The organism is Pseudomonas sp. PAGU 2196 (genome assembly GCF_022179005.1).
GTDB classification, from domain to species: domain Bacteria; phylum Pseudomonadota; class Gammaproteobacteria; order Pseudomonadales; family Pseudomonadaceae; genus Aquipseudomonas; species Aquipseudomonas kermanshahensis.
Window position 1 is genome coordinate 235,674 of the sequence record NZ_BNTL01000009.1, and the last position, 56,786, is coordinate 292,459.

The window sequence follows — 56,786 nt, forward strand, 5'->3', positions numbered from 1 at the left end:
CACAAGGCTGCTCCTACAGGCTGATGCGCTACCCTGTGGTACGGGCTGTAAAGATCAGTCCGGAATGCGCAACACCTGCCCCGGGTAGATCTTGTCCGGGTGCTTAAGCATCGGCTTGTTGGCCTCGAAGATCTTGTTGTACTGGTTGGCGTTGCCATACACGACTACGGCAATGGCTGACAGGGTGTCACCCTTTTTCACGGTAACGAACCGCGCCGCCTGAACGACTGGCCCTGTTACGGTGATCTGATCGTCAACGCTGGCCACACCACTGATGTTGCCCGCCGCCAGAATGATCTTCTCCTTTTCCTCCTGGCTGGCCACCTCACCCTTGAGGATGATCTTGTCGCCCTCTACAGTGGCGGTGATGTTCGGATTACCCAGGCCGACGTCTTTCACGTGTTTCTTCAACTGCTCCTCAGCCTTGGTATTGCCGGGGGTCAGTAGGTCGATCAACTTCTCGCCGGCTTCCTTCACGAAACTGAACAGGCTCATTGCGTTCTCCTTGTTGATAAAACCTCGGAGCCAGGAGTCTAGGCCAGGATTGCCCGCCCTGCCCCGCTGCGACCAATCGACGCGGTCTATCACGGCATAGACCCTAGCGATTAGACGTGACCGGCCCACAGGCCTAGGCTTGTGCTATCAAAAAGCCGCCGGTAGTCAGCCCCGATGAACAGCAAACCTCCGGTCTGCGCGGCCTCATCGCCTTTGGCCTTGCCCGCCGCCAGCAACACTTACGAGTACGTCCAGCTCAGCGACGCCGAGCGCGCCAGCACGCCATTGGCCGAAGAAGTGGCCCTGGCCATCGCCTTCAACGGCCTCAATCAGGCCGTGATGCTGGTGAGCCCGACCGATCTGGAAGACTTTTCAGTCGGTTTCAGCGTCGGCAGCGGGATTGTCGAAGGCACCCAGGAAATCTATGACCTCAAGCTTTCTGGCAGCGGTTCGGCGATGTACGCCGACCTGGAAATCTCCAGCCGCGCCTTCTGGAACCTGAAAAACCAGCGCCGCCAACTGGCCGGCACCAGCGGCTGCGGCCTGTGCGGGGTCGAAGCCCTGGAGCAGGCACTGCCAGAGCTTGCCGAACTGCCCGGCGCGCCACTGCCGCCCGCGCACTGGCTGGCTGGCCTGCGCCAGCGCATCGACGCCTTCCAGCCGCTTGGCCAGCATTGCGGCGCGGTGCATGCGGCACTGTTCATGGACCGTAACGGCGAGCTGTTGCTCGGCCGCGAGGACATCGGCCGGCACAACGCCCTCGACAAACTGATCGGCGCCCTGCTGCGCCAAGGCATCGACAGTGAAGGCGGCCTGGCCATCGTCACCAGCCGCTGCAGCCTGGAGCTGATCCAGAAGGTCCTGCGTGCCGGCATCCAGACCCTGGTCAGCCTGTCGGCGCCCACCGGCCTTGCCCTGCAATGGGCACGCAAGCACAACCTCAACCTCATCCACTTGCCCAAGCACAGCGCACCGCGGGTCTACAGCCCAGCGGCGGAGTCGTAACAGCCGTGACCTCGTACCAGCACCTCCCGGACAACGCCCCAGCCTCCTCCCCTCGCTACAAGCCCTACCACGGCCCCGCCGGTGGCTGGGGGGCGTTGCGCAGCGTGGCCAAGGCTTGGGTCGGCAGCGACAATGCGCTGAAGAACATTCGCGCCCTGCTCAAGACCAACCAGAATGGCGGCTTTGACTGCCCTGGCTGCGCCTGGGGCGATTCGCCGGAAAGCGGCATGGTCAAGTTCTGCGAGAACGGCGCCAAGGCAGTCAACTGGGAAGCCACCAAGCGCCGCGTCGATGCCGCCTTCTTCGCCCGCTACAGCGTCAGCGCGCTGCGCGAGCAAAGCGATTACTGGCTGGAGTACCAAGGGCGCCTGACCGAACCGATGGTCTACGACGCGCAACGCGACCATTACCAGCCCATCAGTTGGGAGGCGGCCTTTGCCCTGATCGCCCGCGAACTGAACAACCTGGCAACCCCTGACCAGGCCGAGTTCTACACCTCGGGCCGTGCCAGCAACGAAGCCGCGTACCTCTACCAATTGTTCGTGCGCGCCTACGGCACCAACAATTTCCCGGACTGCTCGAACATGTGCCACGAAGCCAGCGGCGTGGCCTTGGGGCAGAGCGTCGGCGTGGGCAAGGGCACGGTCACCTACGACGACTTCGAGCATGCCGATGCGATCTTCGTCTGGGGCCAGAACCCGGGCACCAACCACCCGCGCATGCTCGACCCACTGCGCGATGCGGTAAAACGCGGTGCCCAGGTGGTGTGCGTCAACCCGCTGAAAGAGCGCGGCCTGGAGCGCTTCCAGCACCCGCAGAACCCGCTGGAGATGTTGACCAACAGCGACCGGCCGACCAACACCGCGTTCTTCCGCCCGGCCCTGGGTGGCGACATGGCGCTGCTGCGTGGCATGGCCAAGTTCGTCCTGCAGTGGGAACGTGAAGCCCAGGCCAAGGGCGAGCCTGCGGTCTTCGACCACGCCTTCATTGCCGAGCATGGCCACGGCGTCGATGACTACCTGGCCGTGGTCGACGCCACTTCGTGGGAACACATTCAGGCGCAATCCGGCCTGACCCTGGCCGACATCGAGCTGGCCGCGCGCATGTACTGCCGTGGCAAGCGGGTGATCATGTGCTGGGCGATGGGCATCACCCAGCACCGCCATTCGGTGCCGACCATCCAGGAAATCGTCAACCTGCAGATGCTGCGCGGCAACATCGGTGCGCCAGGCGCCGGCCTGTGCCCGGTGCGTGGCCACAGCAACGTCCAGGGCGACCGCACCATGGGCATCAACGAGCGGCCGCCGGTGGCCTTGCTCGACGCCATCGAAAAGCGCTTCAACTTCCCCGTGCCGCGGCACAACGGCCACAACACCGTCGAAGCCATCCACGCCATGCTCGACGGCCGCGCCAAGGTGTTCATCGGGCTGGGCGGCAACTTTGCCCAAGCCACGCCAGACACCGAGCGCACCGCGCAGGCGCTGCGCAACTGCGAACTGACCGTGCACATCAGTACCAAACTCAACCGCAGCCACCTGGTCCACGGCAAGCAGGCGCTGATCTTGCCGTGCCTGGGCCGTACCGACATCGACCTGCAGGCCGATGGCCCACAAGCGGTGACTGTGGAAGACTCGTTCAGCATGGTCCATGCCTCCAACGGCCAGTTGAAACCGCTGTCGACGCAGATGCGCTCGGAGCCTGCGGTGGTCGCCGGTATCGCCGCCGCCACCCTGGGCAAACAACCGGTCGACTGGCACTGGCTGGTGGCCGATTACGACCGCATCCGCGACCTGATCGGCGACACCATCCCCGGCTTCAGCGGCTTCAACGAACGCCTGCGTGAACCGGGTGGTTTTTACCTGGGCAACAGCGCCGCCAGCCGCGAATGGAAGACCGCTACCGGCCGCGCCAACTTCAAGGCCAACCTGTTGCCGGATACCTTGCTTGATGAAAGGGTGCGGGCCAGCGGCCAGTTGCCCGACCTGATCATGCAGTCGATGCGCTCACACGATCAGTACAACACCACTATCTATGGCCTGGATGACCGCTACCGCGGCGTGCGTGGCCAGCGTGAAGTGCTGTTCGCCAACGAGGCCGACATCGTCCGCCTGGGGTTCCAGCCGGGGCAGAAGGTCGACATTGTTTCGTTGTGGGGGGATGAGCATGTGCGCCGAGTGCACGGTTTCACATTGCTGGCCTTCGATATCCCGGCGGGGCAAGCGGCGGCTTACTATCCCGAAGTGAACCCGCTGGTGCCGCTTGAGAGCATTGGCGATGGCAGCCATACGCCGACGTCGAAGTTCATTGCCATCAAGCTGGAGCGGGCGCGGGATAATGGGCGCATTCTTTAGAGATGTGTTGGGTTCTTCGCGGGCAAGCCCGCTCCCACAGGTACTCCACCAGGCTTGAGAATTGGGGTGATGGGGTAGGAGCGGGCTTGCCCGCGAAAGGGCCGGAAGCAGCACCGCCAAAAACGAAAAAAGCCCTGTTCCGCAACGGTTCAGGGCTTTGTCATAAGTACCTCTGACAGCCAAAAAACGATAAAGTTTCACAGTAAATACAGCAACTTAGAGAATTGTGTACAACTCGTGCTACTCGTCGGATTTCAATTGCCAGCCGCCCTCCAGAGCCTCAAATTCGCCCTCGTCATCCCTATGAGGCTCTCTTGATGAAGAAGTACTCCTCGATTCTGTTGTTGTCTTTCAGCTTGCTCAGCGGCGTTGCCATGGCCGGTGGCAATACCGAGGCCGGCATTGGCGGCGCATTGGGTGGGGTACTCGGCTCCGTCGTGGGCAACTCCATCGGTGGTAGCACAGGCGGCGCCATTGGTGCCGGCTTGGGCGGCGCCGCCGGCGGTGCACTGGGTGCCGACAAACGTCAGCGTGGCGAAGCCGCCATCGGTGGCGCACTGGGCGCTGCAGGCGGTAACGTGGTCGGTCGCTCCGTGGGCGGCACCACCGGTAGCTACATAGGTGCGGCAGCCGGCGGTGGTGCCGGTGGCGCGCTGGGTAACTACATGGGTAACAAGGCCGACGAAGACGAGCGCCATGACGATCGTCGCTACCGTCGCAGCTATGACGACCGCCGTCACTACGACCGTGGCCATCATTACGGCCACCGCAAGCACAAGCGCCACTGGCGCGACTAATGCCTGAGGGCCCAGCCCTGGCAACAAAAGCCCCGCCCGCACCGGCGGGGCTTTTTTATGCCTGTTGTCCGAGCTGAAGGCCAGCGAGCACTGCCTGCAGCGCCTCTGGCAACGGCACAGGGCGGCCGCTTGCCCGCTCGATGAACACCTGCACCACCGTCCCCGCCGCACAGGCGTCTGCTTCACCCGGGCGATACAGGGCCAACCGGTACTCCACGGTACTGCCCGCCAGGCGTGTCACGCCCAGCCCCACCTCAAGCACATCCGGAAAGCCCGGCAGGGCGAAGAAGTCTGCAGCCGAACTGACCACAAACGCCGCCAGCGCACCTTCGCGCAGGTCGAATTCGGCCTGCTCCACCAGAAAAGCCTGGATAGCGGTTTCGAAAAAGCCATGCACGGTGGCACCGGCGATATGGCCGTTGTGGTCGTTGTCTTGCGGGCGGGTGAGGATGGGGTGGAAGTGGGTGAATGCGCTGCGCTGTGGGGCTTCAGTCATTTGTCTGTCTCGCGAGGTCGCAATGAATGCTATCAGTGAAACAGAAATTACGGACGTGATGTGAATTTGCTGGCCGAGAGATGGGGTGAAGGCTGCCAGGTGCTTATCTTGAGTTCTGAGGTGGTGCGCAAATCGAGCGCCGCCCGCGCGGCGCTTCGCAGCACAAGGCTGCTCCTACATTTGTTTCGGGCCAATGCATCCTGAGGCAGAGGCGCGCGGCCCTTTTGGCGCCCACCTCGATATCGTGTGGAACAAACAAGGCGGTCGCGCGCGTTGGTACTGGCGTTACTGGCCCGAAACAGATGTAGGAGCAGCCTTGTGCTGCGAAGCGCCGCGCGGGCGGCGCTCGTTCTCATGGGCGCTAAAGATGCTGTGGCGAACACCTCCGAGCCAAGACGCATGATCAAAACAAACTAAAAAAAAGCCGCCCCTAAGGGCGGCTTCCTCGTTGCAACTGGCGGCAGCTTACAGCTGTGGACCAGCAGCCTTGATCGCGTCGGAAACTTCGAATTTCTTGAAGTTTTCGATGAACAGCTTGGCCAGGCCTTTGGCCGCTTCGTCGTAAGCGGCTTTGTCAGCCCAGTTGGTGCGCGGGTTGAGCAGCTCGGTGTCGACGCCCGGAACGGCTTTTGGCACGTCCAGGTTGATGATGTCCAAGTGCTCGGTTTCGGCGCCTACCAGTGCACCGCTCTGGATCGCAGCGATCACAGCACGGGTGGTCGGAATGCTGAAACGCTTGCCAACGCCGTAGCCACCGCCGGTCCAGCCGGTGTTGACCAGGTAGACCTTGGAGTTGAAGCCGTTGATGCGCTTGATCAGCAGCTCAGCGTACTCGCCAGCCGGACGCGGGAAGAACGGCGCGCCGAAGCAGGTGGAGAAGGTCGACTTGATGCCGCCGCCCGAACCCATTTCGGTGGAACCGACCAGCGCGGTGTAACCGGACAGGAAGTGGTAAGCAGCCTGTTCGTTGTTCAGGATCGAAACCGGAGGCAGAACGCCAGTCAGGTCGCAGGTCAGGAAGATGACCGCGTTAGGCTCGCCACCCAGGTTCGCTTCGGAACGCTTGGCAACGTGCTCCAGCGGGTAGGCCGCACGGCTGTTCTGGGTCAGGCTGACGTCGGTGTAGTCGGCGTGCTTGTTGGCGTCGAGTACGACGTTTTCCAGCACTGCGCCATGCTTGATGGCTTTCCAGATGACCGGCTCGTTCTTCTCGGACAGGTCGATGCACTTGGCGTAGCAGCCGCCTTCCATGTTGAAGACAACGCCTTCGCCCCAACCGTGCTCGTCATCACCGATCAGGTAACGGCTTTCGTCGGCCGACAGGGTGGTCTTGCCGGTGCCGGACAGGCCGAAGAACAGGGTCACATCGCCTTCTTCGCCGATGTTGGCAGCGCAGTGCATTGGCAGCACGTCAGCGGCCGGCAGCAGGAAGTTCTGCACCGAGAACATGGCTTTCTTCATTTCGCCGGCGTAACGCATGCCAGCGATCAGCACTTTCTTGGCGGCGAAGTTGATGATGACGCAGCCGTCGGAGTTGGTGCCGTCACGCTCAGGCTCGCACACGAAGTTGGCAACGTTGAGCACTTGCCACTGGTCACGGCCAGCCGGGTTGAACTGTTCAGGGTTGATGAACAGGCAACGGCCGAACAGGTTCTGCCAGGCAGTCTGGGTGGTCATCTTCACCGGCAGGTAGTGCTCGGCGGCCGCCCCTACGTGAACGTAGGAAACGAAGTGATCCTGGGCGTTGTTGAACGCCTCGACGCGGTCCCACAGGGCATCGAACTTGTCGGCCGGGAACTTGCGGTTGATCGGGCCCCAGGAAATGGCATCCTGGGTGGAAGGTTCTTCGACGATGAAACGGTCAGCCGGCGAACGGCCAGTACGGTGCCCAGTCTCAACGACCAGTGCGCCGGTATCGGCTAGTACGCCTTCACCGCGTTGCAGCGCTTCTTTTACCAGCTCATCGACGCTCAGGTCGGTGTACACGGTGTTGTTGGCTTGCGTCATGAGATACCCCATCCGGCCCGAGGCCGAGTGCTCCAAACGTTTTGTAGTTGTCTGTAAAAAACTACTACAGCGAAAAAAGTGGCCGGATTATGCCAGAAAAGCCCAAAAAAAGTAGGCCCCTCCTGTCGTAACCGCGCTTTTGCGCAATTAGACAGGAGATTTCCCTGCAATTAATCGTTTCAGTGGCGAGTTTCTGAGGCCGTGTCCGTGCCGCCACCCGCAAACAGTTGCGCCACATCGCTTGCATCGAAGAAATAGCGCTCGTTGCAGAACTGGCAATCGATCTCCACCTTGCCACCACACTCCTCGACCAACTGCTTGGCGTCGTGCTCGCCGAGGCTGACCAGCGCATTGCCGGAGCGCTCGCGCGAGCAGCTGCAGTGGAAGCGCAGGGGTTCGATGTCGAACAGGCGCACGGCGTCTTCGTGGTACAGACGGTGCAGCAAGGTTTCGTTGTCTTCCTGCCACTCTTCAGGCTTGAGTGTCTTGGCCAGGGCTACAACGTGCTGCCAGCTGTCCTCGCGCTCTTCGTCGTCCGGCTGGCGATCACGTGGCAACTGCTGCAACAGCAGGCCGCGGGCCTTGCCATCTTTGGCATCGAGCCAGAAACGGGTGTTGAGCTGTTGCGACTGAACGAAGTAATTGGTGAAGCACTCCGACAGGTTGGCACCGTCCAGGTCCACGGTCCCCTGGTAGCGCTGGCCGTTGACTGGGTCGATGGTCAGCGTCAGATGGCCGTCGGGCATCAGCTGCGCCAAGGTCGCGTCGGCAGGAATCTGATCGGCTTCGTAACGGGCCACGCCGCGGATTTCGCGCTCGCCCGAGCATTCCACCATCAGCAGCGGGATCGGCCCCTGAGAACGCGCCTGCAGGATCAGCAGGCCGTCGAACTTCAGGGCACCCACCAGCAATGCGGTGGCGGCCATCAATTCGCCGAGCAGCGCGGCCACGGGTTGGGGGTACGGGTGACGCGCCAGCACTTCGGCATAGCTGCGGTCGAGCCCTACCCACTCACCGCGGATATCGCGGTCGTCGAAGAGGAAACGTTGGGTGAAATCGGTATCCGGCAATTCGCTCATAGGTTCTGGCTATCTGAAAATGATGACAAAATGGTTACACGGCGTTTCGAAATACTGCGAAGCCCGTGGCAGAGCGCTCACAAGGCGCTCCGATTCCTGTTGGCAATAGAGGTATCTTATGGACAATCGACCACTGTTCCAAGCAAGGTGGTCCTTCGGGCCCTTGGCAGCCTGCACGCTGCTGCCCATCGCTCTACTGTGTTTCTGGTTATGGCCTTTTGGCCAGATCCTGTGCCTGACTTTCGACGAGTGGCTGTTCCACAGCCTCAATGCGCCACTGGCCGACAACACCACCTGGCGCTACATCTGGACCCTTGGCAGCCTGCGCCCGTTCGACATCGTGGTCGGGCTGATCCTTCTGGCGGTGCTGATCCGTGGCAACTGGGTGTTCAAAGCTTGCCAGGTGCGTGAGGCGTTTTTCGGTTTTCTGGTGACCCTGATCCTATTAGTGGTGATTCGCGCGCTGTTTTCCAAGTGGGTGGATGCTGCGGGGTGGCAACACAAGAGCCCATCGATGATCTTCGATGACGTCGTGCACCTCAGTGACTATTACCCGAACCTGGAAGCGGCCTGGGAACTCAAGGACCGCTCCAGCAAGAGTTTCCCGGGCGATCACGCCTCGGTGCTGCTGGTCTGGGCGTTGTTCATGAGCGTGTTCAGCCGTCGCCTGATGCACTACCTGGTGGTCTGGGGGCTGGCGCTGGTGTTCATGCTGCCACGCTTGGTGGCGGGCGCCCATTGGGGCCAGGACGACTACATCGGCGGGTTGCTGATGGCGGTGCTGGCGTTGGGGTGGAGTTGCTATACGCCTCTGGCGGCCAAAGGCAGTGCGGCGTTGATGCGCTGCACGGCGCCGTTGTTTGCCCTAGCAGCCAGGTTACCGTTGGTCGGTAGATTGGCGGTGGTTCGCTAACAGCGGGGGCCGCTTTGCGGCCCATTCGCGGGGCAAGCCCGCTCCCACATTTGCCCCGCGAATGGGCTGCAAAGCAGCCCTTGTTCAGTCAAAGCTACCGTGCAGTTGGTGAATCTGTCGCCGCTGCTTCTTGGTCGGCCGGCCATCGGTGGTCACACCCATCGCCCCGGCCTTGCGCATTTCAGCAGCCTGTTCGCGGCGGCGCACACTCTCTTCGGTTTCTGCATACAGCGCCTGCGCTTCGGGCGCCCCGCGCCTGACCACCGACAGCGCCTTGACCACCACTGTTCGCTCGTCAAACCCGGTGCGCAGGACAAACTCATCCCCTACCCTCGGTTCCTTGCCCGGCTTGCAGCGTTCGCCCCGGCAATGCACCTTGCCACTTTCGATGGCCGCCTTGGCCAGCGCACGAGTCTTGTAGAACCGCGCCGCCCATAGCCATTTGTCCAGGCGAACCTTGTCGTCTTCTTCCGCCTTGTGTGCCATCCCGTTACCTCGAATTCTGTCTTTAATCGAACTGTACTACCGTATCTTGCGGATGCAAAAAGTCCACGCCGTGCTTACAGTTCACCACCTTATCCCCTGGGTGCGCTTCGTGAAGACATTTGACCATTTGACTGTGATCGGCCTGCGCGAGTGGGTAGCCCTGCCCGACCTTGGCGTCGCCGGGCTGCGCGCCAAGATCGATACCGGCGCCAGTACGTCCAGCCTGCACGCCACCGAGGTGGAACAGTTCGAACGTGACGGCCAACCGTGGGTCCGATTTACTGCGCACCTGGGTTCGGTGGTGCAGTTGCGCCACCGCCGTTGCGAAGCGCCACTGGTGACCATGAAGACCATCAAGAGCTCCAATGGCCACGCCCAGACCCGCTATGTGATTCGCACATCGCTGGCACTGGGCGATAGCGTGTGGGAAGTCGAGTTCACCCTGGCCTGTCGCAAAGAGATGCGCTACCGCCTGCTGCTGGGTTCCAAAGCACTTATTCACGGCCACTTGGTGGTCAACCCTGGCCTGAAGTACGTACAAGACAAACCGGCCTTTCCGGCCACCCTTTCCCCTGTCACAGGTGCTGCATGAAGATCGCTGTGCTGTCGCGCAATCCGCGTCTGTATTCCACCCGCCGCCTGGTCGAAGCCGGTACCCAGCGTGGCCACGAAATGGTGGTGATCGATACCCTGCGGGCCTACATGAACATCGCCAGCCACAAGCCGCAGATCCACTACCGCGGCAAGCCACTGGAAGGTTTCGATGCGGTGATCCCGCGCATTGGTGCCTCGGTGACGTTCTATGGCTGCGCGGTGCTGCGCCAGTTCGAGATGATGGGCGTCTACCCGCTCAACGAGTCGGTGGCCATCGCCCGCTCACGTGACAAGCTGCGCTCGTTGCAGTTGCTGTCGCGCCGTGGCATCGGCCTGCCGATCACCGGTTTCGCCCACTCACCTGACGACATCCCGGACCTGATCCAGATGGTCAACGGCGCGCCCCTGGTGATCAAGGTGCTGGAAGGTACCCAGGGCATTGGCGTGGTGCTGTGCGAAACAACTCAAGCTGCAGAGTCGGTGATCGAAGCGTTCATGGGCCTGAAGCAGAACATCATGGTGCAGGAATACATCAAGGAGGCCGGCGGGGCCGACATTCGCTGCTTTGTGGTGGGTGACAAGGTGATTGCCTCGATGAAGCGTCAAGCCAAGCCCGGCGAGTTTCGCTCCAACTTGCATCGGGGTGGGGTGGCCAGCCTGATCAAGATCACGCCGGAAGAGCGGATTACCGCCATTCGTGCGGCCAAGGTGATGGGGCTGAGCGTGGCGGGGGTGGATATCCTGCGTTCCAACCATGGGCCGTTGGTGATGGAGGTGAATTCGTCGCCGGGGTTGGAAGGGATTGAAGTGACCACCGGCAAGAACGTGGCCGGGATGATCATCGAGCACCTGGAGAAGAATGGCGGGCCGAATCAGACTCGGACCAAGGGTAAGGGCTGAAATGTTGGGGCTGCTTTGCAGCCCCGACAATCACACCGCATTACGCGGCAGCAAAAGCCCCAACGGCAACCTGACCCGCGCCTCGATCCCGCCACCCGACCGGTTGCGCAACTCGACATTCCCGCCATGCTGGGCCGCGATGCGCTTGACGATCGCCAGGCCCAACCCGGTGCCCTTGCCACCACGGGCACGGTCACCGCGAATGAACGGGTTGAAGATCGTCTCCAACTCCGACTCGTCGATCCCCGTCCCCCGGTCCAGCACGCTGAGCACCACGTAAGGCGCGCTCTCGTCGCCGGACACATAGGCCGCCACTTCCACGCCCTTGCCGGCATGGTGCAGGGCGTTGCCGATCAAGTTGCCCAGCATGCGCTTGAGCGAAACCCGACGCAGCGGGAACGGCGGAATCGGCTCCAGGCACAGCCGTACACGTTCTTCGGGCTGGTTGTACGGGGCCACCACTTCGCGCACCAGGTCGGCCAGTTCGACCTCTTCCACCGGCTCATCACGGCCATCGCGAATGAATGCCAGGAACTGGTCCAGAATCGCGTCCATGTCCTCGATATCGCGGACCATGTCATCGCTAAGCTCGTTATCACTGTCCAGCAGCGAAAGCGACAGGCGCAGGCGCGTCAGCGGTGTACGCAAGTCGTGGGAAACCCCTGCCAGCATCAACTCGCGTTCACGCCCGGCCTGCTCGACATCCTCAGCCATCTGGTTGAACGCGCGGTACACCTCGGTCATCTCACTGGGCGTATCGCTGATTGGCAAGCGCACGCTGCGCCCCTGGCCCAGTTGCCGGGCGGCGAATACCAGGCGCTTGAGGGGCTGGTTCAGTTGGCGCACGAAAATCCAGGCAGAGGCGGTGGACAACAGGCCGATGGCCAGGAACCAGCCAAGCACGTTCCAGATCTTCTGCCCACGCAGCGGGTGCGGGTACAGCGGGACTTTGAGCCAGCCAGGGCCGAGGCTCGGCGCATTGACCCACAACGCCGGTGGCGCATGGATGCGCAGGCGTACTTCGGTGTCTTCGCCCAACTCGGCCTGCATCTGGCGCTGGTAGATCTCGCTGTAAGGCCAGTGCTGCTCGCCTTCCGGCACACCCGAGCCGGTCACCCGGATCAGGCCTGCGGCCTCGGCGATCTTGTCACGGTTCTCTTCATCGGCAGCCCAATAGGCGCGCAAGGTCAATGCCACACCGTGGCTGTACTGACGGTCGACCAGCACATCCTCGTTCATCAACAGGTAAACGAGGGTCAGCGCCTTGGAAAACAGGACGACGATCAGCACCAGCCACAGCGTGCGGGCGAAGAAGCTCTGCGGAAACCACAACGGCGTTCTCATGGACGACGCAGCATCATTTGCCGGCGTTTCCGTCCGGCACGAAGACGTACCCTACGCCCCAGACCGTCTGGATGTACCGTGGCTTGGACGGGTCGGGCTCGATCATGCGACGCAGGCGCGAGATCTGCACGTCGATGGAACGCTCCAGGGCATCCCACTCGCGGCCACGGGCCAGGTTCATCAGTTTGTCGCGGGTCAGCGGTTCACGCGCATGCATGACCAGCGCCTTGAGCACGGCGAACTCACCGGTGGTGAGCATGTGCACTTCGTCGCCGCGTTTAAGCTCGCGGGTGGCCAGCGACAGCTCGTAATCACCGAAGGTGACCGATTCGTCCTCGCTGCCCGGCGCACCCGGGACGCTCGGTGCCTGGCGGCGCAGCACGGCCTTGACCCGGGCCATCAGTTCGTCCGGGTTGAAGGGTTTGCCCAGGTAGTCGTCAGCGCCCAGCTCCAGCCCTTTGATGCGGCTGAGCTCGTCGCCTTTGGCGGTGAGCATGATGATCGGGATCTGGTTGTTCGACTGGCGCAGGCGCTTGCAGGCGGACAGGCCGTCTTCGCCCGGCAGCATCAGGTCGAGCACCACCAGGTTGAACACCTCCCGCGCGAGCAGGCGGTCCATCTGTTCGGTGTTGGGCACCGCGCGGGCACGGTAGCCCTTGCTGGTGAAGAAACGCTCCAGCAGGCTGCTCAGCCCCGGATCGTCGTCGACGATGAGAATCTTGTCACCTTCAGCGGTGTTTGCAGTGCCGGTCATGAATTACTCCTCTGGTATCGCCGCGCATTATGGCGTAGCCATTGCAACGCGTGCCGTGAGCATTGTTAGCAGATTTTTCCCCCGGCGCCAGTTCCGGGCTGTTCAGGCTGGCTTGGCGCCATCACCGCAAGCCGGTCACGATGGGTATAATGCGCGGCTTTCATCCAGTGCCGTCGGGCTGCAAACCCGCGCGCGGCCCCCGTATTCACAATTGTCAGGTGGTTTACATGGACAGCATCAACAGCCGTATCGCCGAGGAACTGGGCGTACGCCCACAACAGGTCGAAGCGGCCGTGGGCCTGTTGGACGAAGGCTCGACCGTGCCCTTCATCGCCCGTTACCGCAAGGAAGTGACCGGCAGCCTGGACGACACCCAACTGCGCCACCTGGAAGAGCGCCTGCGCTACCTGCGCGAACTCGATGAGCGCCGCGCCAGCATCCTGTCCAGCATCGAGGAACAGGGCAAGCTGACCCCGGAACTGGCCCGCGAGATCAAGCTGGCCGACACCAAGACCCGCCTCGAAGACCTTTACCTGCCGTACAAGCAAAAGCGCCGCACCAAGGGCCAGATCGCCCTGGAAGCCGGCCTCGGCGAGCTGGCCGACGGTTTGTTCAACGACCCGCAGCTGACCCCGGAAACCGAAGCGGCCCGCTTCGTCGACGCCGAAAAGGGCGTGGCCGATGTCAAGGCGGCGCTGGAAGGCGCGAAATACATCCTCATGGAGCGCTTCGCCGAAGACGCCGCCCTGCTCGACAAGTTGCGCAACTTCCTCAAGCAAGAGTCGGTGCTCAGCGCCCGCGTGGTGGCTGGCAAGGAAGAAGAAGGCGCCAAGTTCCGCGACTACTTCGCCCATGACGAACTGCTGCGCAATGCCCCGTCGCACCGTGCCCTGGCGATTTTCCGCGGGCGCAACGAAGGCATCCTGAGCGCCTCGCTCAAAGTCGGTGAAGAACTGCCTGGCACCCTGCACCCGTGCGAAGTGATGATCGGCAACCACGTCGGCGTTGAAAACCGCAGCCGGCCGGCCGACAAGTGGCTGGGCGAGGTGGTGCGCTGGACCTGGAAGGTCAAGCTGTACACCCACCTGGAAACCGACCTGTTCGGCGAACTGCGCGACAACGCCGAAAGCGAGGCGATCAACGTGTTCGCCCACAACCTGCACGACCTGCTGCTGGCCGCCCCGGCCGGCCCGCGCGCCACCTTGGGCTTCGACCCAGGCCTGCGCACCGGTTGCAAGATCGCCGTGGTCGACGCCACCGGCAAACTGCTGGACTACACGACGGTCTACCCGCACGCGCCGAAGAACGATTGGGACCGCACCATTTCCATCATGGCCGCACTGTGCGCCAAGCACTCGGTGGAACTGATCGCCATCGGCAACGGCACCGCCAGCCGCGAAAGCGACAAGCTGGTGGCCGAGCTGGTCAAAAAATACCCAGCCCTGAAAATCACCAAGATCATGGTCTCCGAGGCCGGTGCGTCGGTGTACTCGGCATCGGAACTGGCCGCGCGCGAGTTCCCGGACCTGGACGTATCGATCCGCGGCGCCGTGTCGATTGCCCGCCGCCTGCAGGACCCACTGGCGGAGCTGGTGAAGATCGACCCGAAATCCATCGGTGTCGGCCAGTACCAGCACGACGTGTCCCAGCTGAAGCTGGCGCGTGGCCTGGACGCCGTGGTCGAGGACTGCGTGAACGCCGTGGGCGTGGACGTGAACACGGCCTCGGTGGCGCTGCTGACCCGTATCTCCGGCCTTAACGCTACGCTGGCACAGAACATCGTCGCCCACCGCGATGCCAACGGCCCGTTCGCGACCCGTGCAGCGCTGAAAAAGGTCAGCCGCCTCGGTGAAAAAACTTTCGAACAAGCCGCCGGCTTCCTGCGTGTGATGAACGGCGACAACCCGCTGGACGCCTCCGCCGTGCACCCTGAGGCCTACCCGCTGGTGCAACGCATCGCCGCTGGCACCGACCGCGACATCCGCTCGCTGATCGGCGACAGCAGCTTCCTCAAGCGCCTGGACCCGAAGAAGTTCACCGACGAGTCCTTCGGCCTGCCGACCGTTACCGACATCCTGCAAGAGCTGGACAAGCCCGGCCGCGACCCACGCCCTGAGTTCAAGACCGCCACCTTCCAGGACGGCGTCGAAGACCTCAAGGACCTGGAGCCTGGCATGATCCTGGAAGGCGTGGTCACCAACGTCACCAACTTCGGCGCATTCGTCGACATCGGCGTGCACCAGGACGGCCTGGTGCACATCTCGGCATTGTCCGAGAAGTTCATCAAAGACCCGCGTGAAGCGGTCAAGGCCGGCGACGTGGTCAAGGTCAAGGTCATGGAAGTGGACATCCCACGCAAGCGTGTCGGGCTGTCCATGCGCATGGGCGATACCCCGGGCGAGAAGGTCGAAGGCAACCGTGGCGGCGGCCGTGGCAACGGCGGCAATCGCCAGCAGCAGGCCCCGCGCCAGCGTGAAACTGCCACTGCCGCCCCGGTCAACAATGCCATGGCGTCGTTGTTCGCCAACGCCAAGCAGCTGAAGAAGAAGTGATGGACGTCCCGCGCGAATACGTCGAAAGCGCCTTCAGCCAACTGCTTGGCTGCCGCCTGCAACGCCTGGACACAGGCGTTGCCGAAGTGGCCCTGGCGCTCGAGCCGCAACTGCGCAACCGTGGCCAGAAACTGCACGGTGGGGCGATCTTCAGCCTGGTGGACATCGCCATGGGCCTGGCCTGCTCGGCCAGCCATGGTTTCGACCAGCAGAGCGTGACCATCGAATGCAAGATCAACTACATGCGCGCGGTCAGTGATGGCGAGGTGCTGTGCACGGCCCGTGTGCTGCACGCCGGGCGGCGCACGCTGGTGGTCGACGCCGACGTAGTTCAAGGCGACAAACTGGTGGCCAAAGCGCAAGGAACCTTCGCGGTTCTCTAGCTCACCAAGCTGTATCTGCGGTATTTTCAGCAGTGCGCTGGCACTGCTGGAACCGCGTAAACCAGGCGACAACGCCAGTTCCTTTCTTCCTACCCTTGTAGACCGTTATCTCTACCCCCATATTGGGGCGACTGACGCGTGAAGGAATACATCTTGAGCGAACTCCTCAACCGCCGCCTGAGCCTGCTCGGCGCAAATCTCCCCCTGCTCAAGCAGTGCCTGCACGGTATTGAGCGAGAATGCCTGCGCGTGACCGATGAAGGTCGCCTGGCCCAGACCCCGCACCCTGAGGCCTTGGGTTCGGCGCTGACCAACGAGCAGATCACCACCGATTATTCCGAGTCGCTGCTGGAGTTCATCACCCCGGCCCTGGCGGACCCGGCCCAGGTGCTCGAGAACCTCGACGAGATCCACCGCTTCGTCTACACCAAGCTGGGTAGCGAATACCTGTGGAGCCCGTCGATGCCCTGCGCGTTGCCGGCCGAGGAAGACATCCCGATTGCCGAATACGGCAGCTCGAACATCGGCAAGCTCAAGCACGTGTACCGCAAAGGCCTGGCCCTGCGCTATGGCCGCACCATGCAGTGCATCGCCGGTATCCATTACAACTTCTCGCTGCCTGAAGCGTTGTGGCCATTGCTGCGCGCAAGCGAAGGCAGTGCAGAAGACGCGCGCGATTATCAGTCGTCGGCCTACATCGCGCTGATCCGCAACTTCCGCCGCTACAGCTGGCTTTTGATGTACCTGTTCGGCGCTTCGCCGACCCTGGACAAAGGCTTCCTGCGTGGCCGCCCGCACCAGCTCGAAGAACTCGATGCCGAAACGTTGTTCCTGCCCTACGCCACCAGCCTGCGCATGAGCGACCTGGGTTACCAGAGCAACGCCCAGGCCGGCCTCACGCCGTGCTACAACAACCTGGCCAGCTACACCGACAGCCTACGCAAGGCGGTGGGCACGCCCTACCCGCCTTACGTCGAGGTCGGCACGCACGTGGATGGCGAGTGGGTGCAGCTGAACACCAACATCCTGCAAATCGAGAACGAGTACTACTCGAACATCCGTCCCAAGCGTGTCACCTACACCGGCGAGCGGCCGATCCAGGCGCTGACGTCACGTGGCGTGCAATACGTCGAAGTGCGCTGCCTGGACATCAACCCGTTCCTGCCGGTCGGGATCGACCTGACCGAAGCGCGTTTCCTCGATGCCTTCCTGCTGTTCTGCGCGCTTGAAGAAAGCCCGCAACTGGACAACGGCGAGTGTGGCCAGTGCACCAGCAACTTCCTGACCGTGGTCAAAGAAGGCCGCCGCCCAGGCTTGGAACTGCACCGTGATGGTCAGCCCATCGCGCTGAAAACCTGGGCTACCGAGTTGATCACTCGCATTGGCCAACTGGCCGAGCTGCTCGACCGCGCACACGGCGGCGACGCACATGCCAACGCCCTGCAGGAGCAACAGGCCAAGGTCGACGACGCCTCGCTGACTCCATCGGCCCAAGTCCTGGCACGCATGACCGAACATGACGAAAGTTTTGTCCAGTTCTCGCTGCGCCAGAGCCGCGTTCACGCCGAGCGCTTCCGCGAGCAACCGCTCAGCAGCGAACGCCAGCAGGCCTTCGAAACGCTCGCCCGCGAGTCGCTGGCCAAACAGGCCGAGCTTGAGCAGACCGAAGTCGGCGACTTCGACCTGTTCGTCGGCGCCTACCAGGCCAGCATCCTGGCAATCAGCAACTGATGAGCCGCACCGCCTCCCCGCGCAAGCCGCGCGCCAGCAGCCAGGCCAGGATCGAGACGATCCTGGCGGCCGCGCGCGAGCTGCTTGCCGAGCTGGGGGTGGCGGGGTTGTCGATCTACAGCGTGGCCGAGCGGGCGCAGATACCCCCTTCGTCGGTGTACCACTTCTTCGCCAGCGTCCCAGCCCTGCTGGAGGCGTTGACCGCCGACGTGCACCGGGCGTTTCGCGAAGCGCTGAGTGCACCGATCGACAGCAGTACGCTGACGACCTGGCATGAACTGTCACGGTTGATCGAGCAACGCATGCTGGATATCTACAACGGGGATGCCGCGGCGCGTCAGTTGATCCTGGCGCAGCATGGCCTGAGCGAAGTGGTGCAAGCCGACCGGCAGCACGACATGGAGCTGGGCGACCTGATGTACAAGCTGTTCGACCAGCATTTTCACCTGCCGGTGATGCCTGCGGATGTGGATGTGTTTGCCCTGGCCATGGAGCTGAGCGACCGGGTGTATGCGCGGTCGGTGCAGTTGCATGAACAGATCACTGCGCGTATGGCTGAGGAAGGCAAGCGGGTGTTCGAGGCGTATCTGGGGCTTTATTTGCCGCCGTTTCTGGCTAAGCGTTTGGGTTGAAATGGTTGGGGCCGCTTTGCGGCCCTATCGCGACGCAAGCCCGCTCCCACATGGGATTCGATCTCCTGATGGGAATTCGATCTCTTGTAGGAGCGGGCTTGCCCGCGAAGGGCTGCAGAGCAGCCCCCTTCAACACCAGAATCACAGCTTGGCGATGGACACTTCTGTCGACTTCACAAAGGCAATCACTTCACTGCCCACCTGCAGCTCCAGCTCACGCACGGAGCGGGTGGTGATCACCGAGGTGACAACGCCGGAGGCGGTCTGCACGTCGATTTCCGACAGTACCGGGCCTTCGAGGATTTCTTTCACGGTGCCTTTGAACTGGTTGCGAACGTTGATGGCTTTGATAGTCATGGCTTGATTCCTTCTCTTTGGCTTCAGTCGGTAAGTGAGTGATTCAGTGCGCCCAACGCAGTTGCGTGGGCAAAGGGGCTACAGGATCCGGCTCAGGCGCAGTGCCCGGGGCCGACAGAACACGGTTGAGCACTTCGCTTTCCAGCGCCGCCAAACGGTGCGAACCACGCGACCTTGGCCGTGCCAGATCGACAGTGAGGTCGAGCCCGACCTCGCCGTCTTCGATCAAGATCACCCGGTCCGCCACGGCAACCGCCTCGCTGACATCGTGGGTGACCAGCAACACGGTGAACCCGTGCTGACGCCAGAGGCGTTCAATCAATTGCTGCATCTCGATACGGGTCAATGCATCCAGGGCACCCAGCGGCTCGTCCAGCAACAGCAGACGCGGCTGATGAATCAGTGCCCGCGCCAGGGCCACCCGTTGCTTCTGGCCACCGGAGAGTGCTGCCGGCCACTCGTTGGCGCGGTCGGCCAGGCCGACTGCTTCCAGCGCATCCAGCGCCCGTCGCCGCCAGTTGCCAGACAAGCCCAGGCCGACGTTGTCGATCACCTTCTTCCACGGCAACAGGCGCGCGTCCTGGAACATCAGCCGCGTTTCTTCGCGGGCTTCGGCCAAGGGTGCGGCACCGGCCAGTAATTCACCGGCGCTGGGCTGGTCGAGGCCGGCCAGCAAACGCAGCAAGGTGCTCTTGCCGCAGCCGCTGCGGCCAACGATGGCGACGAACTGGCCGGCCGGGATGTGCAGGTCGATGCCTTTGAGCACTTCACGCTGGCCAAAGGTTTTACGCAGGCCGTTGGATGCCAGGGGGATGCCACGCAGCAGGCGTGGCGGCTGTTCCTTGAGCACGGTCATGCGCCCTCCTTCTTGGCCACTTGATAGGCCGGGTGCCAGCGCAGCCAGACACGTTCCAGGCCGCGGGCGGCGAGGTCAGCGAGCTTGCCAAGCACGGCGTACAGGACGATGGCCAAGACCACCACGTCGGTCTGCAGGAATTCACGGGCGTTCATCGCCAGGTAACCGATACCGGCATTCGCCGAGATGGTTTCTGCCACGATCAGGGTCAGCCACATGAAGCCCAGGGCGAAGCGCACGCCCACCAGAATCGAGGGCAATGCACCTGGCAGGATCACCTGACGGAACAGGCCGAAACCGGAAAGGCCATAGCTGCGCGCCATCTCCACCAAGGCCGGGTCAACGTTGCGGATGCCGTGGTAGGTGTTGAGGTAGATCGGGAACAACGTGCCCAGGGCGACCAAAAAAATCTTTGCCGACTCATCGATACCGAACCACAGGATCACCAGTGGGATCAGCGCCAGGTGAGGCACGTTGCGGATCATCTGCACCGAGCTGTCGAGCAGGCGTTCGCCCCAGTTCGACAGGCCAGTGATAAAGCCCAGCGCCAGGCCGATGCTGCCGCCGATGACGAAACCCAGCCCGGCACGCCAGCCACTGATGGCCAGGTGGGTCCAGATCTCGCCGCTGCGCACCAGCTCGACACCCGCGCTGACCACCGCGCTCGGCGCTGGCAGGATGCGGGTCGACAGCCAGCCCGCGCTGACCGCCAGCTGCCAGGCTGCCAGCAGCAGTACCGGCAGTGCCCACGGGGCCAGGCGCTGGGCTAAGGTAGAAGAAGTTGCACGACTCATGGCCCGGCCCTCAGCTCTGCGACACGGACTTGGGCAGGATGTCGTTGGCCACCATCTCGCCGAACGGGCTCACGTAACCGGTACTTTTCGGTTGTTCCGGGCGCTGTACGTCGAGGTGCGGGAACAGCAGCTCGGCAACGCGGTAGGACTCTTCAAGGTGTGGATAACCCGAGAAGATGAAGGTATCGATGCCCAGCTCGGCGTATTCCTTGACCCGCGCAGCCACGGTAGGGCCATCGCCGACCAGCGCAGTACCGGCGCCGCCACGTACCAGGCCGACACCCGCCCACAGGTTGGGGCTGACTTCCAGGTTATCGCGGTTGCCGCCGTGCAGGGCAGCCATGCGCTGCTGGCCGACCGAGTCGAAACGCGCCAGCGAGGCCTGGGCACGGGCGATGGTTTCGTCGTCCAGGTGCGAGATCAGGCGGTCAGCGGCGGCCCAGGCTTCTTCATTGGTTTCACGCACGATCACGTGCAGGCGGATACCGAAGCGCACTTCGCGGCCTTGGGCGGCAGCCTTCTCGCGCACCTGGGCGATTTTTTCGGCGACAGCGGCCGGTGGCTCGCCCCAGGTGAGATACAGCTCGACCTGCTCGGCCGCCAGGTCTTGCGCGGCTTCGGACGAACCGCCGAAGTACAGCGGCGGACGCGGTTGCTGAACCGGTGGATAGAGCAGTTTGGCGCCCTTCACCTGGATGTGCTTGCCGTCGTAGTCGACGTTTTCGCCTTCCAGCACCTTGCGCCAGATACGGGTGAACTCGACCGAGGCTTCGTAGCGCTCTTCGTGGCTCAGGTGCAGGCCGTCACCGGCCAGTTCGTCCGGGTCGCCACCGGTGACCAGGTTGAACAGCGCACGGCCGTTGGACAGGCGGTCCAGGGTCGCGGCCTGGCGCGCCGCCACGGTCGGCGAAATGATGCCGGGGCGCAGGGCAACCAGAAACTTCAGGCGCTGGGTGACAGGGATCAACGACGCAGCCACCAGCCAGGAATCCTCGCAGGAACGCCCGGTAGGGATCAGCACCCCACCAAAACCAAGGCGGTCGGCAGCCTGGGCAATTTGCTGCAGGTAGCCGTGATCGACTGCACGGGCGCCATCGGAGGTGCCCAGGTACTTGCCGTCACCGTGTGTGGGAAGAAACCAGAAAATGTTAAGGCTCATTGGAGTTGTCTCCTCAAGGGTGGCTCAAGCCGGAGCAACGCCCCGGCGCAGGCAATTCAATCAAGGCGCACTGGCGACCTTGGCCGGGGGTGTCCAGATCACGTCCTTGATGCTCAGCGGCTTGGGAATAAGCTTCAGCGCCTGGAACGTGTCGGCGATCTTCTGTTGCGCGGCCACCACCTCAGGGGTGAGCGGCGCAGCGCCGTAGCCTTGGCGCTTGACCGAGGTCAGGGTGATGTCGGCAGGCAGCCCAAGCAGGGGCGCGACCTGATCGGTGACCTCCTGCGGGTTGGCCTGGGACCACTCGCCCACGGCACGCACTTCGTCGATCAAGGTGCTGATCACGGCAGGGTGCTGGGTGGCATAGTCACGGGTGGCGAGATAGAACTGATGGTTGTCGACCAGGCCCTTGCCGTCACGCAGGGTACGTGCCTGCAGCTGTTTCTCGGCGGCGGCCTGGTACGGGTCCCAGATCACCCAGGCATCGACGCTGCCACGCTCGAATGCCGCGCGGGCATCGGCTGGCGGCAGGTAGACCGGTTGAATGTCGCTGTATTTGAGGCCTGCATCTTCCAGGGCACGCACCAGCAGGTAGTGGACGTTGGAGCCCTTGTTGAGGACGACTTTCTTGCCTTTGAGGTCTTTCACCGACTGGATCGACGAGCCCTTCGGCACCAGGATCGCTTCGCTGTGCGGCGCCGGTGGCTCGTAGGCCACGTAGAGCAGGTCGGCGCCGGCAGCCTGAGCGAATACCGGCGGCGTTTCGCCGGTGACGCCGAAGTCGATGGAGCCGACGTTCAGGCCTTCGAGCAACTGCGGGCCACCGGGGAATTCGGTCCACTGCACCTGCACGCCTTGCTCGGCCAGGCGCTTCTCCAGCGTGCCTTTGGCCTTGAGCAGCACCAGGGTGCCGTATTTCTGATAACCGATGCGCAGGCTCTCGGCCTGGGCTTGGGTGATGGCGCCGAAGGACACAGCCGCCGCAAACAGGGCGACCAGACCACGACGCAAGAAGACTGTGCGCATGGCGCTCTCCTGTGCGAATGGGGTTCGGGTTGCACCTGCTTGCCTCGTTGACGGGCGAGTAAGGTGGATGACGCGATAAAGCCGTTGAACCGGGTCAGATGCTCCAGCGGGCACTGATCAGGCGTTCGTTGAGTACGCCGGGGGCCACGGGGCGCGGCCGACGGGCCAGGGCAACGTGGAAGGTTTCCAGCGAGTCCTGCAGGCGCTCATCCAGAGCAGGTGCCAGCTGTGCCGCCTTGGCGCCTTCTGCGTAGGCGACCTGGCTGTCGTCGGCGAAGATCCCTTGCAGGGTCTCTTGCGCCTTGAGTGCCGACAGCACCGGTTTTAACGCGTAATCCACCGCCAGCATGTGGGCGATGCTGCCGCCGGTAGCGATGGGCAGCACGACCTTGTGCTCCAGGGCGCGCTCGGGCAGCAGGTCGAGCAAAGTCTTCAGCGCGCCGGCGAACGATGCCTTGTACACCGGGGTGGCGACGATCAGGCCATCGGCCTGGGCCACCAGTTGCTGGAAGTGCTGCACCTGCGGGCTGTCGAAGCGCGCATGGAGCAGGTCCTCGGCGGGGAAGTCACGTACCTGGAAGGTCACCACTTCGACGCCACGGTGCTGCAGCCACTGGCGCGAGCGCTCGAGCAACACGCCGGAGCGTGAACGGGTACCAGGGCTACCACCGATTGAGACGACCAGCATTGGAGCGCTTCCTTGTGTTCTGTTGGGAGTGACATTAACAGCCTGTTCATATACCTAGAAATCATATTTTTTCATTTGTTTATTCCATTTTTGTTTATTCCCAAATGCGGTCTCTGTGGGGGCGGGTTTACCCGCGAAGAAGCCAACACCATTCCTTCAGGCATAAAAAAGGGCCGTCGAAACGGCCCGAAATCCCTGCTATGGCTAAGAGCAATGCAACGTGGATCCTTTAACGATTAGGTTGCGGCGTCAGGCGCAGATAAGGCTTCACCGCCCGATACCCTTTGGGGAAACGCTGCTTGATCTCCTCCTCGTCTTTGAGCGAAGGCACGATCACTACGTCGTCACCGTCCTGCCAGTTACCTGGCGTGGCGACCTTGTAGTTGTCGGTCAGCTGCAGCGAGTCGATCACCCGCAAAATCTCGTTGAAGTTGCGCCCGGTACTGGCCGGATAGGTAATGGTCAGGCGCACCTTCTTGTTCGGGTCGATGACGAACAGCGAGCGCACGGTCAGGGTGTCATTCGCGTTCGGGTGAATCAGGTCGTACAGGTCGGACACCTTGCGGTCGGCGTCGGCGATGATCGGGAAGTTGACCACGGTGTTCTGGGTTTCGTTGATGTCATCGATCCACTTGTGGTGCGAGTCGACCGGGTCCACCGACAGCGCGATGGCCTTGACGCCGCGCTGGGCGAAGTCGTCTTTGAGCTTGGCGGTCAGGCCCAGTTCGGTGGTGCACACCGGGGTAAAGTCGGCCGGGTGGGAAAACAGCACACCCCAACTGTTGCCGAGCCACTCGTGGAAGCGGATCTTGCCTTCACTGGAATCCTGTTCGAAATCGGGGGCGATGTCGCCGAGTTTGAGGCTCATGGGGTGCGGCTCCTGTGCTGTGTTCTGGCCTTGTGGGGTTCAATGTGCCTGCATTCAGTTAAAAACAAAAAGAATAAATACTGATTTATTTATAACCACAGAGCATACCGAATTGCAGACACAAAAAAGCCTCGCACTAGGCGAGGCTTCTGGTTCAGCTACGGCTTACAGGAAGTTGTAAGTGTAGTTGAAGATCAGACGGGTCTGATCCTGGTCAGCCAGCGAGCTGGTGCCAGTGCCACGGTAGACACCGTGACGCAGGCTGGCGCCCAGGCCTTTGAAGGTGCCTTCCTGGATGACGTAGTCGACGCGAGCGTCACGTTCCCATTCGCTGAAGGTACCGTTGCCGTTGGCGTTCTTGCCGTCTTCACCTTTCAGGTAGGAGACCGAAGCTTTCAGGCCAGGGACGCCCAGACGCGCGAAGTCATACGAGTACTGACCGAAGGTGGTGTTTTCACCGGCCTTGGCGAACTGGTTGATCATGCTGTCGGTGAACAGGTAGAAGCTGGAGCCACCGGCGCCTTCGTTGCGGCCATTGCCATCAACGACGCTGCCTTGGTTGAGCCAGACGAAACCACCGTCATCGTTGACGCGCTGGTGACCGAGCATCAGCGCATGGCCGCCCAGGGTGTAGGTGAACATGGCGGTCCAGGTCTTGTTGTCGACCTCGCCAGCGTTCTTGGCATAACCGCCGTTGTTGTTGAAGCGGTAGCCGGCTTCACCGTTCTTGCCGTCGCTGCTGCTGTCGAAGTAGCGCAGGTCGGTCTTGAACGACTGGTCGTCAGCAATCTTGAACACGTGGGTCGCGCCCAGGAAGTGCTGCTTGTAGAAGTCTTCCAGGTTCGAGTAGTAGTACTGCAGGGTCAGGTCTGGCGTGAGCTTGTAGTCCAGGCCGCCGTAGCGGAACTTGTTGCTGTCCTGGGTAGCGCCCGCCACGGACAGGCCGGTACGGTTGCTCGAAGCACGGCCCATGGCGTGGGTCAGCTGACCGGCGTTGACGGTCAGGTTGTCGATTTCCTTCGACTGGATGGTGCCACCCTCGAAGGTCTGCGGCAGCAGACGGCCATCGTTCGCCACCAGGATCGGCAGGTTCGGCGCCAGGGCGCTACCGAAGTGGGCTTCGGTCTTGGAGAAGCGAGCCTTGGCATTACCGCCTACACGCGCCCACTGGCTTACAGCAGACCCGTCGGTATCGCTCGGGAAGAAGCTGCTGTTGTCAGGGTGCTTGCCGCGGCCGCCATCCAGGTGAATACCCCACAGGGCCTGAACATCGACGCCGAAGCCAACGGTACCTTCGGTGAAACCGGACAGGTAGTCGAGCTTGAAGCCCTGGCCAGACTCGCGGTTGTCAGCACCGCCGTCACGGTTGTCGTTGTTGAAGTACATGGTGCGCGAGCTGAGCGACAGTTTGCTGTCTTCAACGAAACCGGCAGCGCCTGCTTGTTGGGCGAGAACCCCCAGTGCCACGGCCAGAGCCAGGCTGGACTTGTACATGTTTTGCTCCTCTACGTTCTAATTCTTGTGTATCTCTGGAGGCGGGGTCTGCTGCCCCGCTCACCGTGGATTGGCGATTTAGTCCCAAAGCGTGACCATGAAGTCAATCGTTTCTAAACGTTTCGCGACTTTGGTCTAAGACGCCACCTGCGCTACAGGATAATGACAATCCTATAAATCCAAAATGACCGTTTTATGAATTTGTAAGATTTTTCGGGAATATGTTAGGAACCTTTACTGCCATTTGTTGTAAACGGCGCATTCGTTCATAACTTTGGGTTATTTGCAAACGTTTGCTCATAACCTAATTCCATACTGATATAAGGGACGAAAAAGCCTAGCAGCCCTGTCGGATTTCGCCATTGCGCGACATCAACGGCGCGCGGCTTAAAGCATTTGGCTCCTAAGCTAATTCTAAAAAGTTATTTATTTTAGATTTCTTAGATCATTTAGTCTTCTCGTCATCCATCACATCGATTGCCTGACGAGAGGTTCAACCATGATCCCGCACGCTCCGCTGCGCCTGTTCGCCGCCCTGACCCTCGCCGGCACCAGCTGGTTGGCCCAGGCCGCCGACCTGACCGTGGCCTACCAGACCACCGTTGACCCGGCCAAAGTGGCCCAGGTCGATGGCGACTACGAAAAAGCCAGCAAGGCCAGTATCGACTGGCGCAAATTCGACAACGGCGCCGATGTGATCACGGCTGTGGCCAGCGGTGACGTGCAGATCGGCTACCTCGGTTCCAGCCCGCTGGCCGCTGCGGCAACACGCAAACTGCCGGTCGAGACCTTCCTGATCGCCACCCAGATCGGCGCGGGCGAAGCACTGGTGGCGCGCGACAGCATCAAGACGCCGCAAGACCTGATCGGCAAGAAAGTGGCCGTGCCTTTCGTTTCCACCGGCCACTACAGCCTGCTGGCGGCGCTCAAGGCCTGGAACATCGACCCGTCCAAGTTACAGATCCTCAACCTCGCGCCACCGGCGATCATTGCCGCCTGGAAACGCGGTGACATCGACGCGACCTACGTCTGGGACCCCGCCCTGGGCGTGGCCAAGGAAAACGGCAAGGTGCTGATCACCTCCGGTGAACTGGCCGAAAAAGGCGCACCGACCTTCGACGCCTGGATCGTGCGCAAGGACTTCGCCGACAAGCACCCTGACGTGGTCAAGGCGTTCGCCAAGGTCACCCTCGACGCCTACGCCGACTACCGCAAAGACCCGCAAGCCTGGCTGGCCAACAAGGACAACGTGGCCAAGCTGGTCAAGCTGTCCGGCGCCAAGGCCAGCGATATCCCGGTGCTGCTGGAAGGCAACGTCTACCCATTGGCCGCCGACCAGGCCAACGCCCTGGGTGCACCGACCACCCAAGCGCTGACCGACACAGCCACCTTCCTCAAGCAACAAGGCAAAGTCGACGCGGTGCTGCCGGACTACTCGCCGTACGTCAGCGCCAAGTTCCTTCCAAACTGATCCGGAGCCCGTCATGGCCTTGCTTGAACTGGAGCGCATCAGCGCACAGTACCCTGGCGCCAGCACCCCGGTGCTGGCCGACATCAACCTGAGCCTGGGGCCACGCCAGCTGCTGGTGGCCCTCGGGCCATCCGGCAGCGGCAAGACGTCGCTGCTCAACCTGATCGCCGGCTTCGTCGCCCCCTGCGGCGGCCGCATCACCCTTGACGGTGCACCGGTCAACGGCCCCAGCGCCGAACGCGGTGTGGTGTTCCAAGACGATGCCTTGCTGCCCTGGCAAAACGTGCTGGGCAACGTCGCCTTCGGCCTTGAACTGGCCGGCGTACCGCGCCCCCAGCGCGAGGCCAAAGCCCGCGAGATGCTGGCCTTGGTCGACCTGGAAGGGTTTGCCGAGCGGCGCATATGGCAATTGTCCGGTGGCCAGAAGCAGCGTGTCGGCCTGGCCCGCGCGCTGGCGGCCGACCCACGGGTACTGCTGATGGACGAGCCGTTCGGCGCACTCGACGCCTTCACCCGCGAGCAGATGCAAGAGCTGCTGCTGCAGGTTTGGCAGCGCACCGCAAAGCCTGTGTTCCTGATTACCCACGACATTGAAGAAGCGGTGTTCCTCGCCAGCGAGCTGGTGCTGCTGGCGCCCAACCCAGGGCGTGTGGTCGAGCGCCTGCAGTTGGACTTCGGCCAACGCTACGCGGCGGGCGAGCCGGCCCGGGCGATCAAGTCCGACCCACGCTTCATCGAAACCCGCGAGCATGTGCTGGCGCGGGTCTTCTCCCAACGCCAAAGCCTGCAGGAGCGCGCATGAGCAGCCTGGATCTGCCGGTTACCGGCAAACGCGACGCCCACACCCGGCCTGCTGAAAAGGCACGCCGCCCGCTTGCTACCCGCTGGATCAGCACCCTGACCCTGGCCAGCCTGCTGCTGGCCTGGTGGCTGGTGACGGCCGCCGGCTGGATCGAGCCGCTGTTCCTGCCGGCGCCCGGCGATATCCTGGCCAGGGCCTGGACCCTACTGACCCAGGGCTACATGGATGCCAGCCTGTGGCAGCACCTGGGGGCAAGCCTGGGCCGTATCGGCCTGGCACTGGTCTCCGCCACCCTGACCGCCATCCCGGTCGGCATCGCCATCGGTTACAACCGTGTGGCGCGGGGCATTCTCGACCCGCTGATCGAGTTCTACCGCCCTATTCCGCCTCTGGCCTATCTGCCGCTCATCGTCATCTGGTGCGGCATCGGCGAGCTGTCGAAAGTGTTGCTGATTTACCTGGCGATCTTCGCCCCGATTGCCATCGCCACCGCCACCGGCGTACGCACCGTCGACCCGGCCAAACTGCGCGCCGCGCAATCGCTGGGGGCGACCCAGGCGCAACTAATCCGCCATGTGATCCTGCCCAGCGCCTTGCCCGACATCCTCACCGGCATCCGCATCGGCCTTGGGGTCGGTTGGTCGACCCTGGTCGCTGCAGAACTGATCGCCGCCACCAGCGGCCTGGGCTTCATGGTGCAGTCGGCGGCGCAGTTCCTGGTCACTGACGTGGTGGTGCTGGGCATTCTGCTGATCGCCCTGATCGCCTTCGCGTTGGAAATGAGCCTGCGCGCGCTGCAACGCAAGCTGGTGCCCTGGCACGGGCAAAGCCACTGACCACGCCGGCATTTCGGCGCCTAGTAAAAACAGATCGAGACCGACATGAGCCTGACCATCACCCCTCTCAGCCCGGCGCTCGGCGCCCAGATCAGCGGCGTGGACATCAGCCGCGACATCACCACCGAGCAGCGCGACGCCATCGAGCAAGCGCTGCTCAAGCACCAGGTGCTGTTCTTCCGCGATCAACCGATCAACCCAGACCAGCAAGCCCGCTTTGCGGCCCGCTTTGGTGACCTGCACATCCACCCGATCTACCCCAACGTGCCGGAAACCCCGCAGGTGCTGGTGCTCGACACGGCGGTCACCGACGTGCGCGACAATGCCGTCTGGCACACCGACGTGACCTTCCTGCCGACCCCGGCGTTGGGCGCGGTACTCAGCGCCAAGCAACTGCCGGCGTATGGCGGCGACACCCTGTGGGCCAGTGGCATTGCCGCCTTCGAAGCCTTGTCGGCGCCCCTGCGCGAGATGCTTGATGGGCTGACGGCCACCCATGACTTCACCAAGTCGTTCCCGCTCGAGCGTTTTGGCACCACGCCAGAAGACCTGGCGCGCTGGGAAGCGACCCGGCGCAACAACCCGCCGCTGTCACACCCAGTGATCCGCACGCACCCGGTCAGCGGGCGCAAGGCGCTGTTCGTCAACGAAGGGTTTACCACGCGCATCAACGAATTGAACGAGTATGAGAGCGACGCGTTGCTCAAGCTGCTGTTCGCCCATGCGACCAGGCCTGAGTTCAGCATTCGCTGGCGGTGGCAGGAAAATGATGTGGCGTTCTGGGACAACCGCGTGACCCAGCATTTTGCGGTGGATGATTACCGGCCGAATCGGCGGGTGATGCACCGGGCGACGATTTTGGGGGATGCGCCGTTTTGAACCGCGGGAGGCCGTTGGCCTCCATTCGCAGCACAAGGCTGCTCCTACAGGGGATCGCACATCCTGTAGGAGCAGCCTTGTGCTGCGAAAGGGCCGCAAAGCGGCCCCAGCGGGCTAGCGGACCAAGTGCAAGTACTGCATATGCCGCTCGTACTGGTCGAGGATGTCGTTGATGATCTGCTCCTTGCTGTAGCCCACCAGGTCGTAGTTCTGGCTGCCCTCGCTCAGGTGCACCTCCGCCCGGTAATAACGGCGGTTCTTCAACTCCTGAGCACCCAGCCCACCCAGCGCAAACGACGGCGTGAAATAGCCGCGCATCTGCACCTGGTAGATGAAGGGTTGCTCCTCGCCATGGCCCACTTTCAAGCTGACGTTGTCGTGGCTCGGGTCGTCCTGGGTAATCAGCACCAGGCCCTTCTGCTCGAACACCTCACGCACATCGGCAATCGCCGGGCGCACCACGTCGTCCATGAAGCGGTACACCTCATCGCGTGACGGGAAGTGCACGGCCTGGCTCAGGCGCTGGCGCCAGCCGCCGCGCCCACGACGCGACTGAGCGAACGGCGCCAGCGAATGCATCTGCGCAATCTGCCGCTGGGACTCCAGGTAAAACGCCTTGTGCAGCCCCCACATCATGCACAGCAAGATCAGCGAGAACGGCAGCGAGGTCAGCACCACCGCCGACTTCAGCGAATCGATGCTGCCGGCGAACAGCAATGCACTGGTGATCAACGCGGTCATCGCGCCCCAGAAAATCCGCAGCCAGTTAGGCCCGTCTTCATCCGGGTCACCACCCTTGGCCGACAAAGTCGACAGCACCACAGTGCCCGAGTCGGCCGAGGTGACGAAGAACACGAAGCTGATAAACACCGTGGTCGCGATGACCACCTTGCTCCAGGGGTAGGTCTCCAGCAGCAGGTACAGGCTCATCGACGGGTTATCCAGCGCCGATTGGCCAAGCGCGGTCATGCCATGGTTGATGACCTGGTCCAATGCGCTGTTGCCGAAGATCGACATCCACGCCAGGGTGAAGCCCAGGGGAATCAACAACACGCCGAAGACAAATTCGCGGATGGTGCGCCCGCGCGAGATACGCGCAATGAACAAGCCCACGAACGGCGCCCAGGCGATCCACCAGGCCCAGTAGAACACCGTCCAACCGCCCAGCCAGTCGCGGTTTTCGCCATAGGCATAGACGTCGAAGCTCTTGCGGGGCAAGGCGCCGAGGTAGTCACCCAGGTTCTGGATAAGGGTGTTGAACAGGTGCTGGGTAGGGCCGGCAAACAGCACGAACAGCAACAGCGCGCAGGCCAGGAACAGGTTGATGTCGCTCATCACCCGCACGCCTTTCTCCACCCCGGCGACCGCCACGGCCACCGCCGCGCCCATCATCAGGGTGATCAGCGCGACCTGCACCCACTGGCTGTGGCTGATCCCGAACAGGTAATCCAGGCCGGCGTTCAGGTGCAACACGCCAAAGCCCATGTCGGCGCCCAGGCCGAACACCGTGGCAATGATGCCGAAGCCATCCACCGCGTAACCAATCGGCCCGTTGATGCGCTTGCCGATCAGGGGGTACAGCGCCGAGCGCAAGGCCAGCGGCAGGTTATGCCGGTAGGCGAAGTAGGCCAGCGCCATGCCGACGAAGGCAAACACGCCCCAGCCATGCAGGCCCCAGTGCAAGAACAGGATCTGCATGGCCTGGCGCCCGGCCTCTGCCGTGCCTGCTTCGCCCTGGGGCGGCTGCAGCATGTGGGTCAGCGGTTCGGACACGCAGAAGAAGAACAGCGTGATGCTGATGCCGGCGGCAAACAGCATGCCGGCCCAGGACAAGTAGCTGAACTCGGGTTCGTCGTGGTCGGCACCGAGCTTGATCTTGCCGTAGCCAGACAAGGCGGTGACCACCACGAAGACCAGGTACAGCGTCATCGCCAGCATGTAGTACCAGCCAACCGTATTGGCCGCCCAGTTCTGCGCCGCCAGCAACCAGTCGCCTGCAGCTTGCGGATTGGTGATGACGATCAGGCCGAAGATGAGGATGAAACTTGCCGCGAAATAGAACACCGGAGGGTTCATGCGCATCTTGCCGTTGGCAAGGGTGGGGGTCGGTGCACTCATCGGGCATGCACCTCGTCACGTGACGTAAGGTTCGAAATGAACGGGTTCAGCAAAGGAATCCTCCTGTTGAACACCGGCAGCGGACCAGCGTTTTTTCATTGAACAAGCGTTCAAGTTAACCATGGATCGGGATTTGATGCGAACCGGGGTGCTGATCGGTGCCTGCCTGAGCCGGCCCTTTTGCGGGGCAAGCCCGCTCCCCCAGGTACATCACTAGCCCCAATAGGCTGATGATTCTGTGGGAGCGGGCTCGCCCCGCGAAAGGGCTGGTACAGCCAGTAAAGACCTCAGGTCAGTTCTTGTCCTGGCAATCCAGCTGTAGGTTGGCCTGGGTAATGTTGCTCTCGGCCGGCACGCTGCGGGTGAGCCACACATTACCGCCAATGGTCGAGCCCTTGCCGATGGTAATGCGCCCCAGGATCGTCGCCCCCGCATAGATCACCACGTCGTCCTCGACGATCGGGTGGCGCGGTAGGCCTTTGTGCAGGGTCCCTGACTCATCGCTTGGGAAGCGCTTGGCGCCCAGTGTCACCGCCTGGTAAATACGTACCCGCTCGCCGATGATCGCGGTCTCGCCAATCACCACGCCGGTGCCGTGGTCGATGAAGAAGCTCGGGCCGATCTGCGCGCCGGGGTGGATGTCGATGCCGGTCGCCGAATGTGCCAGCTCCGAACTGATGCGCGCCAGCAGCGGCAAACCAGCCTGGTACAAGTGATGCGCCAGGCGGTGATGGATGATGGCGAGGATGCCTGGGTAGCACAGCAGCACCTCATCGACACTGCGCGCCGCCGGGTCACCGTGGTAGGCGGCCAGCACGTCGGTGTCGAGCAATACCCGCAAGTTGGGCAGCGCCGCAGCAAAATCCTGGATCAGCCGCAGTGCCTGGGCATCGACGGACACCAGGTCACCCTGGCTCTGCCGGGCGGCGTAGCGCAGCTCCAGGCGGGCCTGGGCCAGCAATGCAGTCAGGGCGGCATCCAGGGTGTGCCCTACGTAAAAATCTTCACTCTCTTCGCGCAGGTCGACCGGCCCAAGGCGCATCGGGAACAGCGCCCCGCACAACTGCTCGAGAATCTGCCGCATGGCCTCGCGAGAGGGCAGTTCGCGCCCGCCCTGCTCGCCAATGCTGCGGCCATTGCGGCTGCGCCATTGCTCACGGGCGCTGCGCAAACCACTGACGATACTGTGCAGCTGCCAATGCGCGGATGTTGGTTGTTCGCTCACGGTGTTCTCCTGCCTGGGGCCAATCTGTCGTTATGCAATCCACTCTACGGCAAATCCATCCCTTGGAAAAAACAACGCTTTATTCCATCCTGCGCTAAGTCGGGCATAAGCCGCGATGACGGCGCCAGTATCCTGGCCTACCCTCAAAGCTGACGTCACTCGGCAGAAAAACAAAACGGAATAATAAGATAATTTTTTATTATTTCCTGGCCTAAGCGGCCAACTTTATAGTCGCCACCCACTACTTCCACACCAAGCGCGGGGCCTGACATGTCGAAATTCGCCAAACCGCTACTCAACGCCAGCCTGGCCATCCTGCTGGGTGCCGGCCTGCTCAGCCAGGCCTTCGCCGGCGAGCAATTGAAGACCATTCAGGAAAAGGGCGTGATCAACGTCGGCCTGGAAGGCACCTACCCACCGTTCAGCTTCCAGGATGAAAGCGGCAAGCTGGCCGGCTTCGAAGTGGAGCTTTCGGAACTGCTGGCCAAGGAGCTTGGGGTCAAGGCCAAGATCCAGCCGACCAAATGGGACGGCATCCTTGCAGCGCTGGAGTCCAAACGCCTGGACGTGGTGGTCAACCAAGTGACCATCTCCGAAGAGCGCAAGAAAAAGTACGACTTCTCCGAGCCCTACACCATCTCCGGCATCCAGGCGTTGGTGCTGAAGAAGAAAGCCGCAGACCTGAACATCAAGACTGCACAGGACCTGGCGGGCAAGAAAGTCGGCGTCGGCCTGGGCACCAACTACGAGCAGTGGGTGAAGCAGGACGTGCCGAAAGCCGAAGTCCGCACCTATGAAGACGACCCGACCAAGTTCGCCGACCTGCGCAACGGCCGCATCGACGCGATCCTGATCGACCGCCTGGCCGCACTGGAATACGCGCAAAAAGCCAAGGACACCGAGCTTGCCGGCGATGCCTTCTCGCGCCTGGAAAGCGGCGTGGCCCTGCGCAAAGGCGAACCTGAGTTGCTGGCGGCCCTCAACAAGGCCATCGACAAGCTCAAGGCCGACGGCACGCTGGCCAAGCTGTCGGAAAAATACTTCGGTGCCGATGTCACTAAATGATCGCTGAAAGCCTGCAACTCGTTGTCGATTCCACGCCCTTCCTGCTGAAGGGCGCGGGTTATACGGTGCTGCTCAGTGTCGGTGGCATGTTCTTCGGCCTGGTGCTGGGGTTTGCCCTGGCGCTGATGCGGCTGTCGAAGATGTTGCCGCTGAACTGGCTGGCACGCATCTACGTGTCGTTCTTCCGGGGCACGCCGCTGCTGGTGCAGCTGTTCGTGATCTACTTCGGCATGCCGCAGATCGGTATCGAACTCGACCCCATCCCGGCCTCGCTGATCGGCCTGTCGCTAAACATGGCAGCTTACATCTGCGAAATCCTGCGTGCGGCGATTTCCTCGATCGACCGTGGCCAGTGGGAAGCCGCTGCCAGCATCGGCATGACCCGCACCCAGGCCATGCGCCGGGCCATCCTGCCGCAAGCCCTGCGTACGGCCTTGCCGCCGCTGGGCAACAGCTTCATCTCGCTGGTCAAGGACACCGCCCTGGCGGCGACCATCCAGGTGCCCGAGCTGTTCCGCCAGGCCCAGCTGATTACCGCGCGCACCTTCGAAGTCTTCACCATGTACCTGGCTGTGGCGGTTATCTACTGGATCCTCTGCAGTATCCTCGCGCACTTCCAGAACCGCATGGAAGCGCGGGTCAACCAGCATGACCAGGAGCATTGAGCATGATCGTAGTTAAAGGCCTGTCCAAGCAGTTCAAGGGCCAGACCGTGCTCAATGGTATCGACCTGACCGTGCAGCCAGGCGAAGTGGTCGCCATCATCGGCCCCAGCGGCTCGGGCAAGACCACCTTCCTGCGCTGCCTCAACCTGCTGGAAACCCCCGACGCCGGCCAGATCCAGATCGGCGCCATCAGCATCGATGCCAATCGCCCGCTGGGTGGGCAGCAGAGTGCGATTCGCCGGTTGCGTCAGCAGGCCGGTTTCGTGTTCCAGAACTTCAACCTGTTCCCCCACCGTACCGCCCTGGAAAACGTCATCGAGGGCCCGGTGATCGTCAAGAAGACGCCCCGCGACCAGGCCATCGCCCTGGGCCGCAAGCTGATGGCCAAGGTAGGCCTGGCGGGCAAGGAAGACGCCTACCCCCGGCGCCTTTCCGGTGGCCAGCAGCAGCGGGTAGCGATTGCCCGTGCCCTGGCGATGGAGCCTGAGGTGATTCTGTTTGATGAACCCACCTCGGCGCTCGACCCGGAGCTGGTTGGCGAAGTGCTCGCCACCATCCGCGGCCTGGCCGAAGAAAAGCGCACCATGATCATCGTTACCCACGAGATGAGTTTTGCCCGTGATGTGGCGAACCGGGTGATCTTCTTCGACAAGGGGGTGATCGTCGAACAGGGTGAAGCCAAGGCGCTGTTTGCGGCGCCCAAGGAAGAGCGTACCCGGCAGTTCTTGCGCAAGTTCCTCGGCACCGCAGCTTCGGAATAAACCTGTACTGGCCTCTTCGCGGGCAAGTCGGACCGCCGCACCGCCGCTCCCACAGTTTGTATGCTCACCCTGTGGGAGCGGCGGTGCGGCGGTCCGACTTGCCCGCGAAGAGGCCGGCACCTGCTGCGCAAATCTCAACTTCTATATATATTCCAAAAGGTTAGTTCATAATCTTTTAATAAGCCATTAGGGTATATACACCGGACCACCGGACCAGCAAACGTCTGTCGCCATCAGCTGAAGCGACGCATCTACTTTTGTGAGGTTAGGAATGGTCAGGATCACAATCACCCCAGTGCGTATCGCCAGGGCATTGAGTGCAGCCAAGGAGCGGTACTGATGTCCAGCCAGCCAAATACCCTTTTCCACAGCGACGTCGACAGCTCGCCCCTGCTGCTGCCAGCCAAGGTGCTGCGCAACGACGCCGAGGCCCTGCAAGCCGCACGCGAACTGGCCGACGTGGCCCGTGAGCAGGCCGCACGCCGCGACCAGCAACGCAAACTGCCGTGGGCAGAGATCGAGCAGTTCACCCGCAGCGGCCTGGGCAGCATCAGCGTACCCAAGGCCTATGGCGGCCCCGATGTCTCGTTCGAAACCGTGGCGGAAGTCTTCCGCCTGATCAGTGCCGCCGACCCAGCCCTGGGGCAGATCCCGCAGAACCAGTTCGGCATGCTGCAGTTGCTGCGCCTGACCGCCACCGAGGCACAGCAGGCGGTGATCTTCCGCAGCGTGCTGGACGGCTGGCGCATCGGCAATGCCGGCCCCGAGCGCGGCACCAAAGACACCCTGACCCTGAAGGCGAAGATCACCCGCGCAGGCGACGGTTATCGCATCAGTGGTGAAAAGTTCTACTCCACGGGCGCCCTGTACGCCCACTGGGTGGCGGTCAAGGCACTGGACGACGAAGGCCGCCAGCGCCTGGCCTTCGTCCGCCGCGGCAGCCCTGGGCTGCGCATCGTCGATGACTGGTCTGGGTTCGGCCAACGCACCACCGCCAGCGGCACCGTGCTGCTCGACCAGGTGCCGGTCGATGCGGATCTGGTGATCGACAACTGGCGCCAGCGTGACACGCCGAATATCCAGGGCGCGGCTTCGCAGTTGATCCAGGCAGCCATCGACGCCGGCATCGCCGAAGCGGCCATCGATGATGCCATCAGCTTTGTGCGCGACAAATCGCGGCCCTGGATCGAGGCCAAGGTCGAGCGCGCCAGCGACGACCCGTACGTGATCGCCGACATCGGCCGCCTCAAGCTCGAGCTGCACGCTGCCGAGGCGCTGCTGCGCAAAGCGGCGCGGGTACTCGATGAGGTCAATGCCGCACCCATCGACGCTGCCTCTGCGGCCCGCGCTTCAATCGCCGTGGCCGAGGCCAAGGTGCTGACCACCGAGGTCTCCTTGCAGGCCAGCGAAAAGCTGTTCGAGCTGGCCGGCAGCCGCGCCACCCTGGCCGAGTTCAACCTCGACCGCCACTGGCGCAACGCCCGCGTGCACACCCTGCATGACCCGGTGCGCTGGAAGTACCACGCGGTGGGCGCTTACCACCTGAACGGCAGCCTGCCTGCGCGGCATTCCTGGATCTGATTTGCAGCCTTTGGGGCTGCTGCGCAGCCCATTCGCGGGGCAAGCCCGCTTCCACACCTGAGATCAGTGCAGTGTGTCTGTGGGAGCGGGCTTGCCCCGCGAATGGGCCGCACAGCGGCCCCCGGAGAAACACCATGACCACAAACATCATCACCAGCGACACCCAAGCCCTGGCCATCGCCGAAGACATCGCCCAGCAACTGCGCCGCGACAGCGCCCTGCGCGACCGCGAGCGCCGCCTGCCCCATGCCGAACTCGACCTGTTCACCCGCTCCGGCCTGTGGGCCATCAGCGTGCCCAAGGCCTTCGGCGGCGCTGGTGTGTCCAACGTCACCCTGGCCAAAGTCATCGCCCGCATCGCCCAGGCCGACGGCTCCTTGGGGCAGATCCCGCAAAACCACTTCTATGCCCTGGAAGTGCTGCGGGTAAACGGCAGCCCTGAACAACAGCAACGCCTGTACGCCGAAGTGCTGGCCGGCCGGCGCTTTGGCAATGCCTTGGCCGAACTGGGTACCAAGACCGCCAACGACCGCACCACCCGCCTGAGCCGCGATGGTGATGGGTTCCGTATCAATGGCCGCAAGTTCTATTCCACCGGTGCCCTTTACGCCCAGCGCATCCCGACCTCGGTGATCGATGACGATGGCGTACAACAATTGGCCTTCGTCCCCGCCGACAGCCAAGGCCTGCAGGTGATCGACGACTGGAGCGGCTTCGGCCAGCGCACCACCGGCAGTGGTTCGGTGGTATTCGACAACGTGTGGGTCAGCGCGCAAGACGTAGTCCCCTTCCAGAGCGCCTTCGAACGCCCGACCCCAGTCGGCCCGCTGGCACAGATTCTCCACGCTGCCATCGACACCGGCATCGCCCGCGCCGCCTACGAAGATGCCCTACACTTCGTGCGCACCCGCAGCCGCCCCTGGGTCGACTCGGGCCTGGACAAGGCCAGCGAAGACCCCTTGACCCTGAAAAGCTTCGGCCAACTGGCGATCCGCCTGCACGCCACCGAAGCCCTGCTCGAACGCGCCGGTGAATACCTCGACCGCGCCCAGCAAGACAGCAGCGTCGACAACGTCGCCGCCGCCTCCATTGCCGTGGCCGAAGCACGCGCCATCAGCACCGAGATTTCCCTCGCCGCCGGCACCACGCTGTTCGAACTGGCCGGTAGCCAGGCCACCCTCGCCGAGCACAACCTCGACCGCCACTGGCGCAACGCCCGCGTCCACACCCTGCACGACCCAGTGCGCTGGAAGTACCACGCCATCGGCAACTACTACCTGAACAACGAAAACCCGCCGCGCCGGGGGACAATCTGATGGCCAAGCAGATTCTGCTCAATGCCTTCAACATGAACTGCATCGGGCACATCAACCATGGCCTGTGGACCCACCCGCGGGACACCTCGACCCAGTACAAGACGCTTGAATACTGGACCGACCTGGCACGCCTGCTGGAACGGGGCTTGTTCGACGGCCTGTTCATCGCCGACATCGTCGGCACCTACGACATCTATGGCCAGTCGCTGGAGGTAACGCTCAAGGAGTCGATCCAGCTACCCGTCAACGACCCCCTGCTGTTGGTCTCGGCCATGGCTGCCGTCACCCGCAACCTGGGCTTCGGCCTTACCGCCAACCTCACTTACGAGGCGCCTTACTTGTTCGCCCGGCGCCTCTCCACGCTCGACCACCTCACCAATGGCCGGGTCGGCTGGAACATCGTCACCGGCTACCTCGACAGCGCGGCCCGCGCCATGGGCCTGGCGCAGCAACCCGAGCATGATCGGCGCTACGATCAGGCCGACGAGTACCTGCAGGTGCTGTACAAACTGCTCGAAGGCAGCTGGGCTGACGATGCCGTGGTCGCCGACCGCGAGCAGCGCATCTACGCCCAGCCCGACAAAGTGCGCAAAGTCAGCCACCACGGCGAGTTCTACAACGTCGAGGGCTACCACCTGTGCGAGCCCTCAGCGCAACGCACACCGGTGTTGTTCCAGGCGGGCAGTTCCCCGCGCGGCCTCGCCTTTGCCGGCAACCATGCCGAGTGCGTGTTCATCAGCGGCCAGGACAAAACCGCCACCCGCGCCCAGGTCGACAAGGTGCGGGCGGCCGCCAAGGCGGCGGGCCGCGATCCGCAGGCGGTCAAGGTGTTCATGGGCATCACGGTGATCGTCGCCCCCACTGAGCAACAGGCCCAAGCCAAGCATGCCGAATACCTGCGCCATGCCAGCCCCGAGGCCGGCGTGGCCCACTTTGCCGCCTCCACCGGCATCGACTTTGCGGCCTATGGGCTGGACGAGCCGATCGGTTTCAGCAAGGGCAACGCCATTCAATCGGCCACGCGCCAACTGCAGGAAAACGCCTGGACCCGCCGCCGCCTGCTTGATCAGCACGCCCTGGGCGGACGCTACGTGACCCTGGTCGGCAGCCCTGAACAGGTCGCCGATGCCCTGATCGCCTGGCTCGACGAAACCGGGCTGGACGGCTTCAACCTGACCCGCACCGTCACCCCAGAAAGCTTTGAGGACTTCATCGACCTGGTCATCCCGCAGCTACAACAGCGTGGCCGCTACAAGAGCGCCTACGCCGAGGGCACCCTGCGCGAGAAGTTGTTCGACACCGACCACCCGCACCTGCCCGCCAGCCATCCTGGCTCGCGCTACCGCTTTACCCCAACCCCTGCCCCGACTGGAGCCCTGCACCATGCTTGAGAAACTGTTCCGGCCCGTCGCGGCCATTGCGGTCACCCTTGGCCTGTCCGCCGGCGCCTTCGCCGCCGAGCCGTTGAAAATCGGCACGACCTCCGCCTTTGCGATTCCCCTGGAAACCGCCGTGGAAGAAGCCCACAAGCAAGGCCTGGACGTGAAGCTGATCGAGTTCAGCGACTGGATAGCCCCCAATGTCAGCCTCAACAGCGGCGACATCGACGTGAACTACTTCCAGCACATCCCGTTCCTGGAAAACGCCAAGGCCGCTGCGGGCTTCAACCTGGTGCCCTACGCGCCAGGCATCATCAACAACGTCGGCCTGTACTCGAAAAAGTACAAAAACTTCGCCGAGCTGCCCGAAGGCGCCAGCGTGGCCATCGCCAACGACCCGATCAACAGCGGCCGTGGCCTGCAGTTACTGGCCAAGGCGGGGCTGATCACGCTTAAACCTGGGGTCGGCTACAAGGCCACGGAAGACGACATCATCGCCAACCCCAAGCACCTTAAAATCCTTCAGGTCGAGGCGGTGCAACTGGTGCGCGCCTATGATGACGCCGACCTGGTCCAGGGCTACCCGGCCTACATCCGCCTGGCCAACAGCTTCGACGCCACCTCCGCGCTGCTGTTCGATGGCCTGGAAAACAAAGAGTACGTGATCCAGTTCGTCATTCGCCCGCAAAGCAAGGACGACCCGCGCCTGGCCAAGTTCGTCGATATCTACCAACACTCGCCCGCGGTGCGCGCGGCCTTGAACAAAGCCCACGGCAACCTCTACCAGGCCGGTTGGGAGGGCTGACATGAGCCAGGCCAGCGCGCTCAGGGCGCCGACACCCCAACCATTGCCGCCAACGGCCAAGGAACAGGCCCTGCGCCCAGAGGTCAACGAAGCCCACGTGCGCTTCATCGGCCTCGGCAAGACCTACCCTGGCCAGGCTCAGCCTGCCTTACAAGGCATCGACCTGAACATCCGCCATGGCGAGATCTTCGGCATCATCGGCCGCAGCGGCGCCGGCAAGTCGTCGCTGCTGCGCACCATCAACCGCCTGGAACAACCCAGCCAGGGCCGCGTGCTGATCGACCAGGTGGACATCGCGCCCTTCGACGAGGACCGCTTGGTTGCGCTGCGCCGGCGCATCGGCATGATTTTCCAGCACTTCAACCTGATGTCGGCCAAGACCGTGTGGCAGAACGTCGAGCTGCCGCTGAAAGTGGCCGGCGTGCCCAAGGCCGAGCGCCAGCGCAAGGTGCGCGCACTGCTGGAGCTGGTCGGCCTGCAGGAAAAGCACCACGTTTACCCCGCGCAGCTGTCGGGCGGGCAAAAGCAACGCGTCGGCATCGCTCGGGCGCTGGTGCACGACCCCGAGATCCTCTTGTGCGACGAGGCCACCTCGGCACTCGACCCTGAAACCACGGCCTCGATCCTTGAACTGCTGCGTGATATCAACCTGCGCCTGGGCCTGACCATCGTGCTGATCACCCATGAAATGGCGGTAATCCGCGATATCTGCCACCGCGTGGTGGTGCTGGAGCGCGGCGAAGTGGTCGAGCAAGGGGAAGTCTGGCGGGTATTCGGCACACCGCGCCATGAAGTGACGCGGACCTTGCTCGCGCCCTTGCAGGCTAAGCTGCCCGCGACTTTGCAGGCCAGCCTCAAGGCCAGCCCGCAAAGCCGCGACAGCGCCGTGGTGCTCAAGCTGACCTTGCTCGGCGAGCCAGAGCTTTCTGCCCTGTTCACCGACCTCGGCGGCCGCGTGCGCCTGCTGCAAGGTGGCGTTGAAACCATCGGTGAGCATGCCCTTGGGCAGTTGATCCTGTCGGTGCAGCATTCGCCACACGACACCCACCAATTGCTGGAGCGTGCCCGCCGTTGGGCCGAAGATGTGGAGGTACTGGGCCATGTGGTTTGATCGCCTGCTTGAAGGCTTGCTCGACACCCTGCTGATGGTCGGCGTGTCGTCGCTGATCGCGCTGTTGGTCGGTGTACCGATGGCGGTGCTGCTGGTCACCAGCGACAAGGGCGGCATCTTCGAGGCACCGCTGCTGAACCGGGTGCTGGGCGCGTTCGTCAACCTGTTCCGTTCGATCCCGTTTCTGATCCTGATGGTCGCGCTGATCCCCTTCACCCGCCTGGTGGTAGGCACCACCTATGGCGTGTGGGCGGCCGTGGTGCCGCTGACCATCGCCGCCACCCCCTTCTTTGCCCGGATTGCCGAGGTGAGCTTGCGCGAAGTGGACCACGGCCTGGTGGAAGCGGCGCAAGCCATGGGCTGCCGGCGCTGGCACATCGTCTGGCATGTGCTGCTGCCCGAAGCGCTGCCCGGCATCGTCGGGGGGTTCACCATTACCCTGGTGACCCTCATCAACTCGTCAGCCATGGCCGGGGCGATTGGCGCCGGTGGGCTGGGCGACATTGCCTATCGGTATGGGTATCAGCGCTTTGACAGCCAAATCATGCTGACCGTGATCGCCATGCTGGTGGCATTGGTGGCGTTGATTCAACTGGGTGGGGATCGGCTGGCGAAGGGGTTGAACAAGCGGTGAGTCGTTAGCGGTCCGGCGCCCCGGCAAGGCTGCTTCTATAGGGGTCGCGATTCTTGTAGGAGCGGCATTGCGTCGCGAATGGGCTGCGAAGCAGCCCCAGGATCTCACCGGCGACCCATCACCCCCAAGGTAGATCCTGCGCCGGCACCGGCCGGCCGAACCAGTAACCCTGGCCCAACTGGCACTGCTCCTGCAGCAGGAAGCTGGCCTGCTCTTGCTGCTCGATGCCCTCGGCATGCACTTGCATGCCCATGCTGCGGGCCAGGGCAATGATCACCCGCACGATCGCGATGTCGTCATCGTCATGAGGCAGGCCCGCGACAAAGCCCTGATCGATCTTCAGCTTCTGCACCGGCAAACGCTTGAGCCGCAGCAACGACGAATACCCCGTGCCAAAGTCGTCGATCGCCAAGGTCACGCCCAGTTCACGCAGGCGATGCAGCTGCTCCAGCGCCACTTCCGGGTCTTCCATCACCGCACTCTCGGTGACTTCCAGCTCCAGCATCGCCGGGGCCAGGCCGGTTTCGTGCAGCACTTCGGCCACCTGCCGATACAACGCGTGCTGGCCAAACAGACGGCTTGAGATATTCACCGCGACGAACGCCAGCTGCCGGCCTTCGCGCTGCCACTGCACCATCTGCAGGCAAGCCTGACGCAGCACCCAGGTGTCGATTTCGGCAATCAACCCGGTGCGCTCGGCGATCGGTATGAACTCGCTCGGCGGCACCAGGCCGCGCTGCGGATGCGCCCAGCGCACCAGGGTCTCGACCCCTACCCGCTCGGCCGTGGCCAAGTCATGCACCGGCTGGAAGTACACCCGCAGTTCATCCTGCTCCAAGGCACGGCGCAGCTCGCCGGCGGTTTCCACCCGGTGCTGGGCGTGCGCGGTCAGCTCTTCGGTGTACAGCGCATAGCAGGCGCGCCCGCTGCTCTTGGCCTTGAACAGTGCCGCGTCGGCATTGCGCAGCAGCTGCTCGGTGCCCAGTGCATCGCTGGGGAACAAACTGATGCCGACGCTGACACTGATGAACAGGCGATGGCCATCAAACACGAATGGCTCGCGCATACGCTCGATGATGCGTTGCGCCAGCTTGCCCGCCTGGCCGACTTGCTGGCAGTTCTCGGCCAGTACACCGAACTCGTCCCCCCCCAAGCGCGCCAGGGTCACCCCATTGCCCACCACCTCGCCCAGGCGCTCGCCCACCAGCTTGAGCAACTGATCGCCGATGGTGTGGCCAAGGCCGTCGTTGATGCTCTGGAAATGGTCCAGGTCGAGCAGCAGCAAACCGCAACCGCGTTTGTTGGCTTGCGCCGTCACCAGCGCCTGCTCGACGCGGTCGGTGAACAGCAGGCGGTTGGGCAGGCCGGTCAACGGGTCGTGATGGGCCAGGTAGGCCAGTTCCTGCTCGGTATGTTTGATCGCACTGATGTCGCTGAAAACCGCCACGTAATGGCTCAGCTCGCCAGCGTCATCGCGTATGGCGCAGATCGTCTGCCATTGCGGGTAGATCTCGCCGCTTTTGCGGCGGTTCCAGATCTCGCCACTCCATTCGCCCTTTTCGGCCAGGGTGGCAAAGATCTGCTGATAGAACGACGCCCCATGGCGGCCCGACTTGAACTTGTTCGGGCGCTGGCCAATGACCTCGTCCTGCTGGTAACCGGTGATACGCATGAAGGCGCGATTGACGTGCACGATCAGGCCTTGGCGGTCAGTCACCAGCACCCCTTCGAGGGTACTGTCGAACACCGCCGCCGCCATGCGCAGGCGCTCGCGGTCTTCGCAGCGCAGGCGCGCGCCAATGCCGATGAAATTGAGCAGCCGTGCCCGCGACACGAAAATCAGCACCGCACTGAACAAGACCCAGATCACCACATTGATCTGCCGCCCCACCGTCAGTGCCAGCGGGTCGTCAGTCATGCCATGCAGGAGCATCTCTGCCAGCACCAGCCAGAGGATCGACAGCACCACATAGAGCGCAGCCATGCGCAAGGCGTCGCGAACGGAAACAGACATGTCGGGTGGAATGGCCCATGAACGAAGAGCGCGCATTATAAAGGGTGAAACATGTCGTGACGTCCTATCTGAAAGGGTGACTGGTTTTATTTCCCTGCCAAGGGATAATCAGACCCTTCCCCTGTGTTCTCGAGGGTTTTAACACCTATGTGGTACAACGGCCTGCTCGACTTGTCGGCCTGGCAACTGGTCGGCATCACTTTGTTGATGACCCATGTGACCATCGTCAGCGTCACGGTTTACCTGCATCGCTACTCCGCGCACCGGGCCTTGGAGCTCAACGGCGCGCTCAAGCATTTCTTCCGTTTCTGGCTGTGGCTGACCACGGCGCAGAACACCCGCGAGTGGACCGCCGTCCACCGCAAGCACCACGCCAAGTGCGAAACCCCGGACGACCCGCACAGCCCGGTGCACAAGGGTTTGAGCACGGTCCTGCGCAAAGGCGCCGAGCTCTACCGCGAAGAGGCACGCAACCCCGAAACCCTGCGCATCTACGGCAAGAACTGCCCGGACGACTGGATCGAGCGCAACCTCTACTCGCGGTACAAGCTAGGCGGCATTGCCCTGCTGGCGGTGATCGACTTGCTGCTGTTCGGCACTCTTGGCATCACCATCTGGGCGGTGCAGATGATGTGGATTCCCTTCTGGGCCGCTGGCGTGGTCAATGGCCTGGGCCATGCCGTCGGCTACCGCAATTTCGAATGCCGGGACGCCGCCACCAACCTGGTGCCGTGGGGCATCGTCATCGGTGGCGAAGAGCTGCACAACAACCACCACACCTACCCCAACTCGGCCAAGCTGTCGGTAAAACGCTGGGAGTTCGACATGGGCTGGGCTTGGATACGCCTGTTCTGCTTCCTGCGCCTGGCCAAGGTGCAGCGCGTGGCGCCGATCGCCCACAGGGTCGAAGGCAAGGCCAACCTGGACATGGACACTGCCATGGCGATCCTCAACAACCGCTTCCAGATCATGGCCCAGTACCGCAAGCTGGTGATCGGCCCGCTGGTGCAGCAAGAGCTGGCCAAGGTCGACGCGTCGATGCGCCACCGTTTCCGCCGCGCCAAGCGCCTGCTGTCGCGGGAGACCAGCCTGTTGGAAGACCGCCACCACGTGCGCATCGAGACGCTGCTCGCGCATAGCCAGGCCCTCAAGGTCATTTACGAAAAACGCCTGGCCCTGCAGCAAATCTGGGCACGCACCAGCGCCAATGGCCACGACATGCTCGCGGCCATGAAGGACTGGGTGCACGAGGCCGAAGCCAGCGGCATCCATGCCCTGCACGACTTCGCCGCACAACTTAAAACCTACTCCTTGCGCCCAACCGGCGCCTGACCGCCGTTGATCGGCACGCCCTTCTGGCAGGGCGTGCCGCCTGGAACTTCCCCCCCTGCCCACCACTCCAATTCGGCACATCGCCCGCGTGGCGGGCCTGATGCTGGCCGCACGCTCACTTGTCGAGACTCGCTCGTGCACATGGCCAAGAACATTCCAACTTCCCTGCCCGGCACCCCACCTCCAGAAGCCGCCAAGACCTTGCTGGCCCTGCTGCACGCCCAAGGCGAAGTCGCCCGCCTGAGTGAACGCGAACAACTCTTCAGTTCGTTGCTGGACAGCGTCAATGCCGTGCTCTGGGCCTTTGACTGGGAAGCCCGCCAGGTGCTCTACGTCAGCCCGGCGTACGAACGTATCTTTGGCCGCCCGATCAGCCTGGTGCTGGCCGACTACAACGAGTGGCGCGACAGTATCTACCCCGACGACCTGGAGTACGCCGAGCGCAGCCTGGCCCAAGTGCTGCTCAAAGGCTCGGTGGAAGACCGCGAATACCGCATCCTCAATGCCGAAGGCCAGGTACGCTGGCTGAGTGACAAGTGCTACATCAACCAGCACCGCGAGGGCGAACAGCGGGTCATCGTTGTCGGTATCGCCGAAGACATCACCGAAAAGAAGCAACTCGAAGGCGAACTGCATCGTCTGGCCACCACCGACGTGCTGACCCAGAGCAGCAACCGCCGGCACTTCTTCGAATGTGCCCAGCAGGCCTTCGACAGCGCCCGCGAGGACGGCACGCCACTGGCCTTCCTGCTGCTGGACATCGACGATTTCAAACAGATCAATGACAGCTACGGGCACCAGGAAGGCGACCAGGTGCTGCAGCGTATCGCCGACAGCGGCAAAGCCGTGCTACGGCGAGGGGACCAGTTTGGACGTATTGGTGGCGAGGAGTTTGCGGCCGTGTTCCCAGGCTGTAATGCACAGGTGGCCGAGCAGATCGCCGAGCGTTTGCAGCGAGAGATCCAACGGCTGAGCTTCAGCCACGACGAGCACGTTTACGGGGTGACCGTGAGCCAGGGGCTGACGGCGTTGACGGATGAGGATGAGTCGCTGGACAGCCTGTTCGCCCGCGCCGATGCGGCGATGTATCGGGCCAAGCGGCAGGGGAAGAATCAGATTGTGCGGGGATAGATAGACTTACCAACTCGCTGCATTCTAATTAGAACAATTTGTGGTCAATGGGAATGTACTGTGATTTCTGTAGGGTATTTCCGAAAATGAGAATCCCGCATTCAATTTAAAATGACGTCCTACTGCTTTTTAGCGCTTCGGTGTAAGACGCGTCTCTATTCATATCGAAGCACAGCAGATCAAACACTTAACTATATGCGTGTGACATCATCCTGAACGTCGTAAAGACGTCTAGGTGAAACATGGCTATAAAATTTGAGCCGAAGGTCGGACAAGTGCTGGAGTGCAACTATGGAGACTACCAAGCCTGTAGGTCAGCCTTCGCCTCCCCTTCCCTTTATGATTATCGCTTGAAACCTGAAATGGTAAAAAACCGACTGGTAGTGGTCCTCAATGGAAAAATCGATCCAAATGCCTGCATAGTGGTGCCTCTCTCCTCGACCAGGGATGCTGGAAAGCTAAGCCGAGGGTGGCACGTTGAGCTTCCTGCTCATCTGATTGAAGAACTACCTTATTTCAAGCAGCGAACACGCTGGGCAAAATCTGACTTGGTCGCCCAAGTAAGCAGAGAGCGCTTGTTTAAACCCAGGCAAACTGGACGAGGACACCTTGACCTGATACTTACCCGTGAAGTTGTCGAACGGCTGCAACGCGCCGTAATCAAAGTAATGAACGCAGCCTCCTTACTCAAGATTTGACAACATCGGTCATCCCGATTATCTTGCCACCGTAGCCCTTAGAGGCACTTAGCGTTTTATTCCCCTTGAGGGACCTGCAAAACCCAGCCTAGGCTGGGTTTTGTCATTTCTGGCTAGGCAAGAAAGCGTGCACGAATGAAACCTGTGCACGCTTTTGCTCGGTTTTCTTAAGATCAGGTATCAGCGCCGCTCTCATCCACAGGCAGTTCTTCACGCTGCGGCTTCACCTCCGGGTTCTCGACCTTGCGCAGCCGGCCCAGCTCCGCCAAGCCGAGCTTGAGCAGCCGCGCAGTCTTGTTACTGGCAACCTGCTCCAACCCATGCTCAGCCGGCAGCCGTGACAATTGCCCGGCCAGGTTCATCGCCAGGATCTCCCGCGAATACACGCCACCGCCCAGTTGGTAGATGGCCGCGATCAATTCACGCAGTGCCAGTGGCAAGCGCCAGCGTGTGCGCAGCGCCGAACCGAATGCCGCGCCGTATTCATCGAGCGACTTGCGGACCGTGCCCTCGTCCAACTCACCGCCGGCCAGGCGCCACTCTTGCAGGCAGCGCAGCACTGCCAGGTCGCCCAGGCAATGCAACAGCCCGGCGCAGTAACAACGCCCTTCATCCAGCTCCAACATACGCGCGAGGCTGCGGCCGTACTCAGCGCAGTGCAGCGAGAGGTTCCAGAAGTGCGCCGCGTGCTGCGCCAGCAAGGGGTCGCTCAGCCGTGCGCTGCGCTTGAGGGTCATGCCCAGGATGAGGTTCATGCTCTGGGTGCTGCCAAGCTTGTTCAACGCCTGCAGCAACGTTTGCACGGGCGCGTCGCGGTGCAGGGCGGCGCTGTTGGCGGCGGCGATCAGCACCGCGGTAACCTGCGGGTCGTTGCGCACTTCCTCTTCAAGCACCTTGAGGTTCAGGCCCTGAGGGTTCAGCGCGCGCTTGATCGCCACCTGCACATCGGCCAGCAGCGGCCCGCCATCGGCCGTTGCGCGGCGCTGCTCGAGGTAACCGGTCAGGCTGGCACCCGGCTGCAAAGGCGGCACCGGGCAGGCGATTTCTTCGCCAACGGCTAGCAGGAGTTCTTCCAGGCGCTTGCGCAGGTTATCCAGGTTCAGGGGCTTGCTCAGGTAAGCGGTGGGGTGCAGGGGCAACGCTTCGCGCACGCTGGCACTGTCGCTGCGGCTGCTCATGAGAATGAACGGCAACCCCGGGCCTTTGGCGCGGACCTTGCGCAGCAGGTCGAGGCCATCGACGCCGGCCAGCTCACGCGCAGCGATGATCAGGTCGGGCTTGCTCGACAGCGCGCTCAGCGCCTGCGAGCCGTCGGCGCAGACCTGCAGACGGGCGTCGCAACGCACGCTGAGCAGCATCTCCTTGAGCATGTCACGCACCCACGGGTCGCCCTCGACAATCAGTACGCAAGGTGGGGTGGGGTCTACAGCGCTCATGGCCAACTCCTGAATATCCCTGACACGCAATCCGTCGCAGCTTCCAAGGCAAGTCCTGCGTCAACGATAGCGTCCATCGCGTTTTCTGGGCACAAAAAAAACCCGCCGAGGCGGGTTTTTTCTGAAGCGTGTCACATTAGGCGAGTTCGGCGAAGCACTCTTCGATGATCGCCAGGCCTTTGTCCAGCAGTGCGTCTTCGGCGGTCAGCGGGACCAGAATACGCAGGACGTTGCCGTAGGTGCCGCAAGACAGCAGGATCAGACCCTTGTCACGTGCCTTGGCAACCACTTGGCCAACGGCAGCAGCATTCGGGGTGTGAGTGCCTTTCTCGAAGACTTCAACGGCAATCATCGAGCCCAGACCACGGATGTCACCGATGATTGGGTTCTTTTCCTGGATCTTGCGCAGGCCGGTAACCAGGTGCTCACCAACAGCCTTGCTGCGGTCCAGCAGTTTTTCTTCTTCGAACACTTCGATCACGGCCAGGGCCGCGGCGCAAGCGATCGGCGAACCGGCGTAGGTGCCGCCCAGGCCGCCTGGTGCGATGGCGTCCATGTACTCGGCCTTGCCGCACACACCGGCCAGCGGGAAGCCGCCAGCGATGGATTTGGCGAAGGTGGTCAGGTCAGGCGCAACGCCCATCTGTTCCATGGCGAAGAAGGTGCCAGTACGGCCAGCGCCGGTCTGCACTTCGTCGGCGATCAGCAGGATGCCGTGCTGGTCGCACAGGGCGCGCAGGCGCTGCATCAGCTCTTTCGGCGCTGGCAGGAAGCCGCCTTCGCCTTGTACGGGCTCGAGGATGATCGCGGCGATGTCCTTAGGCTCGGCATCGTTCTTGAAGATGCGCTCAACCGAGGCGATGGCGTCGTCGACGCTCACACCGTGCAGTTCGTTCGGGAACAGTGCGCGGAAGATGCCGCCTGGCATCAGGCCCATGCCAGCGGAGTACGGCACGACCTTACCGGTCAGGCCCAGGGTCATCATGGTACGGCCGTGATAGGCGCCGGTGAAGGCGATCACGCCAGCGCGGCCAGTGGCGGCACGGGCGATCTTGACGGCGTTTTCAACGGCTTCGGAGCCGGTGGTGACCAGCAGGGTCTTCTTGTCGAAGTCGCCTGGGACCAGCTTGTTGATCTTTTCGCACAGCTCTACGTAGGGTTCGTAGGCCAGCACCTGGAAGCAGGTGTGGCTGACTTTGGTCAGCTGCTCTTGGACGGCTGCAACCACTTTCGGGTGCAGGTGGCCGGTGTTCAGTACTGCGATGCCGCCCGCGAAGTCGATCAGTTCGCGGCCTTCAACGTCGATCACCGTCGAGTTCTTCGCGGTTTCTACGAAGATCGGGTGGATTTGGCCGACGCCACGTGGGACGGCGGCTACACGGCGTTGCATCAAGGATTCGTTGGTCTTGCTCATAATGCCCTCATTGCGCCGATCAGAATGGCGCTTTTATTCGGGGGTGGCTGGGAGTGCTCGCGCACAGTATTCGTTGATCGACTGCCGTGAACGCCCTGGCCACCAGGTACTGCATGTAAAAAAGGCCAGCGAGACGTCGCTCTCGCGCCCCGCTGGCAGAGGTAAAGCCTTTTAACCGGTGATCAGACGCTGATGCACAGGTATTTGATTTCGAGGTAGTCCTCGATACCGTATTTGGAACCTTCGCGGCCCAGGCCCGAAGCCTTGATACCGCCAAACGGTGCGACTTCGTTGGAAATCAGGCCGGTGTTGATGCCAACCATGCCGTATTCCAGCGCTTCGGCAACACGGAACACACGGCTCATGTCGCGGGCGTAGAAGTACGAAGCCAGGCCGAACTCGGTGTCGTTGGACATGGCGATGACTTCGGCTTCGTCCTGGAAGCGGAACAGCGGCGCCAGTGGGCCGAAGGTCTCTTCCTTGGCAACAGCAGCGGTCTTCGGCACGTTGACCAGAATGGTCGGCTCGAAGAAGTTGCCTTCGATCAGCTTGCCACCGGCCAGCACCTTGGCGCCTTTGGCGACTGCGTCTTCGATGTGTTCCTGAACCTTGGCGACAGCTTTGCCGTCGATCAGCGGGCCAGTGGTGGTGCCGTCTTCCAGACCGTTACCGATCTTCAGCTTGGCCACTGCAGCAGCCAGCTTCTCGGCGAACGCGTCGTAGACGCCGTCCTGCACGTAGATACGGTTGGCGCAGACGCAGGTCTGGCCGTTGTTGCGGTACTTGGAGATGATCGCGCCTTCGACTGCCTTGTCCAGGTCAGCGTCGTCGAACACGATGAACGGCGCGTTGCCGCCCAGCTCCAGGGAAACCTTCTTGATGTCCTTGGCGCATTCTTGCATCAGCTGGCGACCGATTTCGGTCGAGCCGGTGAAGGACAGTTTGCGTACCAGGGAGTTGCCAGTCAGCTCGCCGCCGACTTCGCCAGCGCTGCCGGTGACGACGCTCAGCACACCAGCCGGGATGCCGGCACGGTGAGCCAGCTCGACCAGGGCCAGAGCGGAGTACGGGGTCTGCGAAGCAGGCTTGAGCACCATGGTGCAGCCAGCGGCCAGGGCCGGGCCGGCTTTACGGGTGATCATGGCCGCCGGGAAGTTCCACGGGGTAATGGCCGCGGTGACGCCGATTGGCTGCTTGATGACGATCAGGCGCTTGTCAGGCTGGTGGCCTGGGATGGTGTCACCATAGACGCGCTTGGCTTCTTCGGCGAACCACTCGATGAACGAGGCGGCGTAAGCGATTTCGCCTTTGGCTTCGGCCAGTGGCTTGCCTTGCTCGGTGGTCATCAGGCGAGCCAGGTCGTCCTGGTTCTCGATCATCAGTTCGAACCAGCGACGCAGCTTGGCCGAACGCTCTTTGGCGGTCAGGGCGCGCCAGGCCGGCAGGGCCTTGTCGGCGGCTTCGATGGCGCGGCGGGTTTCCGCGGTGCCCATCTTCGGCACGGTACCGATGACTTCGCCGGTGGCCGGGTTGGTCACCTTGATGGTCTGGCCATTGTCCGCATCCAGCCACTCACCATTGATATAGGCTTGCTGGCGGAACAACTGAGCGTCTTTGAGCTGCATGTCGGCTTCCCGAATTGTTGATTGTTGAAAAGCGCCCAAAGCAGGGCATCGAGCGTTTGAAATCTCAAACGAATGCTAAGCGGCTGCTGGGGTGTAGGACAATAGGCTGTTCGAAAAAAAGAACGAATGGTTGAACAGCCTGGGGAAATTTCATGATTTTTTACACCGCAGCCGGCCTCTTCGCGGGCAAGCCCGCTCCCACAGAGTGCACATCCCTAGGAGATTGTGGAGATCCTGTGGGAGCGGACTTGCCCGCGAAGAGGCCGATACAGGTTAGACGATCAAGCGGGAAGAAATGTGAAGGGAGGACCGACGGCCCTCCCAGACGGGATGGATCAGAACGCCTTGCCCAGGTCTATCACCAGCGCCCGATACCCGACACTGCCCGGCTGCCGGCTGTGCACCTTCAGCTCCACCAGCACCTCCTGCGTCCCGCGGCGCACCTCATTGAGCACGGTGGTAGTCAGTTTCTCTGGGGTCAGGAAATTCACCGAGGCCGAATAGATGAACTGGGTATCGGTCTCGGGCCGGTAGGCCACCACCGAGGTCACCGGGCTGTACCATTCGTCACCGCGCGCTTTGCCGTACTCCCACACCTGCTCGACCGTGCCTTTGGCCTCGTCGATCTTGTACTCCACCGCGCGGCTGTAATTGCCGGCCAGCTTGGTCGGGGCAAAATCGCGCCCCCAGCCGTTGTCGAACACAGTCAACGTGCCTTTGCCCGTGAGCCAGGCGGTGTGCTGGGTCCAGGACCAGTCGAAGCCTTCGCTCTGCACCGGCGTCAGCACCTTGTCCTGCAAGCGCTGCGGCCACCCCTGTGGCGAGGCGAGAATCCACTTCACGGTTTTGTCACGGCCGATCTTCACCACGCCTTGATGGCGTGCTGAAACGATGATGCTGTCGTCATCTGCGTCGTAGTCGATGGCATTGACGTGCGCCCAGTTGCGCCCGGTGCCAACGCCTGGGGTGTCACCGAACGGCAGGTCGCCTTCGGCCAGTTCGTTGGCCAGCCGGTCTTCGTGCTTTTGCACGCCGTCGGGCAACTGGATCGCCGCCTTGCCAAGGGTTTCCAGCAGGTCGCCGCGGTACGGGTCGAGGATCTGGTTCAGGTCCCAGAAGTCCAACACATCACCCGCTTCGCTCACCTCGATGATGTGGTCACGGATCGAGCGCACGCGCTTGCCGTCTGGCCGGCGATAGTCGCTGGTACCTACCCGCAACAAGTAGGTGCCGTTGGCGGTCTCGCGGATTTCGTGGGAGAAGTCGGCAAACTTGTCCGGCAGGCTGCGTTGCCAGATGCGCCGGCCAAGCAGGTCGTACTTGGAGTAAGTCTGGCCCTGGCCCCAGATCAGCTTGCCGTCACGGGTCTGCTGGAAGCCCATGGTGCCGCCCAGGCCGTCCCGGCGGTTGGAATCGTGAATCTGCTCGATATCCAGGTACCAGCGCACGTCGCCATTACTGTCGGCGATCCAGTTATTGCCCACTTGGTCCCACTCGGCCGCACCGCCCAGGGCATTCCACTTGAAGGCTCGGCCGCCCGGGATATCCCCCTGCAGGTGGTTGAACAGGTAAAGACGATTTTCGAAGCCGGGCGCTACCTTGATGGGTTCGACCTCTGGCAACGCTGCCGTCTGCTTCGCCACCACCGGCAGGCGCACTGCCGGCGCATAGACCTGATAACGCTCGCGGATGCGCTCGCCATCGAGTTTGTAGGTCACTTCAACCTGGTTGACGTAGTCGGGGTACAACCCGAACACCGGGATGCCGCCATAGGTCCACAGCGAGCGGTCCGACACCTCGTAGGCGATGTCTACGCCCCGCTCGCCACGGCCCAGCACGCGCACATGGGCCGCACTCACGGTACGCCCGCCATCGCGGATGATGGCCGTCAGCGGTGCCAGGCGGTACGGGTTGACCACCACGTCACCCAACAGCGCCTCATCAGGCCCGGGGACCTTGGCTGTGAGGCAGGCGCCTTCAGGCAATGCAGGGGTTTCGGTTTTAGCATTCATGGCAAAGCTCCTTGTGCTCAGAAGTCGTAACGGGCGGTAGCGCCGAAGGTGCGAGGGGTGCCGAGTACCCCGGCATAGCCACCGTTGGCGGAGTTCCACAGGCTGGTGAAGTAGGTCTTGTCGCCGGCGTTTTTCACCCACAGCGACAGGTCGAGCACGCCGTCGCCCTGGTCCAGGCGCACGCCGGTGGAGAGGTTGACCAGCGCATAGCTGGGGATCTGGCCGAAATCAGAGTCGTCGATGGTGCCCACCGCCTTGGAACGGAAGGCGTAGCTGGCGGTGACGTAGGGCTCGACGCGCTCGGCCAGCTGCCACTTGTACTGGGCGTTGAGGTTGGCGATGTACTTGGAGGCACCGACCACCTGATGGCCCGACAGGTCGCAGGTGGCGGTGGCATTGGCCAGGCTGACTTCGGGCGGGCATGGCGCATCGTCGTACTCGGTGTAGCGCACGTCGTTCCACGAGCCGTTGAAGTTGACCGTGAGGCCGCGCACCGGCAGTGCCGTGGCCTCGAACTCCAGGCCACGCGAACGCACACGCCCCGCGTTGGCCAGGTACTGCACGCGGTTGGCCTCGTCATACACGTTGGCCTGGTAGCCATGCACTTCGGCCCAGAACAGGTTGGCGTTGAGCTGCAGGCGATCATCCAGCAGCGTGCTCTTGACCCCGATTTCGGCGTTGTTGACCCGCTCGGTGCCGACCAGCAGCGAGTCAGTGCCCAAGCGCGGCGCGGCGCCCACGGTCAGGTTGATACCCCCGGATTTCTCGCCATGGGTCAGGGTGGCATAACCCAGTACCTGGTCGTTGAAGCGGTAACTCAGGCCCAGCAGGCCAGAGGGGCTGAAGCTGTACTGGTTGAGATCCCCCGAGTCGTAGGCCCCCACCCGGCCCTGGCGCGCCGCCGCTGCGGCGCCGGTGACCGCCGCGCCCCCCGTAGGCGCATCACGGGTCACCCAGGCGCTTTTCTCCTCGTAAGTGCCGCGCACACCGGCGGTGAAGTCCAGGCGGTCGGTAAGGTGCCAGGTGCCCTGGGCGAACAGCGCATAGCTGTCGGTGTCGATGTGGCCATCACCGAGGGTGTTGACGTTGTTCAGGGCGCCCGCCGGGGTGATGTTCCAGATGTCTGCCTGAGGGCCGTAATAGGTGAAGGACTTATTGTCCAGGTCCTGCTTGAAGTAGTACGCCCCCAGCACATAGTCGAAGGCGCCACCGGTCGGCGAAGCCAGGCGAATCTCCTGCGAATACTGCTTGTCGCGCACCGACACACCAGCGCTGTAGAACACCGGCACGTTGAGGCCATCGTCGTTGCGCGGGGTAAAGTCCCACCAGCGGTAGGCGGTGATCGAGGTGAGGGTGAAGTCGTTGGGCAAGGTCCAGTTGGCCTCGACCGAAGTGCCACCCTGGAACACCGTCACCTGCTGATCGGCATCGAAATTGACCTTGCGGTCCTTGCCCGACACCAGCGTCGCGCCGGCCTGGGCAGCCAGGCTCTCGTAGCGGTTGACGCCGTTGATGGTCGGGCCGGTGCTGTACAAGCTGAGGATGCCGTTGTTGGAATCTTCTTCGTTGTACTCGCCGATCCAGCGCAGGTTGAAGGTTTCGCTGGGCTTGAACAGCAATTGGGTGCGAAAGCCCTGGCGCTTGCCGCCGTTGAGGTCGTCACCGTTGTGGATGTTCTTCACGTAGCCATCGTCTTCGGTGCGGTAGGCACTGATGCGCCCGGCCAGGGTGTCGCTGATCGGCCCGGAAAAGCTGCCCTGGGTCTGCAGGTAGCCATCTTCACCAATCGACTGCTGAAAACTGCCCTCGCGGTGGAAGGTCGGCTTGCGCGTGGTGATGTTGAGCACACCGGCGGTGGTGTTCTTGCCGAACAGCGTGCCTTGCGGGCCGCGCAGCACCTCCAGTTGCTCGACATCCAGCAGGTCGAACACGGCCATGCCGGGGCGACCGAGGTAGACGTTGTCCAGGTAGATGCCGACGCTGCCTTCCAGGCCATCGCTGGCCGGGTTGTTGCCCAGGCCACGGATCGAGATGCTCGATTGACGGGCATGCACATAGGCGACGTTGGTGCTGGGCACCAGTTGTTGCAGGTCCTGCACGCGGTAGATGCGCTGGGTTTCCAGGGTTTCGCTGTTCAGCACGCTGATCGGCGTGGGCACGCTCTGTGCGGTTTCTTCGCGACGGCGGGCGTTGACGGTAACGGTGCCAAGCTTGGCCTCCTGCTCCACGGCAGGGGCTGTGCTGACAGGCGCTTCGGCAAAGCTGCCAGTGGATGCCGCCAGCAACACGCCAGCGGCCAAGGGTTGCAGGGTGAACCGCGATGCGCGCGCAGGCCAACGGGAAACTCGGGACATGCTGATGCTCCTTGAGGCATGGGCCCTGAGCGAGCATTTCCGTTGGCGGAACCGAATCGCGGTCAGTCGGGCTTATATTCTTTTAAGTGATATAAATATTTGTAATTCATATTTAGTGGAATAAGTAACAGCCTTTATAAGGGGACTCACCCTTATCAGCAATTGCATTTGACCGAAGGTTTTAATGTAGAAAATGCATATCGATCTCCGTCAGCTGCGCCATTACATTGCCCTGGTCGAACACCGCAGTTTCGTGGCCGCGGCCGCTGCGGTGAACCTGTCGCAATCAGCCTTCAGCCGCAGCATCCAGACCCTCGAGCACAACATCGGCTGCCGCCTGGTAGACCGCGCCAGCAAAGAG

Annotated in this window: 50 protein-coding genes (1 of these 50 only partly in view); 27 read left to right on the plus strand and 23 right to left on the minus strand. The window is 62.6% G+C overall.

All coding sequences use genetic code 11. The annotated features are described in order from the left end of the window. Nucleotides 1–54 precede the first annotated feature (54 nt). Nucleotides 55–495 carry a peptidoglycan-binding protein LysM gene (lysM, locus tag MFF34_RS09200; protein WP_238212645.1) on the minus strand — a complete coding sequence of 147 codons (441 nt, stop codon included), beginning with the start codon at nt 493–495 and terminating at the stop codon, nt 55–57. A gap of 174 nt (nt 496–669) precedes the next feature. On the opposite strand from lysM, the gene fdhD reads away from it, so the two are divergent. The 3 genes from fdhD (at nt 670) to MFF34_RS09215 (ending at nt 4,648) form a co-directional block, all read left to right on the plus strand. Continuing rightward, on the plus strand, nt 670–1,500 hold the full coding sequence (gene fdhD, locus MFF34_RS09205; protein ID WP_238212653.1) for a formate dehydrogenase accessory sulfurtransferase FdhD: 831 nt from the start codon (nt 670–672) through the stop codon (nt 1,498–1,500). A 5-nt stretch (nt 1,501–1,505) separates the two neighbouring features. After that, a complete protein-coding gene (locus MFF34_RS09210) occupies nt 1,506–3,851 on the plus strand; it encodes an FdhF/YdeP family oxidoreductase (protein ID WP_085273861.1) in 2,346 nt (781 codons plus the stop codon). A gap of 317 nt (nt 3,852–4,168) precedes the next feature. After that, entirely contained in the window at nt 4,169–4,648 is a 480-nt protein-coding gene (locus MFF34_RS09215) for a glycine zipper domain-containing protein (protein WP_027595195.1), read from the plus strand. Between the two features lie 55 nt (nt 4,649–4,703). Here the strand turns inward: MFF34_RS09215 and MFF34_RS09220 are convergent, their stop codons facing one another. The 3 genes from MFF34_RS09220 to hslO form a co-directional block, all read right to left on the minus strand. Beyond that, the gene (locus tag MFF34_RS09220) at nt 4,704–5,144 is read right to left on the minus strand and encodes a thioesterase family protein (RefSeq protein WP_099452625.1); all 441 of its coding nucleotides are present in this window, start codon (nt 5,142–5,144) and stop codon (nt 4,704–4,706) included. Nucleotides 5,145–5,609: 465 nt separating this feature from the next. Then, nucleotides 5,610–7,151, minus strand: a complete 1,542-nt coding sequence (locus tag MFF34_RS09225; protein ID WP_027595193.1) for a phosphoenolpyruvate carboxykinase — start codon at nt 7,149–7,151, stop codon at nt 5,610–5,612. 179 nt (nt 7,152–7,330) lie between these two features. Further along, nucleotides 7,331–8,230: an Hsp33 family molecular chaperone HslO gene (hslO, locus tag MFF34_RS09230; protein WP_027595192.1), complete on the minus strand. Its 900-nt coding sequence runs from the start codon at nt 8,228–8,230 to the stop codon at nt 7,331–7,333. 118 nt (nt 8,231–8,348) lie between these two features. Here hslO and MFF34_RS09235 point away from each other — a divergent pair, with 118 nt between their 5' ends. Continuing rightward, nucleotides 8,349–9,143, plus strand: coding sequence for a phosphatase PAP2 family protein (locus MFF34_RS09235; protein WP_238212662.1), 795 nt, complete (start codon nt 8,349–8,351; stop codon nt 9,141–9,143). Nucleotides 9,144–9,227: 84 nt separating this feature from the next. Here the strand turns inward: MFF34_RS09235 and MFF34_RS09240 are convergent, their stop codons facing one another. Beyond that, the gene (locus tag MFF34_RS09240) at nt 9,228–9,629 is read right to left on the minus strand and encodes an RNA-binding S4 domain-containing protein (protein WP_238212664.1); all 402 of its coding nucleotides are present in this window, start codon (nt 9,627–9,629) and stop codon (nt 9,228–9,230) included. Between the two features lie 109 nt (nt 9,630–9,738). Between MFF34_RS09240 and MFF34_RS09245 the strand changes: the two genes are divergently transcribed. Both MFF34_RS09245 and rimK read left to right on the plus strand, forming a co-directional pair. After that, the gene (locus tag MFF34_RS09245) at nt 9,739–10,221 is read left to right on the plus strand and encodes an ATP-dependent zinc protease (protein WP_027595189.1); all 483 of its coding nucleotides are present in this window, start codon (nt 9,739–9,741) and stop codon (nt 10,219–10,221) included. Continuing rightward, the gene (gene rimK, locus MFF34_RS09250; RefSeq protein WP_012316721.1) at nt 10,218–11,123 is read left to right on the plus strand and encodes a 30S ribosomal protein S6--L-glutamate ligase; all 906 of its coding nucleotides are present in this window, start codon (nt 10,218–10,220) and stop codon (nt 11,121–11,123) included. Before MFF34_RS09245 ends, rimK begins: the two co-directional genes overlap by 4 nt. A 30-nt stretch (nt 11,124–11,153) precedes the next feature. On the opposite strand, the gene MFF34_RS09255 is transcribed toward rimK, so the two are convergent. Both MFF34_RS09255 and ompR read right to left on the minus strand, forming a co-directional pair. Further along, nucleotides 11,154–12,467 (minus strand): ATP-binding protein, encoded by a 1,314-nt coding sequence (locus MFF34_RS09255; RefSeq protein WP_238212666.1) that lies wholly within the window; start codon nt 12,465–12,467, stop codon nt 11,154–11,156. A gap of 13 nt (nt 12,468–12,480) precedes the next feature. Next, nucleotides 12,481–13,221, minus strand: coding sequence for a two-component system response regulator OmpR (ompR, locus tag MFF34_RS09260; protein ID WP_085273867.1), 741 nt, complete (start codon nt 13,219–13,221; stop codon nt 12,481–12,483). A gap of 227 nt (nt 13,222–13,448) precedes the next feature. On the opposite strand from ompR, the gene MFF34_RS09265 reads away from it, so the two are divergent. The 4 genes from MFF34_RS09265 (at nt 13,449) to MFF34_RS09280 (ending at nt 18,519) form a co-directional block, all read left to right on the plus strand. Next, nucleotides 13,449–15,773 (plus strand): Tex family protein, encoded by a 2,325-nt coding sequence (locus tag MFF34_RS09265; RefSeq protein WP_027595186.1) that lies wholly within the window; start codon nt 13,449–13,451, stop codon nt 15,771–15,773. After that, on the plus strand, nt 15,773–16,156 hold the full coding sequence (locus MFF34_RS09270) for a PaaI family thioesterase (RefSeq protein WP_050580765.1): 384 nt from the start codon (nt 15,773–15,775) through the stop codon (nt 16,154–16,156). The genes MFF34_RS09265 and MFF34_RS09270 overlap by 1 nt, the downstream gene beginning before the upstream one ends. 153 nt (nt 16,157–16,309) lie before the next feature. Further along, the gene (gene gshA / locus MFF34_RS09275; protein WP_371098113.1) at nt 16,310–17,887 is read left to right on the plus strand and encodes a glutamate--cysteine ligase; all 1,578 of its coding nucleotides are present in this window, start codon (nt 16,310–16,312) and stop codon (nt 17,885–17,887) included. Further along, entirely contained in the window at nt 17,887–18,519 is a 633-nt protein-coding gene (locus MFF34_RS09280) for a TetR/AcrR family transcriptional regulator (RefSeq protein ID WP_027595184.1), read from the plus strand. The genes gshA and MFF34_RS09280 overlap by 1 nt, the downstream gene beginning before the upstream one ends. Before the next feature lie 141 nt (nt 18,520–18,660). Here MFF34_RS09280 and MFF34_RS09285 read toward each other — a convergent pair whose 3' ends face one another. From MFF34_RS09285 to MFF34_RS09320, 8 genes are all read right to left on the minus strand, one after another. Next, the gene (locus MFF34_RS09285) at nt 18,661–18,876 is read right to left on the minus strand and encodes a molybdopterin-binding protein (protein ID WP_027595183.1); all 216 of its coding nucleotides are present in this window, start codon (nt 18,874–18,876) and stop codon (nt 18,661–18,663) included. Nucleotides 18,877–18,919: 43 nt separating this feature from the next. After that, entirely contained in the window at nt 18,920–19,732 is an 813-nt protein-coding gene (gene ssuB, locus MFF34_RS09290) for an aliphatic sulfonates ABC transporter ATP-binding protein (protein WP_238212669.1), read from the minus strand. Continuing rightward, nucleotides 19,729–20,526 (minus strand): aliphatic sulfonate ABC transporter permease SsuC, encoded by a 798-nt coding sequence (gene ssuC / locus MFF34_RS09295; RefSeq protein WP_027595181.1) that lies wholly within the window; start codon nt 20,524–20,526, stop codon nt 19,729–19,731. The genes ssuB and ssuC overlap by 4 nt, the downstream gene beginning before the upstream one ends. A 10-nt stretch (nt 20,527–20,536) precedes the next feature. Further along, nucleotides 20,537–21,685, minus strand: coding sequence for an FMNH2-dependent alkanesulfonate monooxygenase (ssuD, locus tag MFF34_RS09300; RefSeq protein ID WP_099428069.1), 1,149 nt, complete (start codon nt 21,683–21,685; stop codon nt 20,537–20,539). A gap of 60 nt (nt 21,686–21,745) precedes the next feature. After that, nucleotides 21,746–22,711, minus strand: coding sequence for a sulfonate ABC transporter substrate-binding protein (locus tag MFF34_RS09305; RefSeq protein WP_027595179.1), 966 nt, complete (start codon nt 22,709–22,711; stop codon nt 21,746–21,748). A 94-nt stretch (nt 22,712–22,805) separates the two neighbouring features. After that, complete coding sequence (ssuE, locus tag MFF34_RS09310) at nt 22,806–23,399, minus strand: NADPH-dependent FMN reductase (protein ID WP_027595178.1); 594 nt, start codon at nt 23,397–23,399, stop codon at nt 22,806–22,808. A 229-nt stretch (nt 23,400–23,628) separates the two neighbouring features. Beyond that, nucleotides 23,629–24,267 carry a peroxiredoxin gene (locus MFF34_RS09315; protein WP_027595177.1) on the minus strand — a complete coding sequence of 213 codons (639 nt, stop codon included), beginning with the start codon at nt 24,265–24,267 and terminating at the stop codon, nt 23,629–23,631. Between the two features lie 165 nt (nt 24,268–24,432). Beyond that, nucleotides 24,433–25,761 carry an OprD family porin gene (locus MFF34_RS09320; protein ID WP_085273870.1) on the minus strand — a complete coding sequence of 443 codons (1,329 nt, stop codon included), beginning with the start codon at nt 25,759–25,761 and terminating at the stop codon, nt 24,433–24,435. 499 nt (nt 25,762–26,260) lie between these two features. On the opposite strand from MFF34_RS09320, the gene tauA reads away from it, so the two are divergent. From tauA to tauD, 4 genes are read left to right on the plus strand one after another with little or no spacing between them, the layout of a single operon-like run. Further along, nucleotides 26,261–27,232 (plus strand): taurine ABC transporter substrate-binding protein, encoded by a 972-nt coding sequence (gene tauA, locus MFF34_RS09325; protein WP_238212671.1) that lies wholly within the window; start codon nt 26,261–26,263, stop codon nt 27,230–27,232. Between the two features lie 13 nt (nt 27,233–27,245). Further along, on the plus strand, nt 27,246–28,034 hold the full coding sequence (gene tauB / locus MFF34_RS09330; protein ID WP_238212679.1) for a taurine ABC transporter ATP-binding subunit: 789 nt from the start codon (nt 27,246–27,248) through the stop codon (nt 28,032–28,034). Continuing rightward, nucleotides 28,031–28,870, plus strand: a complete 840-nt coding sequence (tauC, locus tag MFF34_RS09335) for a taurine ABC transporter permease TauC (RefSeq protein WP_238212681.1) — start codon at nt 28,031–28,033, stop codon at nt 28,868–28,870. The genes tauB and tauC overlap by 4 nt, the downstream gene beginning before the upstream one ends. Before the next feature lie 45 nt (nt 28,871–28,915). Then, nucleotides 28,916–29,749, plus strand: a complete 834-nt coding sequence (gene tauD / locus MFF34_RS09340) for a taurine dioxygenase (RefSeq protein ID WP_238212689.1) — start codon at nt 28,916–28,918, stop codon at nt 29,747–29,749. 114 nt (nt 29,750–29,863) lie between these two features. On the opposite strand, the gene betT is transcribed toward tauD, so the two are convergent. Together betT and epsC are read right to left on the minus strand one after the other, a co-directional pair. Beyond that, the gene (betT, locus tag MFF34_RS09345; RefSeq protein ID WP_172960398.1) at nt 29,864–31,825 is read right to left on the minus strand and encodes a choline transporter BetT; all 1,962 of its coding nucleotides are present in this window, start codon (nt 31,823–31,825) and stop codon (nt 29,864–29,866) included. A gap of 334 nt (nt 31,826–32,159) precedes the next feature. Continuing rightward, nucleotides 32,160–33,092 carry a serine O-acetyltransferase EpsC gene (gene epsC / locus MFF34_RS09350; RefSeq protein WP_186681849.1) on the minus strand — a complete coding sequence of 311 codons (933 nt, stop codon included), beginning with the start codon at nt 33,090–33,092 and terminating at the stop codon, nt 32,160–32,162. Nucleotides 33,093–33,362: 270 nt separating this feature from the next. Between epsC and tcyJ the strand changes: the two genes are divergently transcribed. The 9 genes from tcyJ (at nt 33,363) to MFF34_RS09395 (ending at nt 42,409) form a co-directional block, all read left to right on the plus strand. Next, nucleotides 33,363–34,157, plus strand: coding sequence for a cystine ABC transporter substrate-binding protein (tcyJ, locus tag MFF34_RS09355; protein ID WP_238212691.1), 795 nt, complete (start codon nt 33,363–33,365; stop codon nt 34,155–34,157). Further along, on the plus strand, nt 34,154–34,822 hold the full coding sequence (gene tcyL, locus MFF34_RS09360) for a cystine ABC transporter permease (protein WP_027595168.1): 669 nt from the start codon (nt 34,154–34,156) through the stop codon (nt 34,820–34,822). Before tcyJ ends, tcyL begins: the two co-directional genes overlap by 4 nt. Nucleotides 34,823–34,824: 2 nt before the next feature. Continuing rightward, complete coding sequence (gene tcyN, locus MFF34_RS09365; RefSeq protein WP_085273875.1) at nt 34,825–35,583, plus strand: L-cystine ABC transporter ATP-binding protein TcyN; 759 nt, start codon at nt 34,825–34,827, stop codon at nt 35,581–35,583. A gap of 339 nt (nt 35,584–35,922) precedes the next feature. Continuing rightward, entirely contained in the window at nt 35,923–37,164 is a 1,242-nt protein-coding gene (locus MFF34_RS09370; RefSeq protein ID WP_238212707.1) for an SfnB family sulfur acquisition oxidoreductase, read from the plus strand. 134 nt (nt 37,165–37,298) lie between these two features. Beyond that, nucleotides 37,299–38,480, plus strand: a complete 1,182-nt coding sequence (locus MFF34_RS09375; protein ID WP_238212708.1) for an SfnB family sulfur acquisition oxidoreductase — start codon at nt 37,299–37,301, stop codon at nt 38,478–38,480. After that, complete coding sequence (locus MFF34_RS09380) at nt 38,480–39,871, plus strand: LLM class flavin-dependent oxidoreductase (protein WP_238212710.1); 1,392 nt, start codon at nt 38,480–38,482, stop codon at nt 39,869–39,871. Before MFF34_RS09375 ends, MFF34_RS09380 begins: the two co-directional genes overlap by 1 nt. Next, complete coding sequence (locus MFF34_RS09385) at nt 39,864–40,664, plus strand: MetQ/NlpA family ABC transporter substrate-binding protein (RefSeq protein ID WP_238212711.1); 801 nt, start codon at nt 39,864–39,866, stop codon at nt 40,662–40,664. The genes MFF34_RS09380 and MFF34_RS09385 overlap by 8 nt, the downstream gene beginning before the upstream one ends. Before the next feature lies 1 nt (nt 40,665). Beyond that, nucleotides 40,666–41,775 carry a methionine ABC transporter ATP-binding protein gene (locus MFF34_RS09390; protein WP_238212712.1) on the plus strand — a complete coding sequence of 370 codons (1,110 nt, stop codon included), beginning with the start codon at nt 40,666–40,668 and terminating at the stop codon, nt 41,773–41,775. Continuing rightward, complete coding sequence (locus MFF34_RS09395; RefSeq protein WP_008096606.1) at nt 41,765–42,409, plus strand: methionine ABC transporter permease; 645 nt, start codon at nt 41,765–41,767, stop codon at nt 42,407–42,409. The genes MFF34_RS09390 and MFF34_RS09395 overlap by 11 nt, the downstream gene beginning before the upstream one ends. A gap of 118 nt (nt 42,410–42,527) precedes the next feature. Here the strand turns inward: MFF34_RS09395 and dibA are convergent, their stop codons facing one another. Next, nucleotides 42,528–44,423: a phosphodiesterase DibA gene (dibA, locus tag MFF34_RS09400; RefSeq protein ID WP_238212713.1), complete on the minus strand. Its 1,896-nt coding sequence runs from the start codon at nt 44,421–44,423 to the stop codon at nt 42,528–42,530. Between the two features lie 147 nt (nt 44,424–44,570). Between dibA and desA the strand changes: the two genes are divergently transcribed. The 3 genes from desA to MFF34_RS09415 all read left to right on the plus strand — a co-directional run bounded on the left by desA (nt 44,571) and on the right by MFF34_RS09415 (nt 47,584). Then, on the plus strand, nt 44,571–45,755 hold the full coding sequence (desA, locus tag MFF34_RS09405; RefSeq protein ID WP_027595158.1) for a delta-9 fatty acid desaturase DesA: 1,185 nt from the start codon (nt 44,571–44,573) through the stop codon (nt 45,753–45,755). A gap of 141 nt (nt 45,756–45,896) precedes the next feature. Beyond that, a complete protein-coding gene (locus MFF34_RS09410; protein WP_027595157.1) occupies nt 45,897–46,886 on the plus strand; it encodes a sensor domain-containing diguanylate cyclase in 990 nt (329 codons plus the stop codon). A gap of 242 nt (nt 46,887–47,128) precedes the next feature. After that, a complete protein-coding gene (locus tag MFF34_RS09415) occupies nt 47,129–47,584 on the plus strand; it encodes a type II toxin-antitoxin system PemK/MazF family toxin (RefSeq protein WP_238212714.1) in 456 nt (151 codons plus the stop codon). A gap of 173 nt (nt 47,585–47,757) precedes the next feature. On the opposite strand, the gene MFF34_RS09420 is transcribed toward MFF34_RS09415, so the two are convergent. The 5 genes from MFF34_RS09420 to MFF34_RS09440 form a co-directional block, all read right to left on the minus strand. Continuing rightward, nucleotides 47,758–49,020, minus strand: coding sequence for a response regulator (locus MFF34_RS09420; RefSeq protein WP_238212715.1), 1,263 nt, complete (start codon nt 49,018–49,020; stop codon nt 47,758–47,760). Nucleotides 49,021–49,156: 136 nt separating this feature from the next. Next, entirely contained in the window at nt 49,157–50,434 is a 1,278-nt protein-coding gene (gene gabT, locus MFF34_RS09425) for a 4-aminobutyrate--2-oxoglutarate transaminase (protein ID WP_238212732.1), read from the minus strand. A 182-nt stretch (nt 50,435–50,616) separates the two neighbouring features. Next, nucleotides 50,617–52,059 carry an NADP-dependent succinate-semialdehyde dehydrogenase gene (gene gabD, locus MFF34_RS09430; RefSeq protein ID WP_027595154.1) on the minus strand — a complete coding sequence of 481 codons (1,443 nt, stop codon included), beginning with the start codon at nt 52,057–52,059 and terminating at the stop codon, nt 50,617–50,619. Nucleotides 52,060–52,394: 335 nt separating this feature from the next. After that, on the minus strand, nt 52,395–54,071 hold the full coding sequence (locus tag MFF34_RS09435; RefSeq protein WP_238212740.1) for an aryl-sulfate sulfotransferase: 1,677 nt from the start codon (nt 54,069–54,071) through the stop codon (nt 52,395–52,397). A 17-nt stretch (nt 54,072–54,088) separates the two neighbouring features. After that, on the minus strand, nt 54,089–56,425 hold the full coding sequence (locus tag MFF34_RS09440; protein ID WP_238212742.1) for a TonB-dependent receptor: 2,337 nt from the start codon (nt 56,423–56,425) through the stop codon (nt 54,089–54,091). Nucleotides 56,426–56,618: 193 nt separating this feature from the next. Here MFF34_RS09440 and MFF34_RS09445 point away from each other — a divergent pair, with 193 nt between their 5' ends. Next, nucleotides 56,619–56,786: the 5' end (the start) of a LysR family transcriptional regulator gene (locus MFF34_RS09445; protein WP_027595151.1), read on the plus strand. It continues 747 nt past the right edge of the window; only the first 168 of its 915 coding nucleotides appear in the window; it begins with the start codon at nt 56,619–56,621; its stop codon lies beyond the right edge, outside the window.

What these genes read in the sequence shown, in the direction of transcription:
- lysM (WP_238212645.1), bottom strand. Translation starts at nt 495, where the DNA reads ATGAGCCTGTTCAGTTTCGTGAAGGAAGCCGGCGAGAAGTTGATCGAC.
- fdhD (WP_238212653.1), top strand. Translation starts at nt 670, where the DNA reads ATGAACAGCAAACCTCCGGTCTGCGCGGCCTCATCGCCTTTGGCCTTG.
- MFF34_RS09215 (WP_027595195.1), top strand. Translation starts at nt 4,169, where the DNA reads ATGAAGAAGTACTCCTCGATTCTGTTGTTGTCTTTCAGCTTGCTCAGC.
- MFF34_RS09220 (WP_099452625.1), bottom strand. Translation starts at nt 5,144, where the DNA reads ATGACTGAAGCCCCACAGCGCAGCGCATTCACCCACTTCCACCCCATC.
- MFF34_RS09225 (WP_027595193.1), bottom strand. Translation starts at nt 7,151, where the DNA reads ATGACGCAAGCCAACAACACCGTGTACACCGACCTGAGCGTCGATGAG.
- hslO (WP_027595192.1), bottom strand. Translation starts at nt 8,230, where the DNA reads ATGAGCGAATTGCCGGATACCGATTTCACCCAACGTTTCCTCTTCGAC.
- MFF34_RS09235 (WP_238212662.1), top strand. Translation starts at nt 8,349, where the DNA reads ATGGACAATCGACCACTGTTCCAAGCAAGGTGGTCCTTCGGGCCCTTG.
- MFF34_RS09240 (WP_238212664.1), bottom strand. Translation starts at nt 9,629, where the DNA reads ATGGCACACAAGGCGGAAGAAGACGACAAGGTTCGCCTGGACAAATGG.
- rimK (WP_012316721.1), top strand. Translation starts at nt 10,218, where the DNA reads ATGAAGATCGCTGTGCTGTCGCGCAATCCGCGTCTGTATTCCACCCGC.
- MFF34_RS09255 (WP_238212666.1), bottom strand. Translation starts at nt 12,467, where the DNA reads ATGAGAACGCCGTTGTGGTTTCCGCAGAGCTTCTTCGCCCGCACGCTG.
- ompR (WP_085273867.1), bottom strand. Translation starts at nt 13,221, where the DNA reads ATGACCGGCACTGCAAACACCGCTGAAGGTGACAAGATTCTCATCGTC.
- MFF34_RS09265 (WP_027595186.1), top strand. Translation starts at nt 13,449, where the DNA reads ATGGACAGCATCAACAGCCGTATCGCCGAGGAACTGGGCGTACGCCCA.
- MFF34_RS09270 (WP_050580765.1), top strand. Translation starts at nt 15,773, where the DNA reads ATGGACGTCCCGCGCGAATACGTCGAAAGCGCCTTCAGCCAACTGCTT.
- MFF34_RS09280 (WP_027595184.1), top strand. Translation starts at nt 17,887, where the DNA reads ATGAGCCGCACCGCCTCCCCGCGCAAGCCGCGCGCCAGCAGCCAGGCC.
- MFF34_RS09285 (WP_027595183.1), bottom strand. Translation starts at nt 18,876, where the DNA reads ATGACTATCAAAGCCATCAACGTTCGCAACCAGTTCAAAGGCACCGTG.
- ssuB (WP_238212669.1), bottom strand. Translation starts at nt 19,732, where the DNA reads ATGACCGTGCTCAAGGAACAGCCGCCACGCCTGCTGCGTGGCATCCCC.
- ssuC (WP_027595181.1), bottom strand. Translation starts at nt 20,526, where the DNA reads ATGAGTCGTGCAACTTCTTCTACCTTAGCCCAGCGCCTGGCCCCGTGG.
- ssuD (WP_099428069.1), bottom strand. Translation starts at nt 21,685, where the DNA reads ATGAGCCTTAACATTTTCTGGTTTCTTCCCACACACGGTGACGGCAAG.
- MFF34_RS09305 (WP_027595179.1), bottom strand. Translation starts at nt 22,711, where the DNA reads ATGCGCACAGTCTTCTTGCGTCGTGGTCTGGTCGCCCTGTTTGCGGCG.
- ssuE (WP_027595178.1), bottom strand. Translation starts at nt 23,399, where the DNA reads ATGCTGGTCGTCTCAATCGGTGGTAGCCCTGGTACCCGTTCACGCTCC.
- MFF34_RS09315 (WP_027595177.1), bottom strand. Translation starts at nt 24,267, where the DNA reads ATGAGCCTCAAACTCGGCGACATCGCCCCCGATTTCGAACAGGATTCC.
- MFF34_RS09320 (WP_085273870.1), bottom strand. Translation starts at nt 25,761, where the DNA reads ATGTACAAGTCCAGCCTGGCTCTGGCCGTGGCACTGGGGGTTCTCGCC.
- tauA (WP_238212671.1), top strand. Translation starts at nt 26,261, where the DNA reads ATGATCCCGCACGCTCCGCTGCGCCTGTTCGCCGCCCTGACCCTCGCC.
- tauB (WP_238212679.1), top strand. Translation starts at nt 27,246, where the DNA reads ATGGCCTTGCTTGAACTGGAGCGCATCAGCGCACAGTACCCTGGCGCC.
- tauC (WP_238212681.1), top strand. Translation starts at nt 28,031, where the DNA reads ATGAGCAGCCTGGATCTGCCGGTTACCGGCAAACGCGACGCCCACACC.
- tauD (WP_238212689.1), top strand. Translation starts at nt 28,916, where the DNA reads ATGAGCCTGACCATCACCCCTCTCAGCCCGGCGCTCGGCGCCCAGATC.
- betT (WP_172960398.1), bottom strand. Translation starts at nt 31,825, where the DNA reads ATGAACCCTCCGGTGTTCTATTTCGCGGCAAGTTTCATCCTCATCTTC.
- tcyJ (WP_238212691.1), top strand. Translation starts at nt 33,363, where the DNA reads ATGTCGAAATTCGCCAAACCGCTACTCAACGCCAGCCTGGCCATCCTG.
- tcyL (WP_027595168.1), top strand. Translation starts at nt 34,154, where the DNA reads ATGATCGCTGAAAGCCTGCAACTCGTTGTCGATTCCACGCCCTTCCTG.
- tcyN (WP_085273875.1), top strand. Translation starts at nt 34,825, where the DNA reads ATGATCGTAGTTAAAGGCCTGTCCAAGCAGTTCAAGGGCCAGACCGTG.
- MFF34_RS09370 (WP_238212707.1), top strand. Translation starts at nt 35,923, where the DNA reads ATGTCCAGCCAGCCAAATACCCTTTTCCACAGCGACGTCGACAGCTCG.
- MFF34_RS09375 (WP_238212708.1), top strand. Translation starts at nt 37,299, where the DNA reads ATGACCACAAACATCATCACCAGCGACACCCAAGCCCTGGCCATCGCC.
- MFF34_RS09380 (WP_238212710.1), top strand. Translation starts at nt 38,480, where the DNA reads ATGGCCAAGCAGATTCTGCTCAATGCCTTCAACATGAACTGCATCGGG.
- MFF34_RS09385 (WP_238212711.1), top strand. Translation starts at nt 39,864, where the DNA reads ATGCTTGAGAAACTGTTCCGGCCCGTCGCGGCCATTGCGGTCACCCTT.
- MFF34_RS09390 (WP_238212712.1), top strand. Translation starts at nt 40,666, where the DNA reads ATGAGCCAGGCCAGCGCGCTCAGGGCGCCGACACCCCAACCATTGCCG.
- MFF34_RS09395 (WP_008096606.1), top strand. Translation starts at nt 41,765, where the DNA reads ATGTGGTTTGATCGCCTGCTTGAAGGCTTGCTCGACACCCTGCTGATG.
- dibA (WP_238212713.1), bottom strand. Translation starts at nt 44,423, where the DNA reads ATGTCTGTTTCCGTTCGCGACGCCTTGCGCATGGCTGCGCTCTATGTG.
- desA (WP_027595158.1), top strand. Translation starts at nt 44,571, where the DNA reads ATGTGGTACAACGGCCTGCTCGACTTGTCGGCCTGGCAACTGGTCGGC.
- MFF34_RS09410 (WP_027595157.1), top strand. Translation starts at nt 45,897, where the DNA reads ATGGCCAAGAACATTCCAACTTCCCTGCCCGGCACCCCACCTCCAGAA.
- MFF34_RS09415 (WP_238212714.1), top strand. Translation starts at nt 47,129, where the DNA reads ATGGCTATAAAATTTGAGCCGAAGGTCGGACAAGTGCTGGAGTGCAAC.
- MFF34_RS09420 (WP_238212715.1), bottom strand. Translation starts at nt 49,020, where the DNA reads ATGAGCGCTGTAGACCCCACCCCACCTTGCGTACTGATTGTCGAGGGC.
- gabT (WP_238212732.1), bottom strand. Translation starts at nt 50,434, where the DNA reads ATGAGCAAGACCAACGAATCCTTGATGCAACGCCGTGTAGCCGCCGTC.
- gabD (WP_027595154.1), bottom strand. Translation starts at nt 52,059, where the DNA reads ATGCAGCTCAAAGACGCTCAGTTGTTCCGCCAGCAAGCCTATATCAAT.
- MFF34_RS09435 (WP_238212740.1), bottom strand. Translation starts at nt 54,071, where the DNA reads ATGAATGCTAAAACCGAAACCCCTGCATTGCCTGAAGGCGCCTGCCTC.
- MFF34_RS09440 (WP_238212742.1), bottom strand. Translation starts at nt 56,425, where the DNA reads ATGTCCCGAGTTTCCCGTTGGCCTGCGCGCGCATCGCGGTTCACCCTG.